At 53.7% G+C, this 57671-nt stretch carries 53 protein-coding genes and 1 pseudogene (2 of these 54 running past the window's edge); 5 read left to right on the top strand and 49 right to left on the bottom strand.

Translation table 11 applies throughout. The features are described from left to right. From CLV80_RS12740 to CLV80_RS12620, 25 genes are all read right to left on the bottom strand, one after another. On the bottom strand, positions 1-615 hold the 5' portion of the coding sequence (locus CLV80_RS12740; protein WP_106358320.1) for a helix-turn-helix domain-containing protein. Its footprint begins 486 nt before the window's first position; 615 of the gene's 1101 nt are visible here — the first part of the coding sequence; it begins with the start codon at positions 613-615; its stop codon lies off the left edge, out of view. A gap of 151 nt (positions 616-766) precedes the next feature. Then, positions 767-1462, bottom strand: coding sequence for a 4'-phosphopantetheinyl transferase family protein (locus tag CLV80_RS12735; RefSeq protein WP_106358319.1), 696 nt, complete (start codon positions 1460-1462; stop codon positions 767-769). Continuing rightward, positions 1459-2622, bottom strand: a complete 1164-nt coding sequence (locus CLV80_RS12730) for an acyl-CoA dehydrogenase family protein (RefSeq protein WP_243394557.1) — start codon at positions 2620-2622, stop codon at positions 1459-1461. The genes CLV80_RS12735 and CLV80_RS12730 overlap by 4 nt, the downstream gene beginning before the upstream one ends. An 11-nt stretch (positions 2623-2633) precedes the next feature. Beyond that, positions 2634-3650: an LLM class flavin-dependent oxidoreductase gene (locus tag CLV80_RS12725; protein WP_106358318.1), complete on the bottom strand. Its 1017-nt coding sequence runs from the start codon at positions 3648-3650 to the stop codon at positions 2634-2636. Positions 3651-3677: 27 nt separating this feature from the next. Then, complete coding sequence (locus CLV80_RS12720) at positions 3678-4994, bottom strand: FAD-dependent oxidoreductase (RefSeq protein ID WP_106358317.1); 1317 nt, start codon at positions 4992-4994, stop codon at positions 3678-3680. A 6-nt stretch (positions 4995-5000) separates the two neighbouring features. Next, positions 5001-6194 carry an ABC transporter permease gene (locus CLV80_RS12715; RefSeq protein ID WP_106358316.1) on the bottom strand — a complete coding sequence of 398 codons (1194 nt, stop codon included), beginning with the start codon at positions 6192-6194 and terminating at the stop codon, positions 5001-5003. Positions 6195-6199: 5 nt separating this feature from the next. Further along, positions 6200-7363: an ABC transporter permease gene (locus tag CLV80_RS12710; protein WP_106358315.1), complete on the bottom strand. Its 1164-nt coding sequence runs from the start codon at positions 7361-7363 to the stop codon at positions 6200-6202. After that, positions 7354-8061: an ABC transporter ATP-binding protein gene (locus CLV80_RS12705; RefSeq protein ID WP_106358314.1), complete on the bottom strand. Its 708-nt coding sequence runs from the start codon at positions 8059-8061 to the stop codon at positions 7354-7356. The genes CLV80_RS12710 and CLV80_RS12705 overlap by 10 nt, the downstream gene beginning before the upstream one ends. A 16-nt stretch (positions 8062-8077) precedes the next feature. Further along, complete coding sequence (locus CLV80_RS12700) at positions 8078-9205, bottom strand: efflux RND transporter periplasmic adaptor subunit (RefSeq protein WP_106358313.1); 1128 nt, start codon at positions 9203-9205, stop codon at positions 8078-8080. A 152-nt stretch (positions 9206-9357) separates the two neighbouring features. Beyond that, complete coding sequence (locus CLV80_RS12695) at positions 9358-10893, bottom strand: AMP-binding protein (protein WP_106358312.1); 1536 nt, start codon at positions 10891-10893, stop codon at positions 9358-9360. A gap of 18 nt (positions 10894-10911) precedes the next feature. Next, the gene (locus CLV80_RS12690; RefSeq protein ID WP_106358311.1) at positions 10912-12258 is read right to left on the bottom strand and encodes a cytochrome P450; all 1347 of its coding nucleotides are present in this window, start codon (positions 12256-12258) and stop codon (positions 10912-10914) included. Positions 12259-12297: 39 nt separating this feature from the next. Continuing rightward, positions 12298-13824, bottom strand: coding sequence for an AMP-binding protein (locus tag CLV80_RS12685; protein ID WP_243394556.1), 1527 nt, complete (start codon positions 13822-13824; stop codon positions 12298-12300). Positions 13825-13826: 2 nt separating this feature from the next. After that, positions 13827-14093 carry a phosphopantetheine-binding protein gene (locus CLV80_RS12680; protein ID WP_106358309.1) on the bottom strand — a complete coding sequence of 89 codons (267 nt, stop codon included), beginning with the start codon at positions 14091-14093 and terminating at the stop codon, positions 13827-13829. Between the two features lie 18 nt (positions 14094-14111). After that, entirely contained in the window at positions 14112-15662 is a 1551-nt protein-coding gene (locus tag CLV80_RS12675; protein WP_106358308.1) for a class I adenylate-forming enzyme family protein, read from the bottom strand. Beyond that, positions 15638-16633, bottom strand: coding sequence for a beta-ketoacyl-[acyl-carrier-protein] synthase family protein (locus CLV80_RS12670; RefSeq protein ID WP_106358307.1), 996 nt, complete (start codon positions 16631-16633; stop codon positions 15638-15640). The genes CLV80_RS12675 and CLV80_RS12670 overlap by 25 nt, the downstream gene beginning before the upstream one ends. After that, positions 16630-17505: a beta-ketoacyl-[acyl-carrier-protein] synthase family protein gene (locus CLV80_RS12665; RefSeq protein WP_106358306.1), complete on the bottom strand. Its 876-nt coding sequence runs from the start codon at positions 17503-17505 to the stop codon at positions 16630-16632. The genes CLV80_RS12670 and CLV80_RS12665 overlap by 4 nt, the downstream gene beginning before the upstream one ends. Next, on the bottom strand, positions 17502-19937 hold the full coding sequence (locus tag CLV80_RS12660) for an acyl-CoA dehydrogenase family protein (protein WP_106358305.1): 2436 nt from the start codon (positions 19935-19937) through the stop codon (positions 17502-17504). The genes CLV80_RS12665 and CLV80_RS12660 overlap by 4 nt, the downstream gene beginning before the upstream one ends. Positions 19938-19939: 2 nt before the next feature. After that, complete coding sequence (locus CLV80_RS12655; RefSeq protein ID WP_106358304.1) at positions 19940-20221, bottom strand: hypothetical protein; 282 nt, start codon at positions 20219-20221, stop codon at positions 19940-19942. Positions 20222-20258: 37 nt separating this feature from the next. Continuing rightward, entirely contained in the window at positions 20259-21185 is a 927-nt protein-coding gene (locus CLV80_RS12650) for a 3-oxoacyl-[acyl-carrier-protein] synthase III C-terminal domain-containing protein (RefSeq protein WP_106358303.1), read from the bottom strand. Next, positions 21179-22102 carry an alpha/beta fold hydrolase gene (locus CLV80_RS12645; protein ID WP_106358302.1) on the bottom strand — a complete coding sequence of 308 codons (924 nt, stop codon included), beginning with the start codon at positions 22100-22102 and terminating at the stop codon, positions 21179-21181. Before CLV80_RS12645 ends, CLV80_RS12650 begins: the two co-directional genes overlap by 7 nt. Beyond that, positions 22092-23471 carry a hypothetical protein gene (locus tag CLV80_RS12640; RefSeq protein ID WP_106358301.1) on the bottom strand — a complete coding sequence of 460 codons (1380 nt, stop codon included), beginning with the start codon at positions 23469-23471 and terminating at the stop codon, positions 22092-22094. Before CLV80_RS12640 ends, CLV80_RS12645 begins: the two co-directional genes overlap by 11 nt. Then, positions 23471-24079, bottom strand: a complete 609-nt coding sequence (locus CLV80_RS12635) for a hypothetical protein (protein WP_106358300.1) — start codon at positions 24077-24079, stop codon at positions 23471-23473. Before CLV80_RS12635 ends, CLV80_RS12640 begins: the two co-directional genes overlap by 1 nt. Positions 24080-24082: 3 nt before the next feature. Beyond that, entirely contained in the window at positions 24083-24727 is a 645-nt protein-coding gene (locus CLV80_RS12630; protein WP_106358299.1) for a hypothetical protein, read from the bottom strand. Next, positions 24720-24995, bottom strand: a complete 276-nt coding sequence (locus tag CLV80_RS12625) for an acyl carrier protein (RefSeq protein WP_243394555.1) — start codon at positions 24993-24995, stop codon at positions 24720-24722. The genes CLV80_RS12630 and CLV80_RS12625 overlap by 8 nt, the downstream gene beginning before the upstream one ends. A 10-nt stretch (positions 24996-25005) precedes the next feature. Beyond that, the gene (locus CLV80_RS12620) at positions 25006-25938 is read right to left on the bottom strand and encodes a hypothetical protein (protein WP_243394553.1); all 933 of its coding nucleotides are present in this window, start codon (positions 25936-25938) and stop codon (positions 25006-25008) included. A gap of 459 nt (positions 25939-26397) precedes the next feature. On the opposite strand from CLV80_RS12620, the pseudogene CLV80_RS12615 reads away from it, so the two are divergent. Next, positions 26398-26586: pseudogene (locus CLV80_RS12615) on the top strand (DDE-type integrase/transposase/recombinase); the annotation flags it as partial. Positions 26587-26623: 37 nt separating this feature from the next. Here the strand turns inward: CLV80_RS12615 and CLV80_RS12610 are convergent. Further along, positions 26624-27220 carry a TetR/AcrR family transcriptional regulator gene (locus CLV80_RS12610; protein WP_106358296.1) on the bottom strand — a complete coding sequence of 199 codons (597 nt, stop codon included), beginning with the start codon at positions 27218-27220 and terminating at the stop codon, positions 26624-26626. 329 nt (positions 27221-27549) lie between these two features. Here CLV80_RS12610 and CLV80_RS12600 point away from each other — a divergent pair, with 329 nt between their 5' ends. Then, positions 27550-28326 carry an FMN-dependent NADH-azoreductase gene (locus CLV80_RS12600; protein ID WP_133169776.1) on the top strand — a complete coding sequence of 259 codons (777 nt, stop codon included), beginning with the start codon at positions 27550-27552 and terminating at the stop codon, positions 28324-28326. Here CLV80_RS12600 and CLV80_RS12595 read toward each other — a convergent pair. The 17 genes from CLV80_RS12595 to CLV80_RS12515 form a co-directional block, all read right to left on the bottom strand. After that, complete coding sequence (locus CLV80_RS12595) at positions 28208-29278, bottom strand: ABC transporter ATP-binding protein (RefSeq protein ID WP_106358295.1); 1071 nt, start codon at positions 29276-29278, stop codon at positions 28208-28210. The two genes, CLV80_RS12600 and CLV80_RS12595, sit on opposite strands and share 119 nt — an antisense overlap. A gap of 33 nt (positions 29279-29311) precedes the next feature. Further along, the gene (locus tag CLV80_RS12590) at positions 29312-30154 is read right to left on the bottom strand and encodes a carbohydrate ABC transporter permease (protein ID WP_106358294.1); all 843 of its coding nucleotides are present in this window, start codon (positions 30152-30154) and stop codon (positions 29312-29314) included. After that, positions 30151-31032, bottom strand: a complete 882-nt coding sequence (locus CLV80_RS12585) for a carbohydrate ABC transporter permease (protein WP_106358293.1) — start codon at positions 31030-31032, stop codon at positions 30151-30153. Before CLV80_RS12585 ends, CLV80_RS12590 begins: the two co-directional genes overlap by 4 nt. A gap of 69 nt (positions 31033-31101) precedes the next feature. After that, positions 31102-32358 carry an extracellular solute-binding protein gene (locus tag CLV80_RS12580; RefSeq protein WP_106358292.1) on the bottom strand — a complete coding sequence of 419 codons (1257 nt, stop codon included), beginning with the start codon at positions 32356-32358 and terminating at the stop codon, positions 31102-31104. 96 nt (positions 32359-32454) lie between these two features. Further along, complete coding sequence (gene arfA, locus CLV80_RS12575) at positions 32455-33963, bottom strand: arabinosylfuranosidase ArfA (protein WP_106358291.1); 1509 nt, start codon at positions 33961-33963, stop codon at positions 32455-32457. A gap of 91 nt (positions 33964-34054) precedes the next feature. Next, the gene (locus CLV80_RS12570) at positions 34055-34975 is read right to left on the bottom strand and encodes an ArsR/SmtB family transcription factor (RefSeq protein WP_106358290.1); all 921 of its coding nucleotides are present in this window, start codon (positions 34973-34975) and stop codon (positions 34055-34057) included. A gap of 103 nt (positions 34976-35078) precedes the next feature. Continuing rightward, on the bottom strand, positions 35079-36116 hold the full coding sequence (locus tag CLV80_RS12565) for an enoyl-CoA hydratase/isomerase family protein (RefSeq protein WP_106358289.1): 1038 nt from the start codon (positions 36114-36116) through the stop codon (positions 35079-35081). Beyond that, a complete protein-coding gene (locus CLV80_RS12560; RefSeq protein ID WP_106358288.1) occupies positions 36113-37252 on the bottom strand; it encodes an acyl-CoA dehydrogenase family protein in 1140 nt (379 codons plus the stop codon). Before CLV80_RS12560 ends, CLV80_RS12565 begins: the two co-directional genes overlap by 4 nt. Before the next feature lie 4 nt (positions 37253-37256). After that, entirely contained in the window at positions 37257-38018 is a 762-nt protein-coding gene (locus tag CLV80_RS12555) for an SDR family NAD(P)-dependent oxidoreductase (RefSeq protein WP_106358287.1), read from the bottom strand. Further along, entirely contained in the window at positions 38019-39200 is a 1182-nt protein-coding gene (locus CLV80_RS12550; RefSeq protein ID WP_106358286.1) for a thiolase family protein, read from the bottom strand. Further along, positions 39201-40337 carry a phenylacetate--CoA ligase family protein gene (locus CLV80_RS12545; RefSeq protein WP_243394552.1) on the bottom strand — a complete coding sequence of 379 codons (1137 nt, stop codon included), beginning with the start codon at positions 40335-40337 and terminating at the stop codon, positions 39201-39203. Positions 40338-40353: 16 nt separating this feature from the next. Then, the gene (locus tag CLV80_RS12540) at positions 40354-41181 is read right to left on the bottom strand and encodes an ABC transporter ATP-binding protein (RefSeq protein ID WP_106358284.1); all 828 of its coding nucleotides are present in this window, start codon (positions 41179-41181) and stop codon (positions 40354-40356) included. Positions 41182-41270: 89 nt separating this feature from the next. Continuing rightward, the gene (locus CLV80_RS12535; protein ID WP_106358283.1) at positions 41271-42554 is read right to left on the bottom strand and encodes an ABC transporter substrate-binding protein; all 1284 of its coding nucleotides are present in this window, start codon (positions 42552-42554) and stop codon (positions 41271-41273) included. A 79-nt stretch (positions 42555-42633) separates the two neighbouring features. Continuing rightward, entirely contained in the window at positions 42634-43710 is a 1077-nt protein-coding gene (locus tag CLV80_RS12530) for a branched-chain amino acid ABC transporter permease (protein ID WP_106358282.1), read from the bottom strand. Between the two features lie 27 nt (positions 43711-43737). Beyond that, positions 43738-44733, bottom strand: a complete 996-nt coding sequence (locus CLV80_RS12525; protein WP_106358281.1) for a branched-chain amino acid ABC transporter permease — start codon at positions 44731-44733, stop codon at positions 43738-43740. 11 nt (positions 44734-44744) lie between these two features. Continuing rightward, positions 44745-45554 (bottom strand): ABC transporter ATP-binding protein, encoded by an 810-nt coding sequence (locus CLV80_RS12520; RefSeq protein ID WP_375342201.1) that lies wholly within the window; start codon positions 45552-45554, stop codon positions 44745-44747. A gap of 52 nt (positions 45555-45606) precedes the next feature. After that, positions 45607-47571, bottom strand: coding sequence for an AMP-binding protein (locus CLV80_RS12515; RefSeq protein WP_106358279.1), 1965 nt, complete (start codon positions 47569-47571; stop codon positions 45607-45609). Positions 47572-47725: 154 nt separating this feature from the next. Here CLV80_RS12515 and CLV80_RS12510 point away from each other — a divergent pair, with 154 nt between their 5' ends. Both CLV80_RS12510 and CLV80_RS12505 read left to right on the top strand, forming a co-directional pair. Beyond that, a complete protein-coding gene (locus CLV80_RS12510; protein ID WP_106358278.1) occupies positions 47726-49642 on the top strand; it encodes a hybrid sensor histidine kinase/response regulator in 1917 nt (638 codons plus the stop codon). After that, on the top strand, positions 49639-50346 hold the full coding sequence (locus tag CLV80_RS12505) for a response regulator transcription factor (RefSeq protein ID WP_106358277.1): 708 nt from the start codon (positions 49639-49641) through the stop codon (positions 50344-50346). Before CLV80_RS12510 ends, CLV80_RS12505 begins: the two co-directional genes overlap by 4 nt. Here CLV80_RS12505 and CLV80_RS12500 read toward each other — a convergent pair. Genes CLV80_RS12500 through CLV80_RS12475 form a run of 6 tightly spaced genes read right to left on the bottom strand, consistent with a single transcriptional unit; the run spans position 50343 to position 57387 of the window. Next, entirely contained in the window at positions 50343-51134 is a 792-nt protein-coding gene (locus tag CLV80_RS12500; protein WP_106358276.1) for a crotonase/enoyl-CoA hydratase family protein, read from the bottom strand. The two genes, CLV80_RS12505 and CLV80_RS12500, sit on opposite strands and share 4 nt — an antisense overlap. 2 nt (positions 51135-51136) lie before the next feature. After that, positions 51137-51991: a hydroxymethylglutaryl-CoA lyase gene (locus CLV80_RS12495; protein WP_106358275.1), complete on the bottom strand. Its 855-nt coding sequence runs from the start codon at positions 51989-51991 to the stop codon at positions 51137-51139. After that, complete coding sequence (locus CLV80_RS12490; protein ID WP_106358274.1) at positions 51984-53984, bottom strand: acetyl/propionyl/methylcrotonyl-CoA carboxylase subunit alpha; 2001 nt, start codon at positions 53982-53984, stop codon at positions 51984-51986. The genes CLV80_RS12495 and CLV80_RS12490 overlap by 8 nt, the downstream gene beginning before the upstream one ends. Positions 53985-53994: 10 nt before the next feature. Next, a complete protein-coding gene (locus CLV80_RS12485) occupies positions 53995-55602 on the bottom strand; it encodes a carboxyl transferase domain-containing protein (RefSeq protein ID WP_106358273.1) in 1608 nt (535 codons plus the stop codon). Next, positions 55602-56765, bottom strand: coding sequence for an acyl-CoA dehydrogenase family protein (locus CLV80_RS12480; protein ID WP_106358272.1), 1164 nt, complete (start codon positions 56763-56765; stop codon positions 55602-55604). The genes CLV80_RS12485 and CLV80_RS12480 overlap by 1 nt, the downstream gene beginning before the upstream one ends. 10 nt (positions 56766-56775) lie before the next feature. Further along, complete coding sequence (locus CLV80_RS12475) at positions 56776-57387, bottom strand: TetR/AcrR family transcriptional regulator (protein WP_106358271.1); 612 nt, start codon at positions 57385-57387, stop codon at positions 56776-56778. 210 nt (positions 57388-57597) lie between these two features. Here CLV80_RS12475 and CLV80_RS12470 point away from each other — a divergent pair, with 210 nt between their 5' ends. Continuing rightward, positions 57598-57671 carry the beginning of an NUDIX domain-containing protein gene (locus tag CLV80_RS12470; RefSeq protein WP_106358270.1) on the top strand. The gene runs 1033 nt beyond the window's last position, so 74 of the gene's 1107 nt are visible here — the first part of the coding sequence; its start codon is at positions 57598-57600; its stop codon lies off the right edge, out of view.

The raw sequence follows: 57671 nt of genomic DNA, 5'->3' as shown, positions 1-57671 counted from the left end.
CAGAAACACGAAGCTCAAAATTACTAACAGTGTTAAGTTCGAATACCCGATCAAGGCGGATGAGATTTGGCTGTCGTTCATTTGGATATCGGCCATTACCAACGCATCGACGCAGGCCGAAATGATCAACAACGTAGCCGCGATCAGAAATGCCCGTTGTATTGGAAGGATTGCGTTCAAAGGGCGACTTGAGAACCAATCAAGGTCCCGCCGCGATCCTAGCCACATCAAATGCGCTCCAAATATGGTGTAATTTGCAATCGCGATCAGATCCAACTGGCTAGTGTACCCTAGGGCAAATGCAGTATTCAACGCCACCAGCAGCAGCACGATACCAGCCACTACCAACAAACGCTTTTTGTAGTCGATCCGTCCGGCCATTTGGTTCAACGCAAGCCATGTGAGCGGCGGCAGGATATTTGCGAACGAGATAATGACATTGGGCGGGATGGTGCCAAGTCCCCAATGAAGCCCCAGAAGAACCGACTGCAGCGCGTAGGCCGCGATAGTGATCAAAACCAAAGTGGGAAGGCCTCGACCAACATAGCGGGACAAATGCAACAAGATATAGATCAAGAAAAATGCGGTGAGAAATGGGAGAGGGAAGAATATCATTTCTTACTCCAGTCAGGTCTTAGGCCGGTGCGGTGGGCCACTCATTCGGTATTCACACAACTTAAAATCGACGAAAACTATATCACATGCTGATCCATTAAGAACAACCATAACGATATGTGTTGTCAAGGTTTTCGTGTTTCTTATCGCCCTATGCAGCAACAGATCGATCCAAAACTGTTGTGGCATTGTAAGTGGCAATTGTAACAGGTCGATGCGTGTTAACGGCAATCGCAGCATAATAACCCAATGGCATTTCGATTTCGCGAAGGTTCCATCCGGGGTGCGATGTGCAGCGCACATCTGATGGTTGGCTGATGTCGACTTCAAAACTGTTCAACTTGCGTGCGAGCCCCTCGCCGGTCGCCTTGATAAAAGCCTCTTTAAAGGTCCAAAGTCGTGTAAATGTGTGGTGATGCTCCTGATCTGACAACGGTTTTAACGCAGCGGCTTCGTCTGGTGCAAAAAATCGCTGGCCGGTCTTACGATCAAGCTTGCGGTCACGTTGCAGTTCGATGTCGATGCCAACAGGGGCCGTATGCGTGACGGCAATCACCGCGCGGCGGCCCGAATGGCTAATCGAGAACGATGGTCCAGCCGCTCCTTTAATTCTTGGCTTGCCGTTCCAACCAGTATCAAAGGCCACATCTGACGGATCAAATTGCATCCAATTGCCCAGTATCTGACGTAAACGCACATGCGTGAGCAGATACAATTCTCGTGCCTCAACACATTGAATATCCTGTGCGACGTTCATTTCTGTTGCGGACAAAACGGTAAGCTCAGGCGATGCGTCGCTATCCAGATTCACATGCCAGACATGCACTGTGCAAGGTGAAAGGGTCATAACACGCTTGCCAATCCACGCCCGATAACATCCAGCATGATCTCACTGGTGCCGCCCCACACGGATTGCACGGCGCTATCTGACATGTCCTGCATCGCCTGCTGGCCGCTATCGCCACTGATCCCCGCAGCGCCACGGAACTGAACACCCAGCGCTGCAATCTGGCGCAATGTTTCGGTCGCGCGAAGCTTTGCCATACAGGCCGATTTCGGATCTGGATGTCCTGCATTCGCTGCCACGATACACTGATCAATGAACGCACGATTAACAGCGCAGGAACTATACAGATCAGCCAAGGAAAACCGGGTATTTTGATAATCGAGAACCGTACCTTCGGCAGTTGGCCGCCCGTCACAATCAGCAATCAGATCGTATAACAATCGTTCAGCAAACGCTTGTGCATATATCGCCAAAACAAGGCGCTCTATCCCCAAAAACGTCATCAAGTAGATAAAACCCATGCCCTTTGCGCCAAGCAAATTCGTTTCTGGAACCACGCAATTTTCATATGTAATCTGCCCCGTATTCAACGCAGGCATCCCGGCCTTTGAAATCGCGTGTCGGTGGGTGCCTTGACGTTCGGTTTCGGCCATCACAAGGCTAATCGCAGGCTGCGCATTCGCTGCACCTGGATCATCAGATCGGGCTGCGACAATGATAACATCCGCCTCAGATCCGTTAGAAATGTGCGTTTTTGTACCGTTCAGAACGAAACTATTGCCGTGGCTAGTCGCGGTCGTGGTCAGGGCGGAGATGTCGCTGCCCCCCTGTGGTTCTGTCATAGCAATCGCACCCAACGTTGCGCCACATGTGAAATCCGGCAACCAGCGTTTTCTTTGCGCTTCACTGCCGAGTTTTAGAATAAACGGGGCAACGATATCGCTTTGTAAACAAGTCAAAATACCTGAAATTCGGCGATCCGCCAGCGCTTCGATGACGACAACACTTTCCAGAAAGTCGCCGCCGTGACCGCCATATTCGGCCGGGATCGTGCGGCACAAAAGGCCATTTTCCCCTGCCTGGTGCCAAATGTCGCGCGGTGTGGCTTGTTGCGCCGCCCAATGGTCGTGAAACGGGACAACCTGGCTGTCCAAGAATCCCGAAACTTGGTCTTTCAATTCCAGATGATGGGCGTCGAAAATAGTACGTTTGAACATCATTGTGGCTTTCTTCAAACAGCGTGCGAAAGCATGTTTGCCGTCGCGGGACTGTGTCGAACCGCGCGCATGGCATGGGCCAAATCGTCTTCGGATTCCGGGACGTCGAGGATCAAATCACGAAACCCGAGGGCCGCATATTGGGTGATATATTCACCAACCTCTTCGTAAGTCCCGACAAGATAAGGGCAAAATGTGCGGTAGTTTTTGATTGGGTACAGCCAATACGCTCCGTCGCGGGCATCATGCAAGTCATCGGCCATGGCCGCGATTTCCTGATGCCAGATCGAATCTGAGGTGCTGCGCGCCATCTTATGCGCCATCTGTCCGCGCCGGTCAGATGGGAACCGATTACGCGCAACTTGCCACGCCTCAGCAGCCGTTTCGCGTGCGATAATCCCAAAACGCAGCCCCAGTTGTCCGGCTCCGGGAAGCGGCGCCTTGACCGCCAAATCAGCAGGGGGTTTGGTATAACTAAACCGGGTCGCCTCTAGTGTCGCGGCGGCTGTAATGCAGGCATCAGACGCGCCTGACAGGTAGATATCTGGCATCAAATCAGGTGACAAAATAGGGTCTAGTTTGAGGTTTTTGACCTGATAATACGCACCGTCAAATGTCACGGACTCACCGCGCAGCAATGCCTTCATGATCAAAGTATATTCGATCAAACGGTCATAGCGCGGGTCATGGTCAGTATCATCGCCAAGCTTTTCTAAGTCTTTCTTGAACCCACCTGCCACCATGTTGAGCGCAATTTTACGTTGGTACAAAAACGCCAACGACGCGATTTTACATGCAGCGGCGTAGGGTGACATGTAGACAGGCTGCACCGCGACCAGAGGCACAAAATCTTTGGTGCTTTCCAAAACGACCTGTGCAACGGTCCATGGATCGATCAGGCTATTGTCCGTGTAAATCAGCATCCCTTCGACGCCCACAGTTTCGTTCCATCGCGCCAAATCCCGGACAGCATTTAAATAAGCGCCGGGTTCAAAACGCACGGATGGCGGGGCAGTTGTCAGCAGTTTCATAGGGTGGTCTCCTGTCAAAACGTATATTTAACCGGCAGTCGCCAGCGGTTCTGTAAGGGCTGAAAAAGGGTCAAGCATATGCAAGGTACGATCAACTTGGCGGGCCATATCGGGCCGCACCGTTGCCGCAGCAAAAGCCGCGCCTAACGCAAGGGCCTGCCGGCGGGCATCGGGATCCGCATCAGCTTGGAAGTTCGGATATGACATGTCGACGGCACGGCCGATCTGCCACGCATTACGCGAAATTGCTAAGGCTTGGGATAAATAAGTATCTTGCAAAATCTGCCCATCACGACGGGAATTGTCAGCAAATACATCCCCCAACGCCTCGGCCTGCAATGCTGCGACACTCATGCCTTGGGCATGCAGTGGGTTAAACGTCGCAACAGCATCACCAATCGGTAGAAACCCACTGGGCAAACGCGCACTTTCAAAGTCACGCAAACGCACTGTCCCGATATGAAACCGGCTGACGTCACCAATAGGCGCTATATCTTCACAAATCTGGCGATATTTCGGGTCAAAATCACCCATCAACGCCTGCAAGAACGCTTCTGCAGTTTTCGGAACTGCGGCACCAAACCTGTCGGTAATCGTTGCAATCCAACGTCCACCTTCAATCGGCGCAAGAACCAGCCCACGTGTCGTCGGTGCCTGCGCAAGTTGCAGCCATGCACAAGGGGCATTATCAGTATCGGCCCGGTCTAAAATCATGCTGGCGTAGCGAACATCAGGTGAAGCAACCGTCTCTGACAACGAGTCATAGCCCAGATCATGCAGCCATTTCGTCGTCTGACCGGCCCGTCCTGACGCATCAATCACCCATGATGCCGGTAGTTGCGATAGGGCATTGCTGTCCGTTGCAATTTGTACACCGGTCAAACGCACGCCCTGTCCTTCAACCAGCCCATACACCTTTGCGCATTTGATCTGAACATTTGTCAACGCAATGACACGTTGGCGGATCAAAAATTCGAGATGAACACGGCTTTGCGACAGGATCACCGGACCCGTGTCATGGGGCAGCGCCCAGCGATGTCCATCAAAGCTGCGCCACCGTGACCGAACCGCCAAACTGAGACTTCCGGCTGCCACCGCGTCTTCGATGAAGCCCGGTAGCAGCCGATCAAGAACGCCACGCCCACTGTCCAGCAACGCATGAACATGCGCCCCCTGCGGCACCCTGCGACGGGGCACGAGGGGCGCATGATGCAGGTCGTCTTGTTCAACCAGCGTAACGTGATCCACGTGCGGGGCCACTGCTGCAGCCGCCATAAGTCCGGCAATGCCCGCACCAATGACAACCACGTTTTGTTGATCACGATTTTCTGCGCTGGTGGTCATGGTCCCTTAGCTCCGGCCAGTCATGGCGCTACGCAACGGCACGCGGGTTGCGCGGTAAGCAGGCAAACCGCCGCCCACCAATCCGACAAACAACGCAAGCACGGTCGCCTGCACCACAATCGGCACCGAAAGCATTAGTTGAAACGCGAGCTGCGTATTCGCGCCGCCACGTGTGGACGCAGAAAAGCCTTCTAGCCCGAATTTGGCAATCGCCACACCGATCACGCAACCAATCAAGGTCAGCACGATGGCTTCAAAAAGCGTCCCGATAAAGGCCGCAGTCCGTGAAAAACCGATGGCACGCACCGTTGCGATTTCAGTCAGACGATCCGATACTGAACTATACATCGTTGTCATCGCGCCGACGGCGGCGCCAATCGCCATGACAAGCGCAAGCGGCCAACCAAGGAAAACAATGATCCGGCTCACATTAGTCGCTTGGGCCGCAAAATATTCTTTTTCGGTACGCGCAGATAACCCCATGTCCAATTCGTCTTCGACATAGGCACGGAACACTTCAAAATCTGAAACACCGGCAAGCTGGGCGCGAATGCTCTGCACTTCATTTTGACGTTCAAACAACGTCTGAACCACACCGCGGTCTGCCATCATTTCAGATTCAAACACGCTACCGTTTGCCCTGAAATGACCAACAACAGTCCACTCAGACCGGCCAAATGTAATCGTGTCACCGATTTGCATGTTACGGTATTTTGTAGACAACCGTTGACCGACGATGATCTCGCCACTCCCGGCCGTGAACATTTTTCCAGCCACAATCGTCAGGTTCTCGCGCAGCGCCATTGCGTTTGGGCCAACACCGCGCAGCGATAACGTTGCCGTCTGTCCGTCGGCCATTGTCAGGGCATCAACAGGAACAAGTAGTTCGGCAGACAGGACGGGATCGCCGCTTGCACTGCGCAAAAGGCCTGGCCCCTCTTCGATCTGGTGGGTTTGGTTTGTGGTGAGGCGGCTCATCGCTTCGCCAAACGACCCGCGACTGGTGATCATCACGACGTCCTCGGCTCCGGTTGCATCAAGGGTTTTGCGAAACCCATTCGCCATCGACAAGAACCCCAACAGAACCACAACAACAAGTGCGACTGACAGGATCATAGACATCGAAATCCATGCACGTCTGTGAAGCGATTTGATATTCGCGGCGGAAAGAGTAATGGATTGGCGCAATAAACGTGTCATTGAGATCACCTATGATTTAGCGCAGTTGCAACCGGTAGGCGCAATGCTTTGATGGCGGGCAAGAACCCAGTGAGGACTGCGAAAACAACGGCCAATCCGACGGATGTCGCGACGACCTTTGGTGTCAAATAGAGGTCAGGAACAACGCTACTCAGTGCATCGCCCAAGACCGGGATCACAGCTGCTGTAAGCGCAAAACCAAGCGCCAGGCCGGCGGCGAATAACACCAATGTTTCGGTCAGAATGATGCGCATGATGCTGCTTCCCGAAAACCCGAGCACCTTGAGAACGCCAATTTCAAGCGTGCGTTCGCGGATCGCAAAAATCATCGTGTTCGCAACAATCAACAAAATCGTCCCAAAGGACACGGACACGATCAGTTTCACGATCAAGGCCACATCTGCGAATTGTTCCAAGAAAGCGGACATAAACGCAGTCTCACTTTGCGTCCGCGTCTGAGCTGTCGAATTGGCAAACGTCATGTCGATGGTTTCAGCCAGGACGTTAATGTCAGTGCCAACCGCAGGTTTGATCCCGAAAAGGTTCACCTGATCTTGATTGCGCAGAAGGGCCGCGTTGAAATAGTCGTAACGGACGATCAGAAAGTTGGTGTCGACCGTTGGCTCCGCGCCGTCCAAAAGGCCCGCGATGACAAAACTCCAATCGCGGCTCGCGTCTTGGGTCATGTGCACGAAGCTCGTCAAGTTAACACGATCACCAACCGCCCAGCCTTCACGTTCAGCCAACTGACGTCCGACCAACGTCGCCGTGCGATCTGCTTGAAACGCCTGCATGATCTCTGCGTTGAAATCGTAGGTGTCGGCGTAAACGCTCGCATAGCTTTGCGCATCGACAGCATTTGCACCAATGATATTGCGTTCATTACCTGCGGTATGGGCCCGCAACCGGGTCACATGCGTGACTTCCGCGATCTCATCCATGCCACCGAGCTGCTGGAAGTACCGCAAAGGCAGCGTTTCATTTCCGCCAATTTTGGACGCAACGACAAGCCGCTCTGAATTCGCTTCGCTCCCCTCAAAACCAGCCCGGAAACTGGACAGTACGCCGAATACAAAGAACGCAATCCCGATACAGATCACCAATAAAATACTTCGACTGAGTTTGCGCGTCAGGTTCTGGCGCACCAACATAGTTGATCCTACGCGCATTGGTTCATCTCCTGCTGGATAAAGCGACCCTTGTCCAAGAACAGCGTGCGTTTGGCGTAAGCGGTCGAGCTTTCATCATGTGTCACCATGATGATGGTCTTGTTCAGCTTGGTGTTAAGCAGTTGCAGCAGTTCAAGGATTTCATTGGCCGATTTGCGGTCCAGATCCCCTGTCGGCTCGTCGCACAGCAGAATCTGTGGATCGGCGGCAACCGCCCGCGCGATCCCAACACGCTGTTGTTGCCCACCCGACAGTTCTGACGGCAAATGCCTGGCACGTTCGGTCAGGCCCACAATCTCAAGTATCGTTTCAACCCGTTTCTTGCGTTCCGACCGGCTAAGCGAAGTCAGCAAAAGCGGTAACTCAACGTTCTCCGCGGCGCTTAGCATCGGCATCAGGTTGTAAAACTGAAAAACGAAGCCAACGTGATTTGACCGCCAACGTGTCAAAGCGCTTTCGTTCATGTTCCCCAACACAGTTCCCCCAACAGAAATCGCACCTGCGTCAATCGTATCGATGCCACCGATCAGGTTTAGGATTGTCGACTTTCCGGACCCTGATGGACCCATGATCGCGACGAAATCGCCATCCTCGATTGTCATTGTCAGTTCATCAAAGATCGGCACCTTCGATTTGCCACGTTGGTAGCTTTTGCTGACGCCTCTGAGTTCGATCGTGCTGTTGTTAGATATGGTCATTTTAATAGCTCCTGCATTAATCCAAGGCGGATAGTTCGATTTCGCGACCTTGGGTAAAAGTCACTTTTGCGGCCATATTGACGAGGATCCCCTCATGGTCCGCAGGTTCCAGTTTCAAGCGGACCGTGACGGTCCCTTTTTCGCGTGATGCACGTGGGTCGATCGCATAGACGTAGGCGTTCAAATGGCGGTCAGCAAAGGCGTCCAGCCGCACCTCGGCGAGCGTATCCACCTGCACTTGGGCCACGTTGCGTTCTGCGACATCGACATCGACAAACAGCGATGATGTATCAACGAGGGTCAGCAAAACCGTATCATCCGGTGCGCCTTGACCCATCTGGGCAATCAACTGCCCCGGCACGACAGCAGGATCCACGACCACTGCATCAAACGGCGCGCGGATCGTGTGTAGCGTCAATACCGCGCTCGCTTGTTCGGTCTGAAGCTTGGCCAATGTGAACTGACGGCGTGCCACTTCAACAGATTGCTCCAACTGCATCTGCGACAGTTCTGCGTCCTCAAGCTGTGCCGGACTCGCAGCACCGCGTTCAACCAGTGGGCGCAAACGCACGACAGGTGCGGCAGCCTGTGCTGCGGCGGCTATAGCTTGATCTAATTGGGCTTTGGCGACGGCCTGATTGGCACGCGCAACATCATGGGAAAGCCGCGCATTACTATCGTCAAGCCGCACCAGAATGTCACCCTTTCGAACCTGCTGGCCGGTCTCAACAGCGATCTGCTGCACCCGGCCTTCAATTTCAGCGCCGACGGACAGTTCGTGTAACGCGATCACATGACCAGACCCTACAATCTGCGGTTCACGCTGGCGCGGTGCCACAGCCACCGCTTGCAAAGGTGAGACGTCTTGCACATCGCCCTCAGTTGACGTCTGATCGCTGGGAGTGATCTGGGGTGTTTCCGGTTGCACAAACGTCGCAACCCAAGCGGTCACCGCGCCTGCCTTTTGTTCAAAAAAGTACGTGCCCGCTATCCCAGCTAAAACTAAAATAACCGTAATCGCCGACCACGGAATTGCCTTGCGCGGCGGGCGTGATTTGTGGTTCGTCGCAAGTTCAACGATCGTGTCTGAACGATCAATCGACAGCGAACGTAGTTTGTCTTCTAAAGAGCTATTCTGGGCCATGGCGGCTCCGATTCTGACGGAAGTGCAAGTAACTGAGTTAAAGTTACAAAATGTTTGGCTTTGTTCGCGACCTGATACGTAATCGAGGACATATAAAAATTATAATAAAAACAATAATTTAAGTCATTTCGTAAAGTTGGACGTGGACCAATTTACACATCTGTAAGAAACGCGTCTTCATGTGCCGCCAGTAAGGCCTGCGAATCCAATTTCCCGTTCACAGTCACCGGCAGATGATCAATCAGGTGTATATCGCGCGGCACCATCGCCTGTGGTAGCCGGGTGACTAACGCTTGCGACAGCGCCTTAAGCGACATCGTCACACCGTCATCAAGCTGGCAAAACAGTACGATGTTCACGACGCGCCCGTCCGATTTCACCGGTAAACATGCGGCCTTTTGAACACCTGAAATCTCGGACGCGGCCCGGTCGATTTCGTCCAGCTCGATACGGTTGCCATTCCATTTCACTTGACGGTCAATACGGCCCAATAGAGTCAGCTGTCCTTGCGCATCAAGTTTGCCAAAATCACCGGTGCGATATGCAGGCTGACCTTGAAAGCGGACAAATGCGCGATTGGACGGATGATCGTGGGGGATATATCCGGCGACGACTTGCGGACCATGAAGTTCGACTTCGCCCGCTTCGCCAACCGGCACGTCATGGCCGTCTTCACCTACAATCCGCATCGTATTCGGGGCGCGAACCGGCCCAAGCGGCAGCAGCCCCTTTGTGTTTAAATCAGACTGGGACAGGACATGCACATGGGACATGCAGGTCACTTCCGACGGCCCGTAGGCATGCCGAATTTCTGCATCAGGAAAACGTCGGACGATCTCTTCGACAAGAACGCGTTGCACGACTTCGCCGCCGACAAAGAAACACCGTAACTCGGGTAGGGTTTCGGCGTTAAACTTACGATCAGTACACATGAGCTGAAGTAATGAAGGAGTTGAAAACCACGACGATGCGCGCAAATTGTCCAGCCCTTTCAACACAGCAAGATTCATAAACGGCATCGTATTATGTGCATGATCCAGCATGATCACCGGACGCCCAAGCCCAAGCACAGGCCAAGTATCCAGCATACCCATATCAAACGCGAGGCTTGCGTGATTCACATGGCCGCGCCGGGTCTGATCAAGATCTCGCGCTGAAAGGTTCGACAACATCGGGCGATACCACCCGTCAAAAGCGCTGAAATTCCCGCGCGAAACAGGCACGCCCTTTGGTTCGCCCGTGCTACCAGACGTAAAGATAAGGTATAAAAGCGCCTCATCAGGCACCTCGACACACCCTACCCCATCAAATGGACGGCTTTGAATCGCGTCCAACAGATGCACGGTACTGTCCGGCAACGCAGGCGGGGTCCCCGCACATAGCACGTCAGTCGCATCTGCAAGTGCAATGATCCTTTGTCCGCGACTAGGCGGATTGGACCGATCTAGAAACACAAACGGACGACCAGCGAACATACATGCCAGCATTGCGGCCACCGCATCGGCCTCTTTATGCCCTGCAACCATTAACGGGCGGTCCGCCGCAAGCTTCGGCATATAATCTAATATACCCTGCACGCGCGCTGCTAATTCCGCAAACGTCCATGTTGTGCCGCCCGTATGCAAGGCAGGCTGATGGGGCCGGGTCTCAAACTGAGCCCGGATGTCGTTAGTCAGATCAAATGTCATTGGTGTGCTCCTGTGAACTCAGACGGTTGAGGTCATTTTTTGAGGGACGTCAGTTTCGCTGTGCTCAGTAAAGCTGACGGATACTTCGCCGCGTGGCGCAAGCGTCGACCGTAGAATGGGTCGGATATTGCCGCGCTTAGCATCAGCAGCCAGTTGCACATTGAAATTTTGCATCACAGCACGGACAGCGACAGACAATTGGTGCTGCAAGAATGAGGTACGCGTGCGCACACGCGGTCCAATACCAAATGGCAGATACGCGCTTTTGTCCTCATTGGGTGTGAGGAAACGTTTCCCATCGAAACTATTCGGCTTGTCCCAATACCGCGGATCACGTTGCACCAACCATGGCGCGAAAACGACGGTCGTGCGTTCGGGAATTTGATGACCAAACAGTTCGACAGGCTGGCTGGTGATGCGGTAAATAAACGGCAATTCAGGGTACATCCGCAGACATTCTTGCACGACAGAAAACGACAGCGGCGTGTCCAGATCATGGGTCACGAACGGATCTGTGTCTTGCAGCTCGGCACGCATATCGTCACCTAATGTTTCATCCTGTGCGATATGGGTCAGCGCCCAAAGCAAAGCCAGACCATCGATGTTCAACTTTTCAAGCAACCACCGCCCTAGTGTCGGGCGCAAGCAATCGATCTTCATATTGCGCGGCGTATCTTCAGGAAGTGCCGCAAGCGCGAGCGCAATCACGGTTTCATCGCCAGGTTTGATATTATCCATCGCAAGCCCAGTAGCCCGATCCAGAAAATCGCGAGCAGCGGTGAATTCAGGCATGTCAGAAGGCACTTTGGTTTCGTCCGCGTCCTGTGTGCTCATGGCGTAGTAGAATTGTTCGATCTGCATCAAACCTTCGCGCATCTCAACGTCAGGCAGGCTTTCGCCAAACAACGTAGGCACAAGAGCACGAACCGACCAAATGCTACACAATCCTCGCAGATCAACCGAGGGTCCGGCAGACGCGATATCCGCTAACAGCTTGTTTGTCGCCGTCACCAAAGATCGCTCTGACCACTTTTCCCAGTTACGGTTCACCACGCCCAATGCCTTGCGGGTGCTGTCCCAAAGGGCGGCGTTTTCAGGTTGCTCTAACGCGTCCCCCAAAATGATCTGGGTAATCGCCGCGTTGCTGGCAATTTCACCCATTTCGGTCAGAAAATGTCCTTGGTGGCTTTTCCAATACCTGACGGCTTCAGTGCTGGTCAGCAGAACCATGTCGCGCACATCGCTGGCGCGGATCACGACGGCATCGCCGTGCTTGCGCATTGCCATTTCAGCGACTTTCAGCAAGCCGATATTTTGATAAAATTCAGAACTCGCATCGAAGACAGGAAGGGTTTGAACAGTCATAATAACCTCTTTGTGCAATCTGGAATCCACACAAACCGATCAGGCAGTGTGGACGTGTTTAAAGGCCGCGGTCTTTACTGCGTCGTGCAAATGCGAGCGGTCAATTTTGGAATTGTTGTTCAACACAGTGACAAACCCGCTGTACCAAAACCGAGGGACCAAATAGGGCGGCAATTCAGACGCAAGTGTTTGCGCCAAACTTGCCAGCGTTTCGTCACTGGCGTCACCGATGACAAAGGCATTCAGCGCCCGTGGTTCGCCGCGTAGCATGTAGGGTTCGACAACAACGTCTTCGACACCTTCTTGCTTGCGGATATGTGCCTCGATGTCGTTTAGATCGATGCGCACACCTTGGATTTTAACTTCGCGATCCATCCGGCCTTGGAACGTCCATTGGCCCTGCGCATCCACCGCAGCCCAGTCACCAGACCGATAGGTTTGTGTAAAAGGAAATGCGTGGGCTTGCTTTTCTGGTAGACCAAAATAGCCCTTCGCAACACACTTCCCCGCGATCATCATCTCGCCACATGACGTATCATTCGCGGTATAGACCATGACACCATGACGCGGTGTGCCGATGGGTATGTCCTCCTCGGCAGTCAGATGTGCGGCCGTGATATCAACAGATGTGACAGCGACCGTGCATTCCGTTGGCCCGTAGGTGTTCACGACACGGCACCCCGGAAAACGGGTAAACAATTCAGCGACAATGGCTTTGGTCAGCGGTTCGCCGCAAAACACAAATGCCCGCATCTGGGGCAGCACATCACCATTGTAGCGCTTGTTCTTCAAAAGCAGGCGGGTAATTGACGGGGTGGATACCGATAGGGTCACTCCATCATTGGCCAGCCGCGCGATATAGCCGGTCGAATTGGCAAAATCCGCGTGATCCAAAGCAGTGATCGGCGCGCGCCGGGTCCACGACATCCAAAGTTCAAATAACGACACATCAAAGCAATGGCGAATGTTGCCGGTAACACCCGCATGATCTGTTTCAGGCAGCAATTCGGGCAACCAATCCACAAAATCGGCAAGGTTCGTATAGGTAACCTGAATCCCTTTCGGTTGCCCCAAGGTGCCTGATGAAAACATGATATATGCAACGTCATCCGCCGCAAAGTCAGGCACAGTGACAGATGCAAGCGGGACCGCATTCACGTCAATGTCCAGCACCGGTAGACCGGGAACAGATAGAATGTCGATAAAGGGCGCATCAATAGTGGCGTCTAAAATGATGTCCGCCTGACAGACCTCTGCGATCTGACACAGCCGATCAACGGGTGTCTCGGGTTCAACCGGAACCAATGGCATGCCAGCCAAAAGGCAGGCCCAATATGCCACCATATATGGCAGATCTTTGTGACCCCAAATCAGAACAGGATGCCGGTTTTGGCCGGCATCCATCGTCATCAGGCGTTCCGCTAAAGCCGCCGAAGCGTCATGCAATTTCGCAAAGCTTAGATCACCGACTGCGGTGCGATATGCTGGCGTATCCACACCAGAAAATCCGGCATGAATACTTTGCAACATGCTGCGTGGATCCGACGCAAATGTTGTGGCTGCCATGGTCATGCCGCAACTGTGCCTTTGACACATGTTGCGATCATCTTTGCAAAACTACCCACTGTCTCGAATTCCTCGGGCCGTAGTTCTGCCGGGTCGATTTCAAGATTCGCGACGTTCTCTTCAAGCATCATGAACAGCTCTAGCAACAGACCGCTGTCGATCCCCAGATCACCTTCGATCTTGGTTGCAAGGGTAATCGCACTGCTGTCTTCCATTTCCAGAAGTTCTACAATGGAAACAATAACTTGTGCTTCAATTTGTGTTGACATGGGACAGTCCTTTCAAGGTCAGCTTACGGTTTGCTTCGCTGTTTTTTTGCTGTGTGCATTGGTGAAATTGTTCTGCAAAATTGCGCGGTCCACTTTGCCGTTTTGGGTCCGAGGCAAGGCGTCATAGACCATCACCTTGAATGGTACCGCATGGGCATCGAGCTGGGTGCGGCACCAGGCGACAAGTGTCTCTGGCGGACCATCGTACACCGCATGCGCGATGCAAACTTGCCCGTGCACCGGATGCGGCGCACCCAAAACGCAGACCTCTTGCACCTGATCATGTGCGATCAGTGCCGCTTCGACTTCTGAAGGCGCTACTTTTTCGCCCCCGATCTTCAAAATGTCGTCGGATCGGCCAACAAAAAATAGGAAACCTTCTGCGTCCAATCGACATGTATCGCCGGTGTGCAACACGCGTTCGCCTGGAAACGGACCCGGTTTAAGGCATTTTTCTGTGGCTTCTGGGTTCTTCCAGTAGCCTTTCATCACGGTGCTACCGCGGATCACCAGTTCACCAGTGGCGGAATGGCGATGGTGGACACCTGCCGCATCAACCACCCACATTTCCGTGTTCGGGATCGCGATCCCCACGGATGTTTTGCGCCGCCCCAATTCTGCCGGCGGTAAATAGGTGCAGCGGTGACATTCGGTCAGGCCGTACATCGAAAAGACAGTTGCATCGGGCATCATCCGTTGAACATCATCGATTAGTTCGGGGAAAAACGCCGCAGCCGTCGATGACACGAGCCGCACACGCGACAGGTCGAACCGATCCGCGACAGGGGCAATCAGCGGTACCATCGTCGGCACCAACGGCAGCACTGTCGCTTTACTCGCTGCAAGCTGTTTGAGCGCGAAAAACGGTTGCGTAAAACTTGGCTCCGCTTGAACTGATGCGCCCGTCAGCGCCGCCATCGTTATCTGATGCAGTCCGTAGTCAAATGTCATTGGTACTGCACAAAAGATATGATCGTCCGCGCGGTATCCCAAATATTGCGCCACAGATCGCGCCGCTGACGTCATGTTCAAATGGGACAGCATCACGCCCTTGGGCTGACCAGTCGATCCAGAGGTATAGATAATCGTCGCAAGATCTTGATCCAAGACAGGCGGGTTGCGCAAATCGGAACTGCCCTGCATGGGCTGGATCAGATCTGTCACGCTTGTGCGCGTCACAACAGGCATATGCAGGCCAGATTGCCCCTGTGCACGTTTCAGAATCTCCAAAACCTCGTCATCCGCGATCACGGCAGTTGGTTCGCAATCGGTCAAGATGAACGCAAGCTTGTCAACTTTCGTGCCGGGGTTCAGCGGAACCGCCACAGCGCCGACCGCCAAAATCCCCCAATAGGCCGCACAAAACGTAATTGAATTTGGAACCGCCAGGATAACACGGTCGCCAGGCTGCACACCCAAGGATGCTAGCGTGTCGGCAACAGCTCCGGCGGCTTTCGCCAACGCGCCATAGGTCAATTCCATCTGCGCGTCCACGACAGCCCTATCGTCAGGCGCGCGCGCAGCTGCATCGACGAGGAACTGGGTCAGTAATCCAGAAGTTGCATACATGGTGCCGCCTCCTTTTTTATGTTTTCTGATTTTTCGATAATTTTGGCGGCGGGCACGATACCAGCGGCGCCGACGTAGCCGCCCATTCCCACCGATAAAAGAGTCGGCGCACCACGCAAATGCGGATCGCGTTCACGTTCAGCAGCGAGCAGCAAAAAAGGGTCGCACACGTAGCAATGGCCGACATCAGGCAGCAAATCCAATCGGATGCGCGACGCGGCAACATTATAACTGCGGGCAAAACTGCTCCATGCCATGCGATTGACGTTGTGGGGCAGCAATGCCCCCTTACCCGACCAACCGAAATTCACGTCTTCCAACGCCCGCGCCACCATGTCGCTATGTGCTGCGAAAAACGCGCCCATCTGTGCTGTGGTCCCTGCCCTGCCGCTCGCAAACTCAGGATGCGTATGCAACGCAATCTTGCCAAACTGCGGCCCGGCCTGATCCAAATCGACTACAATCCCGCAGAATGCATCCCCCATCAACGTACAGCCCGGCACATAACGATCGCGCACCGGCAGACCTATATGGCTATCGCCACCAAGGATAAGCACAGATGTCGCAAGCCCCGTCCCCAGCAACGTGCGCGCCAGATCAAGCGCCCAGAACATGCCGCTGCAATTGTGCTGATCGACGTCATAACACCGCTGCACATTGGCGAGAAACGGATGACTTTGACGCAATGGCTGGATCGGCGACGCAACGCCATTAGGCACTTGCAAAGGCTGTCCATGGACATGGATCAAAGCATCAGGAACGCTCACATCTTGGTCGCAATTAAGATCATCAAGAATGCCCGAAAGCTGCGGCATCAGCGTTTCACCTTCAGGCACTGCAGACACATGTGTCATGTCGAACATCCGGCAAAACACCTGCGCCTCCGCACGTGTTCCACCAGCCGCCGCAATAATCGTTTCAGCGGCGATGCGTCCCGTTGGGATATGTGTTGCTAAGCCAGCCAGTCTCATGCGCAGGCCTCCGATGCAGAGGCGAGTTGCAACAATACCGTCACCAATTCACCGTTGTAATATGTGATCAGCAGGACCGAATCTGCAAAGGCCTGCATGTCTGCGAGCGCAGCAAACGGGCCTGCACATAAACGATCCATCTCGTAAGGTGCCGCAGGCCCGCCGTCAGCGACTAACGACACGACGTCAGGCGCAGCGATGACCGTCACGTCCTTTCGGTCCAATCCTGCGTCACTGCAAACCTGCGCAATATGGCCTACGACTTCGGCCTCCGGCACATTTGCAGCGCGGGTGTATCCACCATATTGCATGCCGCCCGCGCCATCTGCCTCAAGCAACAGGATCGCACCGGCATTGCGTGGTTGCAGTTCATCAACCAGAGGCGTCCGGTACAGCAGATGCTTTTGGTCCATCGTCATCACCAACGCCTTGCGCTTGCCCTTTTCCAGATAGCGGGCAGCCATATCAATGGCGAACAATGGGGCGGACGGGCCGCGATCTGACACCGCAAAACCCAAACCGTTATCGATGCCAAGCTTATGTTGGGCAAAATTCGTCACAGACGTCCCGAGGTGCAAATCTGGCATCCAATGTGCAAGCAAAACCAGATCCACATCCGTCAGATCAACGCGGCCAGATAGGTCATCAATCAACTGCTCTGCCATCGTGGAAAACGGCGCGCGGTCAGGTGCAGTTAACCAAGTTTTCACATTGCTATCGCGTGCGGTGTCATAAACACGCCCGTTCGAATTGAAGAATCGCGCGTTAAAATCTTCCCAATACTCTTCTTGATCCAACCAAGCAGGATCAGCTGGCTCGAGACATTCGAAATCACCCGACACAAGGTGCGTTAGATCGAAATGAACGCTCATGCTGGCACCTCGGATGCAAAACTGCGGAACGCATTCAACAGGTGTATGTTTGACGTACCTTCCATGTATTCAAACGCCTTGGCGTCGCGCATTTTCCGGCGGAGCCGCGGATCAGTGAACATGGTTGTTGCGGCTTGCAGTGGAATTCGGCGCACCAGATCATCTGAGAATGCAATCGCTTGGTGTTTGATTTCGCTAATGCGGTGACTGCGTGGGCGACCGCGTGCCTGATCCTCAAGCACAAGCGCTAGCCGCCCAAGCAAACTGGCATACCGCCTGCGCATACCTGCAAATGCAGTCGCATGACCGGCCATTTCCAACCGATCTAACATGCCCGCGGCATTGCCAAGCGCGAGCGCTGCAACAACGGGGCGATTACGTTCAAACACACCGTTAATCGCCATGAAACCGTCACGTAAAGTAGTGGCACCAGGGGTACGTGCTCCGATCAACATATCAGGTGTAATAGGCACATCGCGCATCTCGACATGACACAGATCAGCCCCCGCCAGACCTGACGCAGGCAAGCGCGTGATCGTGAGGCAGTCACTATGGTCTTGCGGCGAAAGCATCACCAACACCGCCGCACCCGTGTTTTCCATTTGCGCAAAAACCAAACCGATCTTGGCACGTGCCACGCCACCGACAAGCATTTTCGTGCCATTCAGCACCATACGCCCGTCAGAATTTGTGGTCACAATCGTCGTGCCTTTGGATGCGTCGGATCCGACTTCAGGCTCTGTTACGGCGAAAAACGTACCCTGTGGGCCTGACCTGTAAGCATTGAAAAAGCGGTCGATTTGGTCATCGCTTCCGGCTGCCAAAACAGCTCCACCCGACAACGAGGGCCCCGGCAATGCAAGAATGCAGCTTGGGTCGAACTGGGCCAGCCGTTCAATAACAGCAACATGCAAGGCGTGGCTGCAGTCACTAATACCCAGATCTGTCTCCGCAAGACTGAAACCGTTGTGGCTGTCAGGCACGCCAATCGTCGTCAACGCTCGTACCGTTGTGTCGTCCCACAACGTCGTCCAGGCCTCCGGATCGTTTTCTAACGCAGTACCAACCTTTTCGAACAGACCCTTCAGAGGCGTTATCCGGTGCAAGACCTCGTGATTAAATGGCTCTGGCAAAGGCGCATCGTTTGGCAATTTAGCCGGACGCACAGGTTTTGGACGTTGTGCTGCAAGACGATCCTGCCATGCCGGTGCAGCTTGTGCGACTGTCAACTGATCACCATCAGCCATGACCTCTGCAGGGCCACCAAAGCCCAAGAAATTCACCGGCGACGCCGATGGACCATAAGCCCCAGATTGGTGAATACACACCAAATCGCCTGCAACAGGGTCCACCACGTCAACAGCGGACAAAATTACATCCATCGGCGTGCAAAGCGGCCCAGTCATCGTGCAAATGCCGAGCTCGCCCAACGCGCGCGGCGTCGCAGGAAGCAGCGTGAATGGAAAGTTGCGCCGAATAAATCCCTGACCCGCAGCCGCCGTGTGAAGGTTCGATCCACCATCACACACCGCAAATTGCTCGTTCTTGGACATCTTCACTTGCGCAACTTTGGTCACAAATAAACCAGCCTCAGCCACCATGTAACGACCCAATTCAATCGCAACACGTGTTTTCAGGTTTTTGTCCAAAAACGACTTTATCAGCGGGCGCAACGCATCACCAACATTGGCAAGATCAAGGGCCGCTTCGTCTTCAAAATACGGCACGCCAAACCCGCCGCCGACATCAACAAAGTCCAAAGGCTCTGCCAATTTGCCGATAAGAACATGCGCCAAGTTCAGGATTTGGCGGGTGTTCTCATAAAGTGTTTTGGTCTGCAGAATACGTGTACCCATATAGATGTGCAGCCCGGCAAGACGCAGATGCGGTAGAGATTCTGCGCGGTCCACAGCATTCAACATCGCAGATTGGTCGATGCCAAATTGAGTGGCGCGACCGCTCATCGCGAGACGGGCGCCATGGACTTGGAAATCAGGGTTAATGCGCAATGCAACGCTTTGTACACGCCCCTTAACCGCCGCGATCCGGTCGATTTGATCCAATTCATCCAAGGATTCCACGACTATCGCTTTGATCCCAAGCTGGACCGCTCGTTCCAGATCTGTCTCTGATTTACCGGGGCCAACCATCAATAAACGCGCAGGCACGGCACCCGCCTCTAACGCTGTTTCCAGCTCGAGACGCGAACTCACCTCTGCGCCAGTGCCAGCACCGACCAAGGTACTGACGACGGACATGTTCGGATTGGCCTTCAGCGAATAGAAAAAATCCACATCCGGCAGATGGCTCTTAAGATCAGCAACGCGCTGACGCAATGCATTTGCATCGTAAAAATAGAATGGCGTACCAACACGGTCTGCAACATCGTGCAATTGCGCTGACTGCTCTTCTGTAAGGCTAAAATTTGCCATTTTCAGCCTGCCATTGTTTGTTGTGCTGCACGGGCTTCAAAATATGCTTGAAGCCGGGAAAATGAACCAAATATGCTGTCTTCGCCTCGAAAATGCTCCATTAATTCAAAGGCTTCAACGCCACTGCGGTCGCTCAGGGCGGCGACAAATTGCACCAGCTCAATCGAATTCAACAAACCGCCGGTGCCATACAGCGTTTCATTATCCGCAGCACGTGTAACGCGGTTCGGGCCCAGCCCAATATCGTGAAGGCTTTCGCATATCATCGTGTGGAAATTTGTCATATTAAGTCTCCTTGAAATTCAAATTGAGCGATATCGGTCATGCGACTTGAAGCAGTGCGCAAGACGCCGTCGCGCCAAGCCCGATGCTGAACAACAGCACCTCGTCTGCTGGATCTAATCCGCCAGCACTGGCCGTGTGGGTGAGGTTAATAAATGGATCGGCGCCGAAGCAGTGACCACGTTCGCCGATTGTCGAAAGCTGCAATTTATCGCGTGCGATTCCAGTTTCAGCGGCGATTTGGCACCATGAAGGGACGTTGACGTTATGCGGCAAAAGCTTGCGAATTTGACCGTAGTTGCGCCCAAAATGGTCCATCGCCATTGTCAGACTATCGCAGGCTAAACTCATATAGGCGGTGTCAAAACCAGCCAGATAATTCTCGTCCCGCAGTCCAGTGTTCTTCCAGAACGACGGGGCGTGATGCGTGAACGTATCGATTACCCGGTAGGGCCCCGGTTGACGTCCAACCAAAATCGCAGCCGCCGCTTCGCCCATCACCGTCGTGTTTTCAATCACGCGAATGGCAGGGTGAAACGCCTTTTCACCGATCAGGATCAGGCCCACGTCATCCGGGCCAAGCATCTTATCAAATACACCCAACATGCTGACACCAGTGGCGCAATGGTTCATTGTGGCGCTAAACGTTTCGCAACCGCGGGCCTTAAAGCCACCCAGAACGTCGGTATCATCATACCCGAATAACCCCGTGGCCATCAGCGTATGGCAATGCACAACATGGCTAAGATCAGCATCCTGTGTCGGATTGCGCCTAAGAACGGTAGCCGCAGCGCGATCCATTAAAGCTTGTAGCGGTTCAGCGTGATCACAGTTGAACTGATTAAAGCCGAAGAACCGGTCGAACATCCGCATCTGATCACGCGACAGATCCAGATCAGCGCACAAATCGGTCAATTTTTCTTGCCGCTCAGGGTAGGCAATCGTGATATCGATAATATTCAGCATAACGCACCTGCTTTCGCGGGCATGACCGTGCGGGCCACAAAGTCATGCAAACGTAAATCGTCGAGGATCGTGTGGTGGTTGCACTTGTCCAAGATGAAAGGTTGCGTAGCGCAGAGACCTGCAATCGCATGACCTTCGGACACTTTGACCTGCCAATCGTTTTGGGCATGCACAATCGTGATCCGCCCGGCGATCGACTTGAACAACGCCGCACCAACTTGATGCGGGTTACGGCGTTCACGGCGTTCGTAATACGCAAGGATCGCTTCGAAAACTGGTAGTGGTGCTGCGGTTTTGATCAAATAGGCGGACAGCAATGTCGCCATTGATAAGGGTGAACACACTGTCAGCAATCGTTGGCATTTCAACCCTTGTTCAATGGCTTGCGCTGCAATCAACCCTCCGGCTGAATGGCCAACGATTGCGTCAAACGACAGATCGGCATAGCAGACCGCAATGATCCGCGCCTTTTCGGTAAAGCTAAGTACAGCCGCTGGGTTCGCGCCTTCACCAGGAAGGTCTGGTACGATCACATGTGCACCTTGCGCAGCCAACGCAGCGGCAAGCGGGTGCATCATGTCGCCCGTCGCGTTCCACCCGTGCACAAGCAAAATACGTGGCCCGTCTTTAGGACCGAAACGTTTCTCAACCAAGGTAGCATCGACACCTGCCGCGCGTTTCAGCGTTGTTATCTGCTTGCCGTCCTGCTCACGCGGGCGCATTGCTTCAAACCGGCGCAATGCCACACGTGCGCCAAGTTGTGGCGACACCTTTGTCAGCAGATCGATTTCGCGGCGCTTCATCCGGCACCGCGTTGCGCGGTATGTGTAAGGGGTGCCAGCAAGGCGGCGACGCCCTGCCAGTCGGCCCAAACCTTCGGCAAGACATAGGCCCGGATACACAAGCTCAAACAGCATCGCTGGTGTCCTCGTGTTGGATCTTCAGCTTGCGGATCAGCAACAGCATCTGCAGCCCAAACAATACAAACCCTACCAATGCAAATCCGTTAAACACGGTCGCAACACGTTCTACGGTGGTATTGTCTTGCATCGCCCAAACCAGAACACCGCACGTGCCCAATTCAATCAGGACTGTAATAGCGAACACCTGCCCGCCGCGCCCCAATTGTTCCAAGATCACCTGCAGCATCGCGCTGCCAGCCACCAAGAAGAACGTCACGAGCAACAGATTAAACATCGCTTCCGTCGCACCGCGCAGTGCTGCATCCGCATCAACGGGGACCAATAAGTTCAGAATACCCGACCATTGGGACAGGCCCAGCGTGGCACCAATGTACAGCACCAACATCACAGGCACGCCAATGCTCAAGAAGCTTAGACTCGACTTGTCGCCCCCCTCCTCCGCCGCTTGGTTCACCAAAATGGCAATCGCAGATCCAATCGCAATCGCAGGGATCATAAATGCAATGCGGTAGCGCAGAATCACAAAGAACGCTGATACGTGTTCTTGTCCCAGCTTAGCCAAAATCGGAAAAGCAACCGAGGCGCTGATAAAGCCAACAACAAGCGAACTGAACACAGGGATACCAACACCGATCTGAAGCTGGCGCATCCGGATCCGAAGCGGTTGATCGGGGCTTTCTTCGCCGTCAGCGACTTCACGCTTGAGCAGCCACATGATCACCGGCAACATCAAACCAGCGCCGACAAGATTGCCAAGCAGCACCGCTTCAAAACCCCAACCGTATTGGGACACCAGCACATAGGTCACCGCCAAGTCGATTACGACCAAGGCAGCAAAAGGCAGTAGACCCAACATGATACGGCCTTGACCACGCATCGCGCCGTAATAAATGTCAAAGACTGCAAACAAGGTCATCGATAATACAAATAGTGGGAAAAGTTCAGCGGTCTGGGCTAAAACTGGATCGTTGATTTCAATGAACTGCGGGACGGCATAGCCAACCGTAGCTAGGGCAACGAAAACACCCACACCGATGATCGACAACCGACGCGAGGCGCGCAAAACGCCACGACGTGGCCAATTGTTGCGTGATTTTGCGCTGAACACTTGGTTGGTAATCGCTAAGCCTTCCATGATCGCAAGGATCAGAACAAAGCTTGGCTGCATCAATGATAATTCATGCAATGCGCCCGTGCCAGGTGCACGCGACAACAGCGCGACTTTGCCAAGGTTAAGGCTGGATGTAACAGCAGCGCCAAGCGCAAAAGGAATAGCAAGCGCCATGATTTTGAAGAGGACTTGCGCCATCGACGGCGGGCGTATGCCCGATAGTGAAGCGGAAGATGCGTCAAGAGATGACATTAATGAATCTCCGAAATAACTGTGTGTGAAATGGGGGAAGTAGCAGTTTGATACGGCGCGATGCTGTGCGCAGTTTGACGTTCGCGCAGGTTGTGGGCGCGGTGCTCATTGGCTAGCAACATATACCGTAGCGGCGCGGGCATTGGGCTTTCGGCACACAAACGACGGGTCGGGTCGTTCAGCACCAGCACCAAACCAAACCGCACCGCGAGCGCACGACTCAGCTCCAGCGCATCATGAAGCGCACGCCTATCTTCCACGCGCAACGCATGAACGCCGCCGCGATGGTCTAACGTCTGCAGCAAATCTTGTAGAATAGGACAGCGGGTGTCGGGTTGGTGGCCGCGGTGCAAATACACCAGCATTGGCGTTTCAACCTGCCCACACAAAGCAGTCCAATCACGTTGCAAACCAGTCGGATGCAACGTCGTTTGCCCTGTACCGTCATCAAAACCACACGCGCTTACGACACGCGCTGTATCGACCCCGTGGGCATTTCGCCAACAATCCAGATGACTTTGATCTTCAAGGTTATGCATCTGCGGGCGATGCGGCAAAACGCCTTTTGCCAGCAAATGTGCCTCTTTGATATGTGTTGCAAAGGCCATGTCTCAGGCTTCGCCTGCAGGACGTGGCGTCATGGACGCGCACAACAGACCGGACAAATATTCAAGATCGTTCAAGCTGCCGGTTCTGAAACCATGGCCGCCCATGAGTTTACCAACTTGAATGGTGTGACGGCTGATCTCATCGTGCAGTGTTTCCACGTCGAGCGGATCAGCGGCATCAACAGCCATTTCAGCACGGATACGGGTCAACAAAGTGCCGCTGGCCGAAAATTGTCCTTTGACAAGCGGCTGATGCAGCAATTTCTGGCCAAAGCTATCGCGCTTTTCCAAATGCACAAACGCACGGTCCAACATCTGCGCAAGCAAACCCAACCGAAGCGCAATCGCCCCTGTGCCAACATGCGGCGGTAATGTTTGCCCGCCCGGGAAATGAACGCGAGACAGCGTCAGCCCAAACGGCGCAAGGCCGGCATCCTGCAAATCTTCAAGGATTTCCACCGATGCGCCGGGTGCCGCCGCATTCACCAATATATCGCCGGGCCGATGTACCACGAATGGGCCGCAAACTAGGTTCCCCGAGATGCCTGAGACGGCCTCACAGGCGACCCTTAGCGCGTCATCCGGGGCGGCTTCGCGGGCGCAGGAAAAAACCTGCTCCCCCAAACCAAAACGCGCAGTATCAAGCATTGGCCCCAGCCAATTCTGGTTCCACACGGTCCGCGATGTGCTGCACGAGGCTGCCCATCGTGTTAAAACCGGCCTGTCCGATTGATTCAGGATCAAAGCGCAGGTTTGGGATCTTATCTTCAAGGCTCAGCAGGAACTGCACGAACATATAGCTGTCCAGATCGAAATCTTTGTCGAAGCGCGCTTCGGGATCAATCTGTTCAACAGGGCGTTCTGTCACATCGCTCAATACTTCAGCGATCGCTTTTGAAATCATCGTATCCATCATCAATATCCTTTTAAATTGAATGTTTTAGTGTGCGGTCCAGCAGGCATGTCGCGAACGTTACGCCGGTGCCTGCTGCAAGAACAAGAACTTGAGAGGCACGGTGATCGCTCGTATCAAATGCGTCCAAGTTGAGAAAAATATCGGAACAGAACCCGTGCCCGGCGCGCGCGATGTCGCCTTGAAAGCATCGGTCTTTCCACCCGAAATGATCTAGGATCATGCGGGTCACAGGTTGGTTCAGGTTATGCGGTAGAAAGATCATATCGTCGCGCAGCTCTGGTGCGAATTGCGCCAAGCTGTCAGCGATGAATGCGATCAACCCAGAGGCATAGGCGTCCTGCAAAGCGCGGCGATCATCTGCAGACATCACATCAGGGTTTTCATGAAAGCGAGGCAAATGCCGGATCGCAGTGCCGGCGATGTTCCAACTCTTTTGGTCCACGTTGAACAACGCAGCCGCAGGAATTTCCGCCAACAGCCCCACAGGCAGACGGCTAACCCAAGGATGGAACGTTTTTTCGCCTGTCAGAATGATCAGCGGCTCGTCCGGTTTGCTCATGGTTTGCGTCATGTGCATCTGAACCAGCGCCGACGCGCAGCTTGTCATGGACAGCGCAGAGACTTCCCAATCGTGCAGCCCGTGATCATCGGCAAATCCTCGCAACCAATTATCGGTGCTGAGCGTATTATGGGTCTGCGTCTTGCAGTATACCAAATGACCTGCGCCCATTTGCGTATCATCAAGATGAACCAACACATCACGCAGCGCGGCAGACAACATTCCGCCCAAACACTGTTCATGCTGCATGACCTCTTGAAGTCCATAAAAACGTTCGTACATCATCTGCGCACGGCGGTTGACGCCATGAGTATCAGTCAGCGTCATAATAGGCTGCTGTGACTTCCCCTCTTGGGGCAGCGCGATGTGGCTAAGGTGGGTCACAATAAACTCCGGCAGGTCTCAATTCATGCGGTTCGGGGCTGTCTTTTGAGCCAATAAAACCTTGAAGCCAGAGGTAGCGACATCTTCATCAAGGATGCGTCCTCTTTCACGAAAATGAACAACCTAAATCATGAATCTGGACGTGTATGATCGCGAAAACGACGTCCAATTCTCCGCTAAGATTCTGTAATTATTGATAGAGTGCCAAGGAACTGATCTAATTTCACATCGATCATGCACCCCGGATGAATGAAACCTTACGGATTAAGTCCACCCCCATGGTCCTGTATGTTCATCGCAACCGACAATTTCGCGACGCCCTCGTGTCTTCTTTAAGGATGTGATTCTTAGTCAACCGTCAGATTGAGGTCTCGACTTGCGGTTTAGGTTTACCGAAAAACACAAATGGAGCTTTCCAACCACGAGGCCTTGCCATGTCGTTGGTGTCAGCACGCGCGGTTTTACCTCGCTGTGATCTTGGACCTGCATTCTCGGCGTGTGATCGGCTGGGCCGTGAGCAATCGTATGAAGCGCAATTTTGTGAAGATGGGCATAGCGTTACGGAAACCACCCAAGGGGGGCATTCATCATACGGATCGCGGCAGTCAGTATTGTTCGCACGATTACCAGAAGATCTTGCGTCAGCACGACAGGTCCAAACTGTGCTAAGGCCAGATTTGCGGTCCTAGCTTTGCGTCCCGTTCGCTAAACCCATCAGCAGAATTTCGACGTCATCGCGTATATCAGCAGTAGTATGATCCAGATTACCCGTTAAGAGCTGATACCAAAGATATGCTCCAATCCATCGCGCTACTCTTATTGGATCAACAGAATCACGGACATCGCCGCGCTTCAGTCCCTGCAAGATTAAAAAACTAGTTTCAGCCTGTCTGTCCGTAGCAAACTTGGAGACCGCTTCTCTTGATGCTTCATCGGACTGGGCTTCAGCAATGATGGACCGAAAAATTGGACCGGTTGGTGTCTCTCGCCAGTTGGTAAAGATAGCGTCGATGAATGCGACAAGATCATCTTCGAACTTCCCGGTGTTTTGAAAAATAATTGATTTCTGACGCATGTAGACATCAAGCAGTAGAACCGCTTTATTGGGCCACCACTTGTATATTGTGGGCTTTCCAGCCTTTGCCCTGCGGGCAACTTCATCAATCGTGAAGCCCTTATACCCCTTCTCGATGAGAACCTGTTCTGCTGCGTTCAGGATGGCTTCAGCGCTGGCCGGATTGCGCGCCGCACCAATGGATTTACGTCGTGGCTCTTTGGTCATGGCTGTGTTTACCACAGTGGTTGACTTAATGAAACGGTTCGTTCTATTCAAATATATACGAAACGTTTCGTATAGTATAATAAGGTGAACGAAAAATGCGTCCCCCACTGAGGTTTACAGGTCTCGTCATACTTGGCGTCTACCCTCTGATCACGCTTCTATCATACCTCATAGAGCCACTCACGACTGGTGGGCCACGTGGCAGCGCACTGCACTCATGAGTCCGCTCATGGTGGTGGCAATGGTCTACAGCTTGATCCCAATGACCCAAACACACTTTGTCCGGTTCATTACAGCCAAATAAGTCAAAACTCATCGAAAGGAAGACTATGAAGCTCTTACATATTAACGCCTCCCCGCGCGGCGCAAATAGCTACTCGCTCGAAGTTGCTGACTATTTCACCACAAAGCTCGCCGAGCACCATGAGGTCGAAATTGACCGCCTCGATTTATTCGCTGCTAACTTGCCAGAGTTTGGAGAAATCGCGACCGGTGCTAAAATGGCGCTCTTCGCAGGACGAGATCAGACCAACGAAGAAGTGGCTGCTTGGGACGCAGTTCGGGCTGTTTTCGACCGATTTGCAGCCGCAGACATGTACGTCTTCAACGTGCCTATTTGGAATAATGGCGTCCCATACAAGCTGAAGCACTATATTGATCTAGTTACGCAGCCAGGGTGGAGTTTCGGCTTTGGTCCAGAGGCTGGATACTCTGGGCTGATGACGGATCGTAAAGCGGTGATCGTCCACGCCAGCGGCGTCTGGCATAGCGACGTTGGTAAAAATTTCGGCTCGGACTTCTCCACACCGGTACTGAAGGACTGGTTGGGTTTCCTTGGGGTGACCGATGTGCATGACATACGCGTGCAACCAACGGTTCTGACGGCTGATGTTGAGGCTGTCAAAGCAGTGGCTGTGAAGCGTGCCTCTGAACTCATCGCAATCATCTACCGCGCACTCTTGTTGGATCACTGTGGCAAAACCCCATTTATTTTGCGTGATGCGCGATACCTTCTGCGTCGAAAAGATGTAATTGGCTGGTATCAAATTCCAAATGAACCGCATCACCTGACACCACGTTTGAACGTCCGCTATCCAAAGCAGTAAGTTCAGTCCCATCTTCAAGATGCAAATGAATAAGCGTCCGGTCACCTAACCGTTCAACAACGGCTGCCTTGCCTGTCGTCGCGGCGGGTGCGGCGCTTACCCTGACCGCTTCGGGGCGAATACCTAAATCATAAGGCCCTGCAGGAACGTCGATCTCAAGCGCAATTCGGGACCCGTCCCCCAAGGTCACACACTGGTCCGTACCACTGCCCTTTAGCTCAGCGTTTAGAAAGTTCATGCCCGGACTTCCCACAAATCCCGCAACAAAACGCGTCGCGGGGTACAGGTAAACGTCCATCGGCGTGCCAACCTGTTCAATCCGACAGTTATTCAAAACCACAATACGATCCGCAAGGGTCATAGCCTCGGTCTGATCATGGGTCACATAGATCATCGTGGATTGCATGCGTTGATGCAGTTCGGCCAGTTCAACACGGGTGCGCACGCGCAACGCCGCATCAAGGTTCGACAACGGTTCATCAAACAAAAATGCGGCAGGTTCTTTCACGATGGCGCGCCCGATGGCCACACGTTGACGTTGCCCCCCCGAAAGCTGTGCTGGTCGACGGTCAAGCAAAGCATCCATTTCTAAAATACGGGCAGCATCTTCGACGCGCTTGTCGATCTCTGACTTATCCATACCAATATTTTTTAGCCCAAATGCCATGTTTCCACGCACCGTCATATGTGGATATAGCGCGTAATTTTGGAACACCATTGCGACCTCGCGCTGGCCGGGCGCAAGGTGTTCTGATCGTTTTCCGTCAATCGTTAATGCCCCACCGTCAATGGTTTCAAGCCCGGCGATCATACGTAAAAGCGTGGATTTTCCAGATCCGGACGGCCCCAGAAAGACAACAAATTCACCCGATTTCATCTCAAGTGAAATCCCATCGATAACTTTGATACCACCAAAGCTTTTGGATACGGTGTCGAGCGAAATATCAGCCATGATGTGCCTCTTGTTGCATGCGTGATTTGACCATTATCCCTTGATCCCTGCGCTTAGCGTGATTGCCTGTGTGACGCGGCGCTGGAACACCAAATAGACCAAAGCAACAGGAAATCCGGCCAGAACCGCTGCCGAAAGTTGCCGCGCGTAATAGACGCCAAAAGCATCAAAAACCTGCGTAATGCCGACGGTGATTGTCATCATTTCTGTTTTGGTAACCGCAAGGAATGGCCAAAGAAACGCATTCCAAGCCCAGATGAACGTCACGATGGAAAGCGCGGTGATCACCCCCCAATTCATGGGGATGTAGATCTTGAACAGCACGGCCCATTCGCTGGCGTTATCCATTGCTGCTGCCTCACGAAAATCCTTTGGGACTTGATCAAAGAACTGTTTGAAAACGATCACGATGACAGGATGGATAAGTTGCGGAAGGATAATTCCAGCCCAACTGTTCAACAGACTCATGTTCGCCATAAGCACAAAATGATTGATAATAAGGACCTGTGTGGGCACCATAAAGCTGGCCAAGATCAACCACCACAAAACACGCCGCCCCGGAAAGCGTAATTGCGAAATAGCATAGCCCGCAAATAGCGAAGTCGATACAGTCAGGACCGTTACCCCGACAGATGTCGCAATGGAATTGATATACCACTTTCCAATTTGTGTTTGCGTCAGTGCAAACCAATAGTGTTCGAATGTCAGGGTATCAGGCCAAAGTTCGATATAGGGGCGGACCACTTCGTTTTCCGGCTTTAGCGAACTTATAATACCCCAATAAATCGGAAACGCCCATAAGACGGCAATGAGAACCGTCAAAATGGTGAAAGCCCCACCCATCCAGTTGATGCGTCTGATTGTTGTGGGCGTCATTTGCGTCGCTCCGATAGCCGCGTCAGTTGGAAATTGATGACCGAAATGACAATCACCATGATAAACAGGACGACAGCAATGGCCGCCGCACGACCGCCTTGGTTATTCACAAAAGCGCGCTGAAAAATGTAGTAAACCATCACAAGGTTATCGTTCGGCCGCCCACCTTGGCTAAACAGATAAACCTGATCAAAAATCTTAAGCTGCAATATCAGCTGAATGGTTAGAACAAGCCCCGTAATGGGCCATAGTAGCGGCCAGGTGACATGGCGAAACATCCGCCAGCGGGATGTATTATCCAACGCCGCTGCTTCGTAAATTTCTTGGGGGATGGCGCGCAGCCCGGCCAAAAACAGCAGCACAGAAAACCCACAGGTCCACCAAATCGTGACAAAGGCAACGGCAGGCATAAACCAAGTGGTGGTCTTGAAAACGGGAATACGGTCCATTCCAAAAGCATCCAACACGTGCATCGCGATCCCGAATTGGAAATTCAACGCCCAATCCCAGATTCGGAAAACGACAGATACAGGCAAAATATACGGTAGGAAAAACAGCGCCAGAACAAGCGCCTGCGTGCGTCCAGACAGCCGTGTCACAGCCATCGAAATCGCAAGCGCCACGAACGTACCCGGAATAACCGTCAGAGCGACGAAATAGGCTGTATTCCAGAATGCGGTGCCAAACCTACGGTCGCGCGGCAGGCGTTCATAGTTTTCGATACCAACAAAATCGCCGGCGCCAACTAACGGGGCATCCTGAAACGATAGAAAGAACATGTCGATCGTCGGATAGACAAAAATCAACGCATAAATCGCGACAAAGGGCGCAATAAGTATGTACGCGATCAGCCATTCTTTTTTTGTGTTGCGAAGCACACCCCTGCCCTCCCCTTCTAGGCGAATAGTTTGGGCACACCTATTGGCCGCCCAAACCGATATCCTGGTTTACATGTCGTTAAGCTCGTAAATGATTTCTTCGACGGCTTCTGAAGGTTCCATTTCGCCGTTCAGCGTAGGAACAAAATATGTCGACATCACATCAAAGATCGGACCCGCAACACCAGCCATTGGCGTCTTGGGGTCATAAATCATGTTGGCCGTCAGCGACGAATAGGTCGCGTTGGGTTCCATCGCCTTGTATGCGTCCATCGCGGTGATGTTGTTGTTCGCAGGGATATGCCCTGCCGTCGCCCAGAAAAGCGAATTTTTGGAAATCCACGACATCACCTCTAAAACGGCCGCCCGTTTTTCGGGGGACATATCGTTCCCTTCAGGTATCGCGAAAACGTGGCTGTCAGAATACGTCGATGCATGATCAAAGATCACAGGCAACTCAACCGCACCCCACTCAAAAAGATTTCCCTCGGCCTCTAGGTCCACCATTGTGGGAACCTCCCAAACGCCGTTGATCATCATTACGGCTTCTCCACTGGTGAACAACGCAACAGTGGCTGGATAATCCGTGTAGGTCGATTGAAGCCCTTCGTTCGTCCATTCCTGCAACACCGCCAAGGCATTCTCTAGCTTGGTCGCATTGTCACCAACAAGGAACGCGCCGTCGGTCATCAATTCACCGTCTTGCTGTCCCATCAACGAATAGATGGTTCGAAACATAAAATTCCCGTCCGCGGTCACCGACCCAAGCGGAAATGTCACATCGCTATTGTCTTTTAGCGCCTGAAGCGTTGCGGTGAATTCCGCGCGTGATCCAAGCCCAACGGGCAGACCATCATCTGTCAGCAACCCAGCTTCGCCCAGAATATCCTTGTTATAATACAGAACGATTGGGTGTGTATCGATCGGCACACCGTATTGCTTACCATCTGCCGACACCGCGTCCCAAATAGATGGGGCAAAATCATCTTGGCCTAGCCCCATTGCGTCAAAATCAGCGGGGGTCAGTTCCTGCAAAAGACCCTGATCCACAGCCAACGGGATGCGGCTTGCGTGATATGTCATGATGTCTGGTGCTTCGCCTACGGCAACAGAAGTCTGCACTTTGGTGTAAAATGGCACACCCCAATCAAGCGTGGTTCCGTCGATCACAATCTCGCCTGCGTGGGCATCGTTGAAATCGGCGATCATCTGCTTCATGCGCACGCCGTCACCGCCGCCCAGAAAATCCCACCAGACCACTGTCTCTTGTGCTTGTGCTGCAGCCCCCACCATGGCCGCCGCCGCAATTGCGATAAATTTTTTCATCTGTTCCTCCCTAAAAAACGGCTCCTCAACCGTTGCTTGTAAAAGGCGCGTTTTTGAAATTCCCTCCTATGAATTCCTAAAACGTGCCCAATTAATTCATAGCTGAACCCGGAACATCGAATAACTATAGGGCGGTAGGGTCAGCGTCAGTTTCCCATCATCAAGCCGCGCGCCTTCCCCGCTTTTGGGGGCGACAGTGTCTGGTGCAGCTTGCGTATTGGTTGCCTGTAAATCGTCATGTTTGATCAGGGTGTGTTCCACCGCTTTGACCGCCCCAAACCCTTCAATCGCGACATCGACGTCTAACGCTTCTTGCCCATGTCTGTTGATCGCAAAGAACGTCAGAAAACCTGCATCAGCATCGTGAACGCCCGAAATATCAAGATAGCTCACATTATCGGCTACGTCCGCTTTGTAGCTGGCACAATCAACATCAAGCCGCAGCGCGGTGCCACGGCCATGGGCCGACGCAAATTGGAACGGATAAAAGATTGTCTGACGCCACGCATCCCCGTTGGGCGCCGTCATGATGGGCGCAATCACGTTCACAAGCTGAGCAATACACGCCACCCGCACAACATCCGACCGGCGAATAAAGGTGTTTAGAATACAGCCAACCTGCAGCACGTCTTCAAAGTTATACACGTCTTCCAGCAGATGCGGTGCAAACGGCCAATCCCAATCGGATAGCTTATCCATGTCGTCGATCCGGTTGTGATACCAGACATTCCATTCATCAAACGAAATCTTAACATTATTCTTGGCGCGGTTCTTTGATTTGATGAAATCAATCACACCCGAAATCGTTCCAATGTAGCGGTCCAGTTTTTCAGGAAGCGCGAGATATTCAGCTGTGTTTTTTTCGTAGTTCTCAAAGTACATATGCAATGAAATCAGATCGACGTTTTCATAGGTGTGTTCAAGAACGGTTGATTCCCATTGCGGATAGGTCGACATGCCTGGGCCAGATGACCCGCACACAACCAGCTCAAGATCCTTTTGATAACCGCGCATCGCTTTTGCGACTTCGTTGGCAAGGTGTCCGTATTGGTCGGCCGTTTTATGTCCAACCTGCCATGGCCCGTCCATTTCATTGCCAAGACACCAAGTCTTAACGTTCCAAGGTTCCGCTTGGCCGTTTTGTTTACGCAGATCAGACCAATAGGTGCCGCCGGGATGATTGACATATTCCAGAAACGCCCGCGCTTCGTCCAAACCGCGCGAGCCCAAATTAACGGCAAGCATCATTTCTGTATTGGCCTTTTCGGCCCAATCAGCAAATTCATGAATGCCGACATGGTTTGATTCACTTGTCCGCCAAGCCAAATCCAACCGTGTTGGGCGCTGGTCCTTTGGTCCGATCCCGTCTTCCCAATTATACGCAGAAACAAAGTTGCCGCCGGGATAACGGCAGATCGGTGTGTCCAGTTCTTTGACCAAATCAATCACATCACGACGCATACCGGATTCATCGGCGGTGGCGTGATCGGGCTCGTATATGCCTGTGTAAACAGCACGCCCCATATGTTCGAGAAACGAACCGTATAGGCGCTTATCAATATCAGAAATAACAAAGCGCGCGTGCGCAGTAACTTTGGCCTTCATGACCGGCTCCCCCCAATATATCCATCTTTTCGGTATGTACCGGATATATGGGTATAGTCATCAAACGATGCCCACCTGTCAACAGTTAACTTTAGGTGCGTAACCGCATCACGATCTCTTGGTCATAATTTCCAAATCCACGACCAAAAATGTTAATCCCACCGGGGTGATCCGCATCATTATGCACGCCAATACGCATCCGAATGGAACGATGTTCGTCGATCCCAATATCCGCCAGCGTGACATTCGACACCTTAACACCGTCAACGTAACTGCCGTCTTCGGTGATCCGCCAATTCTTAAGCTTTCCATATTGGGAACCGCTAAGTTTCCACCAATCCGGCGTGTAAACACCCCGCTTGTCACCGAAATCACCCGGTGATGTCCATGTCGCAATATCAACATCATTTACGGACAGCGAAATGTCTGACGGCCAGTCAGCGCTGGTGCCGGGGACCTCTGAACTTAGCTCAATCGCGAATTCCACAGCCGTTGGTGTCTGGCCCGATATTTTAAGGTTATTTGGAAACTGATATTCAACAAATCCCCTTGTAAACCATAGTAAACCTGCCTTCATGCGATCCGGATCTAAAAAGGTATCAGGTACATCAAGCAACCCGATCACACCATCCGGGCTGCATAACCCGCAAGGGGCTGAAACTTCGCACCGCGTGTAAAGCCCGATGGGCATTGATACCTCTAATGCATCATCCAATTCAGACTGCGTATCCGCAAACGCGATTAACACTTCTGAAAACGCGGATTCACAAACCTTTTGACTACCCTTACGGGCCTTCACAATTTTAGTGATGATCAGGCTACTTTTTTCCAATATTTGCAGGTTCGATGAAATGGTGGACTGGGGCAGTTTCAGCTCGTCAGAAATCTCATTCACGTTCAATGGACCGCGCGCTTCCAGCAGCCGTAAAATGCGCACCCTAACCTCACTCGCAAGTGCTTTGATAATCTCAAGCTGATCGATTGGATCAACGACAAGGAACTTGTTGGCCATATAACTCATGCTCGCATTTTTGATGCGAAGTTCGTATCAGAGTTTCCGGTATGAAAAAACACTAAATGATGATCGACCGTCAATATCCAAAGAAACTGCTTTGTTACCTAAGTCTCTCTAAATCCAAAGCGTCACGGCCAAGGTCCGATAGCATCGCGTTAACCTCGGATGGTGTGACATCCGAGATCGTAGCATGTGCCCAGTTTGGCGCATTATCCTTATCAATAATCGCGGCGCGCACGCCTTCGGGAAAATCGCCCTGCGCTACGGCACGCGCGGTAAACCGAAACTCTAGCGCTAAGGCGTCGCGCAGGCTGTGCGTGTCGCGTAGTGTTTTTAGAACCGCCAAACAGCAAGATAGCGCGAGCGGCGCACCGCGCTTAAGCCCCTTAAGTGCGCGCTGTGCAAATTCAGTATCTGAATCCTGCAAATTTGCAGCAATCTGATTCAAAGTGTCTGACCCGAAATAGCGGTCTATGGTTGCCAGATCGTTAGCCATCGCGCTGGCGGGTGCCGTGCTGGCAAAATGCGCAATCTCGGCAATGTCGCCCGTTTGAACGAGGGCCGATTTCAACTGATCCCACTGATCATAGTCGGCGAATGTATCAGCAAACCCCGCAAATATCGCGTCCCCCGGCCCCATACGCGCGCCCGTTAGCCCAAGGTAGCGCCCTAAAAACCCTGGCGCATTCGCCAATAGCAAAGACCCACCAACATCGGGCAAAAGCCCAATGCCGCATTCAGGCATCGCGATCTTGGTGCTTTCGCAGACGATACGGTGTGACGTGTGACAGCCAAGCCCAACGCCCCCGCCCATCACGAACCCCTGCAGAAAACTGACAATGGGCACCGGGTGTTCGGCAAGCTTGGCATTCAAACGGTATTCGTCTTGCCAAAATTTGCGCCCATAGGCGATATCACCGCGCTTTGCGCTTTCATAAAGGCTCGCGATGTCACCGCCTGCGCAAAACGCCTTGTCACCAGCGGCTTCGATAATAACCAGCCGGACACTGTCGCGCCATTCGTCAAGCGCGGCTTCAATTGCCAAGCACATCTCGTGCGTTAGCGCATTCAGCACATCGGGGCGGTTCAGCGTGATCCGCCCGACATGGCCGTCGATCCGGCAAGATACATCATTCATTTAGCCAATAGCCCTCGGCTGACAATCAAACGCATGACTTCGTTGGTGCCTTCTAGGATTTCATGCACCCGTAAGTCACGCACCAGTTTTTCGATCCCGTAATCCGCAAGATAGCCATAGCCACCATGTAGTTGCAGGCAGTCATTCACAATTTTCGATCCGGCTTCGGTGACGAATTTCTTGGCCATGGCGCAGTAGTGCGTGGCGTCCGATGCACCTGTGTCCAATTTCCATGCCGCCTGTCGCAAAACCACCCGCGCGGCCTGCAATTCAATTTCCATATCAGCAAGACGGAATTGCAGGGCTTGGAATTGGTCGATCGTTTTCCCAAAGGCCTTGCGTTCGCCCATATAGGCAATCGTTTTATCAAGTGCTGCTTGCGCAGCCCCCAACGAACAGGCCGATATATTCAATCGCCCGCCGTCCAGCCCGGCCATCGCATAAGAAAACCCTTTGCCTTCGTCCCCGACAAGGTTGCCAGCAGGGATTTCGCAGTTGTCCATTTGAACCTGACGGGTTGGTTGCGACCGCCAGCCCATCTTGTCCTCTAGCCCGCCAAAGGTCAGGCCGTCGGTGCCGTCTTTGACGATCACTGTGCTCACGCCTTTGGGGCCATCTACGCCTGTGCGACACATGACGATATAGGCGTCGGCATAGCCGCCAGCGGAAATAAATGCCTTTGTCCCGGTCAACGCATAACCGGTGTCGGTGCGCACGGCTTTGGTTTTAAGCGCGGCGGCGTCCGACCCGGAACCCGGTTCCGTCAGGCAATAGGCAAGGAAGGTGTTCATGGTCACGACGTCCGGCAGCATCTGAGCCTTCAACGCGTCCGACCCAAATTTATCGATCATCGCAGCGCACATATTGTGGATCGACAGCAAGGCCGAAACCGATGGGCAAGCCATGCTCAGTGCTTCGAAAATCAAGGTGCCATCCAGCCGGGACAGCCCCGCGCCGCCTGCGTCCTCAGAAACGAACAGCCCGCCAAACCCTAGTTCAGCCAGCTTTGGCCACAGGTCTTTGGGGATCTCGCCTGCCTTTTCCCATGCCTGCGCATTGGGTGCGATCTCGCTTTCGCCAAACGCTTTGGCCATGTCAAAGATGGCCTCTTGTTCTTGTGTCAGTGCAAAATCCATTGCGTCACCTCGGAGCTAAGCGAGCGGCACCGTCAAGGCGGATCACGCTACCGTTTAGGAAATCGTTTTCAATGATGTGCATGGCAAGCGCTGCGAATTCATCGGGGTCGCCAAGCCGTGCAGGGTTCGGGATGCCCTGCGCCAATGCATCCTGCAGCTCTGGGGTCATCGACGTCACCATGGGCGTGCCAAAAATGCCGGGTGCGATTGCCATGACCCGGATTTTGTCCCGGGCCAGATCGCGTGCCATCGGCAGTGTTAGGCCAACAATCCCACCCTTTGACGCGGCATAGGCCACCTGCCCGATCTGACCTTCAAAGGCGGCAATCGACGCGGTGTTGATAATCACCCCGGTGCAATCGGCATCAATCCCGGCGGCAACCATCCCCGCCGCAGATTGCGACGCGACATTGAATGACCCAACAAGGTTGACGTTGATCACAGTTTGGAAAAGCCCCAGATCGTGCACGCCATTGCGGCCAACCGTTTTCGCGGCGGGCGCAATGCCAGCGCAGTTCACGCAGATACGTTCTTGGCCATGCGCCGCGCGCGCAGTGTTTAGTGCTTCGGCAACGCTGGCCGCATCGGTCACATCCGCTTGGGCAAATAAAGCACCCAATTCGGCCGCCCGTGCGGCCCCTTTTTCAGTATCGCGGTCGATCAGTGTGACCTTGGCCCCAGCGGCACAAAGCGCAGCGGCAACCGCGCTTCCCAGCCCGGACGCGCCCCCAGTAACAACCGCCGCGATATTATTTTCAATCTTCATTTACTCAGGTCTTTCCACTGCAATCGCTGTCGCTTCGCCACCGCCCAGACAAACAGCGGCAATCCCGCGTTTTAGCCCGCGTTTTTCCAGCGCGTTTAACAGGGTCACGATAATCCGGCTGCCAGAGGCGCCAATCGGATGGCCCAATGCACAGGCACCACCGTTGACGTTAACAATATCGCGCGACAATCCAAGATCACGGATGAAGGCCATTGCAACGACGGCAAAGGCTTCGTTCACTTCCCACAGATCCACATCCCCAACAGACCACCCCAGCTGATCTAGCAGCTTTTGCGCCGCATGAACTGGCGCTGTCGTGAACCATTCGGGTTCATGGGCAAATGTTGCGTGGCCTTTGACCACGGCCCGCGCAGTTAGGCCCAGTGCGTCAGCCCGTGATTGGGACGCCAGAACCAATGCCGACGCCCCATCAGAGATAGAGGATGAATTCGCCGCAGTAACCGACCCGTCAGGTTTAAAAGCTGGCTTGAGCTGCGGAATTTTTTCGGGGCGTGCATTGCCGGGCTGTTCGTCGGCGTCGACAGTTACATCACCCTTGCGGGTTTTCAGCGTGACCACGGTGATCTCATGTGCGAAATGCCCGCCCTTTTGGGCCGCAACCGCATGGGCCAGTGACGACAGCGCATATTCATCCTGCTCTTGGCGGCTGAATTGGTAGCGCTCTGCGCATAGTTCGGCAAAAGCACCCATCAAAGTACCTTTGTTATAGGCGTCTTCTAAACCATCTAGGAACATATGGTCTTTGAGCGATGCATGCCCAAGCCGCGCACCGCTGCGCGTCGTTTCTGACAGATAAGGCGCGCCAGACATGCTTTCCATGCCGCCGGCGACAGCCACATTCAGCGCCCCGCAACGGATTTGATCGTAGGCGAGCATCGCCGTTTTCATGCCGGACCCGCAGACCTTGTTTACCGTGGTGCATGGCACATTGATCGACAGGCCCGCGCCTAATGACGCCTGGCGCGCGGGTGCTTGCCCTAGTCCGGCGGGCAAAACGCACCCCATCAAAACTTCGTCGATGTGGTCGCGGTCGATCTTTGCGCCGTCAATTGCGGCCCCGATGGCATGCGCGCCCAATTCAGGCGCGGTCATCGTGCTTAGCCCGCCTTGAAAGCCTCCGATGGGGGTGCGGGCGGCACCTACAATTACAACATCATCCATCTAATTCTCCACGGGTCTTTGGTCATCCACCAGCACACCATCGCGCGGTAAATCACCTTTGGCCACAGCTACGATTTGCGTCCGAAGCTTTAGAATTTCAGCAGCCGAGGCAGCGATTGCGTCGGTGCCCGACTCTTCGGTTTCAACCTTCAACGTCACCACATCTTTGGCACCGTCAAAACCGATTTCAACGCGGGCACGGTGGATTTCCGGGTGGCGGGTCATCAGGCTTGCCACTTGCTCTGGACGGATGAACATACCTTTAACCTTGGCCGCCTGATCTGCACGACCACGCCAACCGACAATACGTTTTGGCCCGGATGTGTCTGGTAAAATGGCACTAAGATCACCAACAGAGAAGCGCAGCAAAGGATAATCGGGGTTCAAGACGGTCACAACGACTTCGCCAATTTCGCCGGGCGCGACAGGTGTGCCTGTGCCCGGCGTGACGATTTCGACGATCACGTCATCGTCAATGACCATACCATCAATGCTATCCGTCGTTTCATAGGCAATCAGGCCGACATCGGCGGTGCCATAACATTGGCGACACAGAATCCCGCGGTCCTCATAGGCTTGCCGTAGCTTTGGAAACAACGGGCCAGCCGTCACGGCCGCGCGTTTGATCCGGCTTAGATCCAGACCAAGTTCATCACCTTTCGCCAAGATCGCGCCCAGATAATCAGGCGTGCCGACATAGGCGGTTGTGCCAATCGTGGCGGCGACTTCGGCTTGTTGGCGGGTGTTACCGGGGCCGGCAGGAAAGACAGTTACGCCAATGGCACGCGCGCCGCTTTCGAACATCGCCCCTGCTGGGGTGAAATGATATGCAAATGTGTTCTGCGCGATATCACCGGGAACAAACCCCATCGCGGTTAAAAAACGACCAAAGCGCCACCAATCGGGGCCTGTACCACCGGGTTCATAGATGGGACCGGGTGACTGAAAGATCGTCGCGACATTTTTTGCGGCGACCGCGCCAAAGGGCGGGTTGTCCGCTTGGGCTTGCAGCAACGCGCCTTTGCGCATGACGGGCAACGTTGCCAGTGCGGCGAGGCTATCCAGCGAGATATCATCGGGCAGCAAGGCATTCAGCGCCTTAAGCTGCTCTGCTTCAAGTTGGTCATGGGTTTTCATTTGATGATCCCTCCCATTACGCCAGCCACCGTTTACGGCGCCGATAGCTGCGTACATCGCGGAATGATTTGCGGCCTTCGTCTGACATACCAAGGTAGAATTCCTTGACGTCTGGGTTTTCGCGCAGCTCTGCGGCGGGGCCTTCCATCACGACGCGGCCGCTTTCTAGTATATAGCCATGATGCGCATAACGCAGCGCGACATTCGTATTCTGTTCGGCCAACAGAAATGACACCCCTTCGTTTTCGTTGAGGTTTTTCACAATCGTAAAGATTTCTTCGACCAACTGCGGGGCGATCCCCATTGATGGCTCATCCAGCAAAATCGTTTCAGGACGTGACATCAGCGCACGGCCAATGGCGCACATTTGCTGTTCCCCGCCAGAGGTAAAGCCCGCTTGGCTTTTGCGGCGTTCGCGCAGGCGTGGGAAATAGCTATAGACCATTTCAAGGTCCGCTTTGATATTCGCAGCCCCATCGGTGCGGGTATAGGCACCTGTCATCAGGTTTTCTTCGACGGATAGGTGTTCAAAACAGTGGCGGCCTTCCATCACCTGCACCACCCCGCGCTTGACCAGCGCCTCGGGGGATAGGTTTTGGATGGGTTTGCCGTGGTATTCGATCTTGCCCTTGGTGACTTCGCCGCGTTCAGAATGCAGCAAATTTGAAATCGCCTTTAGGGTCGTTGTTTTGCCAGCACCGTTACCGCCTAGCAAAGCCGTAATGCCGCCCCTTGGGACAGATAATGAAACACCCTTCAGCACCAAAATTACGTGATTGTAGATCACTTCAATATTGTTGACCTCTAGCAACGTATCCGTCGGGGTCGCGGCTGACTTCGTCATTAGTATGCTCCGTTTGTGCGTGGGGTCGCTGTAAAAATGGGTACGGGCGGTGGTGAACGGCCCCAACGCGGGGCCGTTCAATTGTTAGGTTATAGGCAACCGGGTGTGATGTTGTTCTCGGCGGCAAAGGCGGCGGCATCTTCCGTCACCAATGGGCCAGTCACGCTATCGTCGGGTGCGATGTAATCGGTCAGCGCAGTCCAAGTGCCTGATGCTGCATCCCATTCTTGGACGATACCAAAACCGGTGCCGCCGTGATCCTGACAAGACACAGAAAACGCCGGGCCGATTTGGGCCATACCCAGTTCTTCCATGCGTGCATCTGTGATCTCGAGCGCTTCCATGCCGTCACGCACCATCGCTGGTGTTACCTGCGCGACACCGTGGATTTCTTGCGCTTTGGCAATCGCTTCGGCGGCCAACATCGCAGCGTACATGCCACGTGTGTAAAGCACCTTACCGATGTTGGACCCGTCGCCAGCGGCGTTGCCCGCATCGTGAACCAACGAAGAAATCTCTGCAAAGACAGGCAGATCATCGATACGGTTCATGTTCAGTGACTTGTAACCGTTGGCCGCAGCCCCGGCTGGGGTCACATCATGTTCGGCACCTGCCCACCAGTTACCGATAAAGTTTTCCATTGGGAAACCAATGTTGGCGGCTTCTTGGATTGCGACTTGGTTCATCACGCCCCAGCCCCACATCAGAACATAATCAGGACGTTCACGGCGGATTTGCAGCCACTGTGATTTTTGTTCCTGACCGGGGTGGTCAACGGCAAGCTGTGTCAGATTGAAACCATGCATTTCAGACAGGGTTTCCAGCGTACGGATCGGTTCCTTGCCATAGGCAGAGTTGTGGTAAACCAGCGCCAGTGTTTTGCCATCCAGTGATCCGCCGTTTTCATCCAGCAGATAGTTCACCATCACGGATGCAGCGTCCCAGTAGTTCGCAGGATAGTTAAAGACCCAGTTAAACACTTCGCCATCGGCCGCAGATGTACGGCCATAGCCCATTGTGTGCAGCGGAATTTGATCTGCGGTTGTCTTCGGGATGAGCTGATACGCGATGCCCGTGGACAGCGGTTGATAGATCAACGCGCCTTCACCCTTGGTGGATTCATAGCATTCCACGCCGCGTTCTGTGCTATACCCTGTTTCGCATTCGAGGATACGAACCGGCTCCCCTCCGATCCCTCCGTCGCGTGCGTTCAACAGGTTAAAATAGTCTTGATACCCATCAGAGAATGGTGTGCCACCCGCCGCATATGGGCCGGTGCGATAGCTAAGATCAGGGATCACAAGTTCGGCCATCACAGGCGCGGCCGTCACTGAGGCCGCAATGGCCAAAGCGGCCAGTTTCTTCATCTTCATTGGGTTCTCCTCCCTTGGTTTACCAATAAGTCGTGCAAGTGCCGTCATTGCGGCTTGGCGGGTTGATCCCGCCAATCGGTTAATGTGGGAACGGCCATAGGCGCAGTTTCTCTTTGGTGACGCGCCATAGCTGCGCGAGGCCGTGTGGTTCTTTGATCAAGAAAAACATGATCAGCGCGCCGATAATCACCAGCTGCAAATGGCTGACCAGATCCGTCGGCCAACCCATCAGATCGCTGCCAACAAATTTCAGCGCGACGGGCAGTAGCACAAGGAACGCGGCACCCGCAAAGCTGCCAAAGATCGACCCAAGCCCGCCGATAATCACCATGAACAAGACGAGGAATGACTTTTGAATGCCAAAGGCTTCGCCAACCTCGACCGCGCCAAGGTAAACCGCAAAGAACAACGCGCCAGAAATCCCGATAAAGAATGACGAAATCGCGAATGCTGTCAGCTTTGTCCGTAGCGGGTTCACACCGATGATTTCGGCGGCAATATCCATGTCGCGGATCGCCATCAGCTTACGGCCAAGCGTGCCCCGCGTCAGGTTGCGCGCCACCACGGCACAGACCGTCACAAAGACCAGACAGATCATATATTGCGCCCAGGGTGCCGCGTTTGGACCTGTCACTGCAAAAGGGCCGACAAACCGCTCTGGTGCGCTGATCTGACCGGAAGCGGAATAATTGTAGAACCAGCCGACTTTGTTGAACAGCCACACCAAAAAGAACTGCGCGGCAAGCGTGGCAACTGCAAGGTAAAACCCCTTGATCCGCAGCGATGGCAGGCCAAAGGCCGCGCCGACCATTGCTGTGACGCCGCCTGAGACCAAGATGTGAAACACGATGTTCACATCCGGAAATGCCGTCATCAATTTATAGCAAGCATAGGCACCCACCGCCATGAAACCCCCAGTTCCAAGGCTGACTTGCCCGCAATATCCCGTCAGGATGTTCAAACCAATCGCCGCGATCGCATAGATCAAGAACGGCACGAAAATCGCGTTCGCCCAATAATCGTTGATCATGAATGGGATCACCAGATAGGCAACGGCCAGCACCAGCCAATACCTATAACGATCAAATTTGATCGGGAAGGTTTGGTTATCCTCGGCGTAGGATGTTTTAAAATCACCGGCTTCACGATAAAACATCAGTGCGCTCCTTGGGTGGGTGTCAGATCATACGCGTTCAATAATTCTCTCCCCGAATAGACCCTGCGGGCGAAAGACGAGAAACAGCAGCGCAAGCACATAAGCGAACCAGTTTTCCGTGGCCCCGCCAACAAGCGACCCAACCGTATATTCAAACAGCTTTTCCCCCATCCCGATGATCAGCCCGCCAACAATCGCGCCAGGGATGGATGTAAACCCACCCAGCATCAGCACGGGCAGCGCCTTCAGTGCGATCATCGAAAGCGAAAACTGCACGCCCGATTTCGCACCCCACATGATCCCCGCGACAAGCGCGACAAAGCCAGCCAGTGACCAAACCAAAATCCAGATGAAGTTCAACGAGATACCAACCGAAAGTGCGGCTTGGTGATCGTCTGCAACGGCGCGCATTGCGCGGCCATGTTTGGTGTATTGGGAAAACGCGATCAGCGACGCGACCAATAGGATAGCAACGATAGTCGCAACCATATCTAACTTGTCGATATAGAACCCGTAAAAGTCATCACCACCCCAACCGACGGTCATGTCCTCTAACCAGCGCGACCCACCTTGGGGCAGACCCAGTGCGAGCGTCTTGATGTCGGACCCCCACATCAAATCGCCAACACCTTCAAGGAAATAGGCAAGCCCAATCGTCGCCATGAACAGGATGATCGGCTCTTGTCCTACCAGATGGCGGAACACGAACCGCTGAACGCCCCATGCAAATCCCACCATGACGACAATTGTCATCAGGATCGCAAGCACTGCAGGCACATGCCAGCCAAAGTGATGGATATTCGTCCCCAAAATCGCGTTGATGATATGGGCAAAGGGCACTTGGCCCTCCATGATCCCGGCAAGGGTCAGCGCGGCAAACAGCGCCATCACGCCTTGGGCATAGTTAAAAATCCCCGAAGCCTTAAAGATGAGCACAAACCCAAGTGCGACAAGCGAATACATCACGCCAGCCATCAGACCGTTGATAAGCACCTCAACAAGGTAAAGAAAGTCAGTCGACATTGCGCAAATCCTTAATCATGGGCCACGCCTAGATAGGCATCAATCACTTCTTGGTTGCCGCGCACTTCGTCGGGGGTGCCATCCCCAATCTTGCGGCCATAATCCATCACAACCACCCGGTCGCTTAGGTCCATCACAACGCCCATGTCGTGTTCGATCAGGGCAATCGTGGTGCCAAATTCGTCGTTCACATCCAGAATAAAGCGGCTCATGTCCTCTTTTTCTTCGACGTTCATGCCGGCCATTGGTTCATCGAGCAGTAGCAATTTGGGGTCCGCGGCAAGCGCACGCGCCAGTTCGACGCGTTTTTTCAAACCGTAGGGCAGACGGCCCACCGGCGTTTTGCGGATCGCTTGGATATCAAGAAAATCAATGACGCGTTCCACATGGGCGCGGTTTTCGATCTCTTCGCGCTCTGCGGCACCTTTCCAGATGGCCTGTTTTATGATGCCCGCCTTCATGTAATTCAGACGACCGGTCATGATGTTGTCCAGAACGGTCATGCCTTCGAACAGCGCGATATTCTGGAAGGTGCGCGCGATGCCTTGGCGGGCAACCTGATAGGGTTTCATCGCCGGACGCAGCGCACCACGGAAATAGACCTCGCCTTCTTGGGGTTTATAGAACCCTGAAATGACATTGAGCATCGACGACTTCCCTGCCCCGTTGGGGCCGATGATCGCGCGAATTTCACCTTCGCGAATGTCGAACGAAATGTTCTTGATTGCCTCGACACCACCAAACCGCAGCGTGATTTCACGCAGGTCCATCAGGACACCGCCAATCGTGCGGCCGTCTTCGGTCACATAAGAGTCTGCCATGGCGTTCATGCGGCCTCCGAACAATTAGAAATTTGAGATGGGATTTGGCGCATCATTCTGCCGCCACTTTTTGTGGGGCCACAGGGGCGACACTGGCATCGCAGGCTTGCAGCGTCGCCTTGATCTTGCCTTTGCGGCCGTCCTCATAGGTCACTTCGGTTTCGGTATAGACCGACGCCGATCCATCATAGAGAGCCGTGACAAGATCATCGTATTTGTCGCCAATGACCGCCCGGCGTACCTTGCGGGTGCGGGTCATTTCACCGTCGTCGGCATCCAATTCTTTGTGCAAAACCATAAAGCGGTGGATTTGACAGCCTGCCAGCATTTCGTCTTTGGCCACCGTTTCGTTCACGGCATTCACATGACCTTTGATAATCTCAAGCACCTTGGGGTGCTGTGAAATTTCTTGGTACGACGAATAGGCGATGTTGTTGCGTTCGGCCCAGTTCCCAACGGCGGTCAGGTCGATATTGATCAACGCGCAGCAGCGATCTTTGCCAGCGCCAAACACCACGGCCTCTAGGATATTGGGGAAAAACTTGAGCTTGTTTTCGACGTATTTGGGTGCAAACAGCGCGCCGTCTTGCATTTTGGAAACGTCTTTAATGCGGTCGATGATGCGCAAGTGACCTGATTTTGGATCAATGAAGCCAGCATCGCCCGTAGCAACCCAGCCTTCTGGGTCTTTCGTCGATGCGGTGCTTTCTGGGTTCTTGTAGTATTCGACAAAGGTACCGGGGGACCGATACAGAACCTCGCCCGCATCGGTGATCTTTAGCTCGACACCCGGACTTGGGACGCCAACGGTGTCCGATCTGACCTGCCCATCTGGCTGCTGCGTAATGAAAACGGTAGCCTCGGTTTGGCCGTACAGTTGTTTAAGGTTGATCCCAAGCGAGCGGTAGAAATCGAATAATTCGGGGCCAATCGCCTCGCCTGCGGTATAGCCCACCCGCACGCGGCTGAACCCCAAACGGTTCTTAAGCGGGCCGTAAACTAGAAAATCACCGACGGCATATTTCAGACGCGCCCATAACCCAACGGGTTCACCGTCTAGAATGCGCGGACCGACCTCTTTCGCCTGCGCCATAAAGTAATGGAACATCTTTTGCTTCAGACGGCTCGCGTCCTCCATCCGGATCATCACTTGGGTCAAGTGGGCCTCAAAGATGGCAGGGGGCGCAAAGAAATAGGTTGGGCCAATCTCGCGCAAATCTGCGTGCATCGTGTCCGCGCTTTCCGGGCAATTGACGCAAAACCCAGCCCAATAGGCGTGACCAATCGAAAAGATGAAATCCCCAACCCAAGCCATCGGAAGATAGGCTAGCGTCTCTTCCTTTTCAGTCAGGTGATCAAACCCGGCTGTATTTTTGGCGGTTTCAATGACGTTACGGTTGGACAGCACAACACCCTTTGGGCGTCCCGTTGTGCCAGATGTATAAAGCATCACGCAGGTATCATCGTAGGTCAGCGCATCGGTCAGCGCCTTCAGCTTTGCCTTATCCCCACTTTCACGGCCCTTGGCCTGAACATCGGCCAATGACGTCATGGCAGCGTGGTCGTATTTCCGCAGCCCCTGCCCGTCGTGATAAATGATATGCGCAAGGCCGGGCAGGTCTTCGCGGACGTCGGCAATTTTATCGACCTGTTCTTGGTCACCAACAATCGCAAACCGCGCGCCGCTGTTGTCCAAGGCATAGGCGATTTCTTCGGCAGCTGCGTCTTGGTACAGCGGTACCGGAATAGCGCCAGTCCTTTGCACGGCAACCATCGACCAATATAGCGCTGGCCGGTTACGCCCAATGATCGCGACACGATCACCTTTAGCCACGCCAAGCAACAAAAGCCCAAGCGCAAGCGCCTCTATTTCCTTAGCAGCTTCGGACCATGTCCAGCTTTGCCAGATGCCAAATTCTTTTTCGCGGTACGCTGGACGTTGGCCGTATAAGGCGACGTTACGTTCCAGCAATTTGGGCACAGAGGTAATATCCCCTGCGTGCGCATCGGCGTTCATTAATGGTCTCCTCCCAGTGAGCGCTGAATCATCAACAGCTCCACAAGAGGTACCGTTGCACATCCCGCGACATAAAAGAATATTTGAAACCTAACGAATTCCAACGAAGGCTGTTGGCGCTTTGCGGGCGCAAAATTGCTGCTAGGATAGCGGCATGAAAAAGACACCAATCGAGCTGTACGAGATGACCCTGTCAGGGCTGAACCTGATCAAACAAGCCATCTCAATTCATGATGCTGACCTCAAGCTCATGGTCGCGAATAGACAATTCCAAAAGATGTTCAATCTGCCCGATCATCTGGTGAAATCAGGGGCCGAATTTCGCGATATCCTGACCTATCTTTCGGAAATGGGGGACTATGGGCAGATCGACGACATCCCGTCATTTGTACAAGAAAAGATCGACCTCGCGCTTGGATTCCAACCCCATTATTTTGAACGTTCACGCGCAAATGGCACGTTGATTTCCGTCGAGGGCAACCCGCTTAGCCAAGGTGGTTGGATATCAGTCTACACCGATATCACAGAGGTAAAGCAGCAAGAGGAATTCATTCGTTCACACGCCGAAAGCCTTTCGGACGAATTGATCAAGCGCTCTGAAACGCTAGCCCAGACCAACCGCCGCATGACCGCGACTGTCACCGCACTTGAGGCGACGAAACAGGAACTGACAGATAGCCGCGAACAGCTAAATCTGATCAGCACAATGACACCCGCACATATCGCGCATGTCGATGCAAAAGGGATCTATACCCATTCCAACGGCAAGCTACACACGATCCTACCTAACGCTGGCGCAAAGATTGTTGGCAGCAAATTTAGCGAAACACTGGGCGAGACCGTCTGGCGACAGGTTGAACCACGTTTCAATAGCGTCTTGCAGGGAAATCCGTCGATCTCGGAACTTTATGACGAGGTATCAGGCCACTATATCCGTTTGGCGATGACGCCAGATTTGGACGATGAAGGTGTGCATGGTTGCTATATTCTGTCGATGGATGTCACCGACGAAGTATCAGCGCGCACCGCATTGGCCCACGCCAGAAGGCGCGAATTGGCGACGCAATTGACCAGCGGCATGGCGCATGATTTCGCGAACCTTTTGACCATCATCATGGGCCAACAAGCCCAGCTAGAGGCCCGCGCGACCCAAGACCCGGACATCGCCCAAATTAGCGCGACAATTAAATCCGCCGCCAAACGCGGTGCCGAACTGATCGAAAGCCTCAGCCTGATTGAAAGCCAACGCAATCTAGACCCAGTGGTCGTCAATATTCCCACCTTTCTGGACAATTTCAGCCAACTTGCCCGCGCCGCTGTGCCCAAGGACATTGAGCTAAGCATCGTGGCCGACCTACCCGACAATCGGCTGATCTTTGACCCCGGTTTTGCGCAGGATGCTTTGCTGAACCTCGTGCTAAACGCTTCCGAAGCAATGAAAGGCGTCGGGCGCGTTGGCATTCAATTGTCACGTTCCCAGCAACATGTCCTAGAAATTCGCGTGGACGACGAAGGGCCGGGATTTAGTGCCGACGGGCTGAACAACGCTCTGGCACCATTCTATTCGACAAAAACCGGAAAGGTCGGCAGCGGCTTGGGCCTATCCGCCGCCTTTGATTTTGCCAAATCCTGTGGGGGTACTTTGCGGTTGAACAATCGGCCCGACAGGGGCGCGTCTGTCAGCTTGCGCATTCCCTATAAGGCTGTGAAAACCCAACAGGCCGGACTAATCTTGCTAGTGGATGACGACGATGACGTACGCGAAACTGTGCGCCAGCATTTACGCCAAGCAGGTCACGCCGTGATCGAGGCAATTTCTGTCACAGAGGCCCAAAAGCTAGTGCATATTGACGGGCTAACCCATGTCGTGACGGACCTTGCGATAGGGCCATCTGAAACCGGGCTGGATGTCGTGAAGATTGTCCCAGATCACGTGCCCGTCTTGATCATCACAGGACTGCCGCGAACCAATGCATTGCGCCAAACGGCTGAACGTGATCACGTTGTGCTTAGCAAACCTTTTCGCTTTGATGCGATGGAAGACGCGCTTTTGAAGGCGGAAATGCGATGAGCGCCAGCAAACAGATCGCCATTATCGAAGACGAACCAGAGGTTCTTGCGCTGCTGTCCACCACGCTAGCGGACGCCGGTTACGACATTCAAACCTATTCGCATGCTGTTGATTTTGAAAAAGCACTTGCTGAATCCCCACCCGATCTTTGCATCGTCGATCTGGGGCTGCCGGACAAAGATGGGCTTGGCGTGGTCAGCAATATTGCCGCGCAAAGTGATGCGGCGATCCTCGTTATTTCCGGGCGCACCGGGCTGAACGACCGGATCACCGGGCTGGAGCTGGGGGCTGATGACTATCTTGCCAAACCGTTTGAACCCAGAGAAGTCGTCGCACGCGTTCGCGCGCTTATCCGGCGCCGCGCCGCAACGACATCACCTGCTGAAACGACCATCTATCGGTTCTCCGGCTGGGAGGTGGATTTTGCCACCTTTTTGCTGACAGATGAAAAAGGCGCAACGCAGCGGTTGTCGGCAAGCGAGGCATCTTTGCTATTGGTGTTCTTGAAAAGCGCGAAGCGTTTGATCACCCGCGAACAACTGCAAGTCGCCCTTGATGACCGAAGCGATAGCATTTCCTTTGACCGAACAATCGACGTGCGCGTGTCCCGGCTACGTTCGAAACTGAACGACAAAACAAGAAACCCCAAGATCATCAAAACGATCTATGGGGCCGGGTATATCTTTATTTCCGACGTGACCTAGCGCGGCATTGCCCAGCTTGGTTTGCGTTTGGCAAAGAACGCCTCGATGCCCTCTTTGGCTTTGGGGTGTTCCCAGACGTCAGCCAGCCGCGCAATGCTATCGTCCACCATCGCGTCTGTGATCTGCGTACCCATCTCGCGGGCTAATTTCTTGGACGCTGCGACAGCGTGTGGGGCGGCGTCTAAGAACGGTAAGACTTCGGCGTCGATGGCCGCATCTAATTCATCTGCGCCACAGCATTTAGACACGATCCCCAGCTTTTCTGCCTCTGCCGCATCGAAAATTCGGGCTGACAGCATGACCTGACGCGCGCGCCCTTCGCCCATGCGGTTGATCACATAGGGGCCAATCGTTGCGGGTATCAGCCCCAGCCTTGTTTCGGTCAGGCCAAATTTTGCGCCCGCCTCGGCGATAACAATGTCGGACACACAGGCGATCCCGACACCACCGCCAAAGGCACCGCCGGTGATCTTTGCGATCAACGGCAACGGCATGTCATTCAGGGCACGCAGCATATCCGCAAGCTTGCGGGCCTCTGTCATACGCGTCGTGCGGTCCGCCGCGATTTGCGCTTTCATCCAGTCCAGATCACCACCCGCACAGAAAACCTTGCCCCGCCCCGACAGAACCACAACACGCATCTCAGGGCGATCCCCGGCAGTTTTGGCGAAATGCGTTAGCTCTGCAATCATCGTCGCGGATAGCGCATTGCGTTTTTCTGCGACATCCAGCGCAAGCGATACAACACCGTTGTGGTCAACACTGATATCAAGCGTTTCATATTCCACGGTTATTTTCCTTTCAGCGATTGCGCAAAAGCAGCCGTTTCTTGAAGCCGCTGCAAATCGATCCCTGTCTCAAATCCCTTGTCATGCAGCAGCTGCACGACCTTTTCAGTTGCAACATTTCCCTTCGCACCGGGCGCATAGGGGCAGCCACCCAACCCACCAGCCGAGGCATCAAAACACCGCAAACCAGCATCAAGGCTGACTTCGATATTGCCAAGTGCGTTCCCCTTGGTGTCGTGGAAATGCCCCGCTAACTGTTGCGCGGGCACTTTGGCCAGAACTGCATCCAACATCTTAGTGACGGTTTCTTGCGTCCCTGCCCCAATCGTATCGCCAAGGCTAACTTCGAAACAGCCAAGGCCAATCAACTGCGCCGCAACATCGGCAACGCGGGCTGGGTCTGTGGGGCCGTCATAGGGGCAATCGGTCACGCAGGACACATAGCCACGCACAGGCATTTCAATGGCCATTGCGGCCGCCAAGACCGGTTCAAAACGGGCGATGCTTTCGGCGACAGAACAGTTGATGTTTTTTTGGCTGAACCCTTCGGAGGCCGACGCGAAAATCGCGACCTCATCCGCGCCTGCGGCAACTGCGGCCTCGAACCCGCGCAAATTTGGGGTGAGAACACAGTAGCTCACACCGGTTTTGCGGGTGATGCCCTGCATGACCTGTGCCGCGTCGCCAAGCTGTGGCACCCATTTAGGGCTGACGAAACTGGTGACCTCGACCTTTGAAAACCCGCAGTTCGACAACCTGTCAACCAACGCAATTTTATCTGCCGTGGCAATCAACCCCGGTTCATTCTGAAGCCCGTCACGGGGACTCATTTCGACGATCCTGACAAAATCATTCATCTTCGGGTTCCATCTGTAGCAACAGATCGCCGTCTACCACTTGCATGCCAGGCTGGACCAACACCTCTGCGACGATCCCGTCGCGTGGGGCGCGTAACGCATGTTCCATCTTCATCGCCTCAAGCACAAACAGGCTGTCGCCTTCGGTCACGGATTGCCCGGGTTTTGCAGACACAATTGTGACCATCCCGGGCATCGGCGCAAAAACATTGTCGCCACCATCAGCGCCCTCGGAATGCCCTGCAAGCGGATCTGGGATTTCAAATGAAAAACTGCGGCCGTCTTGAAAGGCGAAAATCGATCTGCCCTGAACAACCAAATCCAGCGTGCTTTGCACGCCATCCAAATCCAGTGTGTATTGCGTTCCGGCCTTATGAATGATCCCGATAGTACGGGATGTGTCGCCATTACAAACCACGAAACGCCCCTCTGACAGCGGCTCTATTTTGCGCGATATCACCTCTGCATCATGCACGGTCCGGCTCGTATAGGTAGCATTCGACCAATGCCGCCAGTTGGCCAAACTTTGCCACGGATCGCCAGTTTCAGTCGGAACAAGCCCCAACGATAAAACCGATGCCGCAGCGATGATATGATCTGCCGGGGCGGTCGTATCAATCAACCCATCCAAATCACGCGCGATCAGATTGGTATCGACGTTGCCCGCCTGAAATCCGGCGTGTTTTGAAAGCGCAGACAAAAATGCAATGTTCGTCGTCGCGCCACCGACGTGGCATTGGGCCAAGGCCGCAGTTAGCATTTTCAAGGCCGTTCGCCGATCAGGGCCATGTACGATGACCTTGGCAATCATCGGGTCGTAAAACGGGCTGATATCATCGCCAGACCGAATGCCGCTATCAATGCGCACAGATCCTGTCTCAAACGTTGTCCCAGCCGGAAACGCCAGATGGTTGAGCGTACCAATCGCAGGCAAAAACCCCTTGGGGACGTCCTCTGCATAAATGCGAGCCTCGAACGCCCAACCATCGATAGACAGATCATCCTGACAAAATGGCAGGGCATCGCCCGCCGCTACGCGTAATTGCAGCGCAACCAGATCAAGCCCGGTGATCGCTTCGGTAACTGGGTGTTCGACTTGCAGACGGGTGTTCATTTCCATGAACCAAAACCCGCCCTCTTTCAGGCCATCAGACCCGTCAGCAATGAATTCGACAGTGCCCGCCCCGACATAGCCGATGGCCTTGGCGGCCTCGACCGCGGCCTGTCCCATCGCGGCGCGCACGGCTGGCGGCATATCTGGTGCAGGGGCTTCTTCGATGACTTTTTGGTAACGACGCTGCAGCGAACAATCACGTTCAAACAGATGAACAACATTGCCGTGTTGGTCGCCAAAAACCTGAATTTCAACGTGACGCGGTTGCGCGATATATTTCTCGATCAGGCAGATCGGATCGCCAAAGCTGGACTGCCCTTCGCGCTGTGCCGCTTCGAATTCGGTTTCGAAATCCGCTGGTTTTTCAACCAACCGCATGCCTTTGCCGCCACCACCGGCGCGAGCCTTAATCAGGATCGGATAGCCGATTTTATCGGCTTCTGCGGCCAAAAACACAGGATCCTGATTGCTGCCTTGATAGCCGGGGACAACAGGAACCCCTGCTTCAACCATCAGAGATTTAGCGGCATCTTTCAGACCCATCGCATCAATCGCAGATGCCGGCGGCCCGATGAAGGTAAGCCCGGCAGCGCCGACTTTGCGGACAAAATCAGGGTTTTCGGACAAAAACCCATACCCCGGATGAATGGCTTGGGCACCCGTATCAAGCGCAGCTTGAATGATGCGATCCGCCTGAAGATAGCTTTCGGCGACGGGTGACGGGCCAATGTGGACAGCCTCATCCGCTAGCGATACATGCTGCGATTGCGCGTCGGCGTCCGAATAAACAGCGACCGTTCTCACGCCCATTTTGCGGGCAGTCATGATAACGCGACAGGCGATTTCGCCCCTGTTGGCGATCAGAATTTTATCAAACACATCGCTATCCTTACATCCGGAACAGACCAAATGCGGTCTCTTTGATTGGCGCATTCAGCGCCGCGCGCAAACTCAGCGCCAGCACATCCCGGCTTTTGCGCGGATCAATGATGCCGTCGTCCCATAGCCGCGCCGAGGCATAAAGCGGGTGACTTTGCTTGGTAAACATGTCGATTGTGGGCTGTTTGAACGCCGCCTCTTCGTCGGCGGACCATGATCCGCCCTTGCGTTCGATCGCATCGCGTTTGACCGTTGCCAAGACGCCAGCGGCTTGTTCGCCCCCCATCACCCCGATGCGTGAATTGGGCCACGTCCACAAGAACCGAGGATCATAAGCGCGGCCGCACATGCCATAATTGCCCGCCCCAAAGGACCCGCCAACCAGCATCGTAATTTTCGGAACAGAGGTGGTGGCGACGGCGGTCACCAGCTTTGCACCGTTTTTAGCGATGCCTTCGGTTTCGTATTTCTGCCCCACCATAAATCCGGTGACGTTCTGCAAAAACACCAGCGGGGTTTTGCGTTGTGAACATAATTCGACGAAATGCGCGCCCTTTACCGATGCTTCTGACAACAGGACGCCATTATTGGCGATGATCCCAACGGGCATCCCCATGATATGCGCAAATCCACAGACCAAAGTTGTGCCATAGCGGGCTTTAAATTCATCGAACCGCGATCCATCTACCAGACGCGCGATCACCTCGCGAATGTCATAGGGCGTTTTTAAATCGGCCGGAACGACGCCCAAAATCTCTGACGGATCATAGAGCGGGGCTTCGGGGGTGCGCATGTCGAGCTGCGCGACCTTTGGACGGTTCAGGTTGCTCACAACCTCTCGGGCCAAGGCCAAAGCATGATCATCATCATTGGCCAAATAATCAGCAACACCTGAAAGGCGCGTATGAACATCGCCACCGCCCAGATCTTCGGCAGATACGATTTCACCTGTCGCGGCCTTAACCAAGGGCGGGCCAGCCAAAAAGATCGTGCCTTGTTCTTTGACGATGATTGAAATGTCGCTCATCGCGGGAACATAGGCACCGCCTGCGGTGCAGGATCCCATGACAACCGCAATCTGCGGAATACCCTTGGCCGACATCTGCGCCTGATTATAAAAAATCCGGCCAAAGTGGTTCTCATCGGGGAACACTTCATCCTGATTGGGCAGGTTGGCCCCGCCGGAATCTACCAGATAGATACAAGGCAGATTGTTTTGCTCTGCGATCTTTTGCGCGCGCAAATGTTTCTTGACCGAGATCGGGAAATAGGTGCCGCCTTTGACGGTCGCGTCATTGCAAACCACCATGACATCTTGGCCGCAAACCCGGCCAACACCGGCGATCACACCACCCGCAGGGCAGGCAATTTCTGTCAGCTCATAACCGGCAAAAATCCCAATCTCCAAAAACGGGGAACCGGGGTCGAGCAAGCCATTCACACGGTCGCGCGGCAGCAGTTTACCCCGCGACAAATGCCGTTCTTGCGAAGCAGCGCCCCCACCTTGATGGGCGGTTTGTTCGGCTAAACGTACCGCCTCTAACCCGCTTTGATGGGCGGCAACATTGTCTTGAAAGATCGCAGATTGGGGCGAAATATTTGATTTCAGGACAGGCATTAGCGCATCGCCTGCATCATCTCGCGGCCAATCAACATGCGCCGGATTTCAGATGTCCCTGCCCCGATTTCCATCAGCTTGGCATCACGGAAATAGCGGCTGACGGCGCTTTCATTCATAAAGCCCGAACCGCCCATGGCTTGCACCGCTTGGTGCGCCACGACCATCGCTTCCTCGGATGCGTATAGCACACAAGCCGCCGCATCATGGCGCGTGACCTCACCGCGATCACAGGCGCGCGCGACCTCGTAAACATAGGCGCGAGCCGAGTTCATTTTGGTGTACATGTCAGCCATTTTACCCTGCATCAGCTGAAAATTCCCGATGCTTTCGCCAAACTGCTTGCGTTCAACCATGTAGGGCATCACTTCATCCAAACAGGCCGCCATGATCCCGCAGCCAATGCCAGACAGAACGACGCGTTCATAATCCAGTCCGGACATCAGAACGCGAACACCTTTGTTGACCTCGCCCAGCACGTTTTCGAACGGGATATCGACATCTTCAAACACCAATTCAACGGTGTTTGATCCGCGCATACCCAGTTTGTCGAAATGCTTGGACTGCGTGAAGCCCGCCATAGATTTTTCGACAATAAACGCCGTCATGCCTTTTGATCCGGCTTCTGGATCAGTCTTTGCATAGACAACCAATGTATCTGCTTCACCACCGTTGGTGATCCAGAACTTCGTGCCATTCAGACGGTAGTAACCGTTAAATTTCTCAGCGCTTAGCTTCATGCCAACCACGTCAGACCCGGCACCTGATTCAGACATGGCAAGGGCTCCGACCTTTTTCCCGCTTATCAAATCAGGCAGATATTTGGCCTTTTGTTCGGCATTGCCGTTCAGCTTGATTTGGTTGACGCAAAGGTTGGAATGCGCACCATAGCTAAGCGACACCGACGCGCTCGCGCGGGCGATTTCCTCGACCGCAATCGTATGGGCAAGATAGCTCATTCCGGAACCACCGTCTTCTTCGGGGACCGTGATCCCCAGCAACCCAAGCGCGCCCATCTCTTCCCAAAGTTCGGCCGGAAAATCGTTTGTTTTATCAATTTGGGCGGCCATCGGTTTCACCCGGTCCTGCGCCCAACGGTGCACCATGTCGCGCAGAGCATTCACGTCTTCGCCAAGATCAAACTTCATCGTGTGATTAAACATTATTCTCTCCCTAAGAATGCGTATCAGGCAAACGGTGGCCAACAGCCCCAAGCACCATTGATGTGTAGATGTCTTCGATTTTTTGTTGCGACAGGCGCCCGCCGCTGCGGTACCAAGTGTTCACACCCGTCAGCATCGACAAAATCGCCATCGCCGATACATGCGGGTCATCCAGCTGAAACGTCCCATCGCTGACGCCGCGCTCTAGGATAGATTTCAAGATACGCTCGTATTTCCGGCGCTTGCCTTCAATCAGCGCATAGCCCTCCTCCTCAAGCGAACGCAGCTCCATGTAGGATACGAAAACCTCGTCGGGGCGTGTGATGTGGTACTGAATGTGAAAGCGCGCGAACCGCTCTAGCGCCTGCACCGAAGTACAATCGCCCTGCTGGTTTTCAGCCGAAGCCTTTAACAACCCATCCATATGCGTATCTAAAACAGCGACCAAAAGCTGCTGCTTATTGCGGTGATGCTGATAAATCGCGCCGGGCTGCACCCCAACCTTATCCGCGATCTGACGCATGGAAACCGTAGCAAACCCATATTGGGCAAACAACGACAGGCTCTCTCGCAAAATCGCCTCTGCCGTAACACGGCCATCAGCCCCTGTTTTCCGCGCCATTGCTTTCCTCAATTAATTAAACGAACGTTCAATTAATTAATTGGGCAAAGCTTTTTGTGTCAATGGAAATGTTTGACCACTTCTGGCCTATGCATGACATACATAGCGGGTTTTACGGGTTTTTGACTGGTGTTGTGGCTGATCCGCTGTTACGAACTGTTCAACCAAGGAGGTCTTGGTTGAATTAAATCGTTGCGGAGGACGCACGCTATGAAGACGAAACAGACGCTGGCTGTATTTATTGGCCGTTTCCAACCCTTCCACCTTGGACATTTAGACGTTGT

The organism is Yoonia maritima, from assembly GCF_003003285.1.
Taxonomy (GTDB): Bacteria; Pseudomonadota; Alphaproteobacteria; order Rhodobacterales; family Rhodobacteraceae; genus Yoonia; species Yoonia maritima.
This window is presented reverse-complemented; position numbering and strand designations above follow the sequence as displayed.

Coding starts and splice junctions, on each gene's coding strand:
- CLV80_RS12680 (WP_106358309.1), bottom strand. CDS start 14,093: ATGTCAACACAAATTGAAGCACAAGTTATTGTTTCCATTGTAGAACTT.
- CLV80_RS12555 (WP_106358287.1), bottom strand. CDS start 38,018: ATGAAGATTGAAAATAATATCGCGGCGGTTGTTACTGGGGGCGCGTCC.
- CLV80_RS12695 (WP_106358312.1), bottom strand. CDS start 10,893: ATGACATTTGATCTGACTAACGACATCCGGGCTCAGTTTGAGACCCGG.
- CLV80_RS12570 (WP_106358290.1), bottom strand. CDS start 34,975: ATGGCCAACAAGTTCCTTGTCGTTGATCCAATCGATCAGCTTGAGATT.
- CLV80_RS12660 (WP_106358305.1), bottom strand. CDS start 19,937: ATGGCAAATTTTAGCCTTACAGAAGAGCAGTCAGCGCAATTGCACGAT.
- CLV80_RS12700 (WP_106358313.1), bottom strand. CDS start 9,205: ATGGCCCAGAATAGCTCTTTAGAAGACAAACTACGTTCGCTGTCGATT.
- CLV80_RS12675 (WP_106358308.1), bottom strand. CDS start 15,662: ATGTATGCAACTTCTGGATTACTGACCCAGTTCCTCGTCGATGCAGCT.
- CLV80_RS12730 (WP_243394557.1), bottom strand. CDS start 2,622: ATGATGTTCAAACGTACTATTTTCGACGCCCATCATCTGGAATTGAAA.
- CLV80_RS12545 (WP_243394552.1), bottom strand. CDS start 40,337: ATGAAAACCCATGACCAACTTGAAGCAGAGCAGCTTAAGGCGCTGAAT.
- CLV80_RS12635 (WP_106358300.1), bottom strand. CDS start 24,079: ATGGCCTTTGCAACACATATCAAAGAGGCACATTTGCTGGCAAAAGGC.
- CLV80_RS12540 (WP_106358284.1), bottom strand. CDS start 41,181: ATGACGAAGTCAGCCGCGACCCCGACGGATACGTTGCTAGAGGTCAAC.
- CLV80_RS12710 (WP_106358315.1), bottom strand. CDS start 7,363: ATGCGCGTAGGATCAACTATGTTGGTGCGCCAGAACCTGACGCGCAAA.
- CLV80_RS12725 (WP_106358318.1), bottom strand. CDS start 3,650: ATGAAACTGCTGACAACTGCCCCGCCATCCGTGCGTTTTGAACCCGGC.
- CLV80_RS12655 (WP_106358304.1), bottom strand. CDS start 20,221: ATGACAAATTTCCACACGATGATATGCGAAAGCCTTCACGATATTGGG.
- CLV80_RS12600 (WP_133169776.1), top strand. CDS start 27,550: ATGAAGCTCTTACATATTAACGCCTCCCCGCGCGGCGCAAATAGCTAC.
- CLV80_RS12705 (WP_106358314.1), bottom strand. CDS start 8,061: ATGACCATATCTAACAACAGCACGATCGAACTCAGAGGCGTCAGCAAA.
- CLV80_RS12535 (WP_106358283.1), bottom strand. CDS start 42,554: ATGAAGATGAAGAAACTGGCCGCTTTGGCCATTGCGGCCTCAGTGACG.
- CLV80_RS12475 (WP_106358271.1), bottom strand. CDS start 57,387: ATGGCGCGGAAAACAGGGGCTGATGGCCGTGTTACGGCAGAGGCGATT.
- CLV80_RS12735 (WP_106358319.1), bottom strand. CDS start 1,462: ATGACCCTTTCACCTTGCACAGTGCATGTCTGGCATGTGAATCTGGAT.
- CLV80_RS12530 (WP_106358282.1), bottom strand. CDS start 43,710: ATGTTTTATCGTGAAGCCGGTGATTTTAAAACATCCTACGCCGAGGAT.
- CLV80_RS12720 (WP_106358317.1), bottom strand. CDS start 4,994: ATGACCACCAGCGCAGAAAATCGTGATCAACAAAACGTGGTTGTCATT.
- CLV80_RS12715 (WP_106358316.1), bottom strand. CDS start 6,194: ATGACACGTTTATTGCGCCAATCCATTACTCTTTCCGCCGCGAATATC.
- CLV80_RS12625 (WP_243394555.1), bottom strand. CDS start 24,995: ATGATGGATACGATGATTTCAAAAGCGATCGCTGAAGTATTGAGCGAT.
- CLV80_RS12690 (WP_106358311.1), bottom strand. CDS start 12,258: ATGACTGTTCAAACCCTTCCTGTCTTCGATGCGAGTTCTGAATTTTAT.
- CLV80_RS12485 (WP_106358273.1), bottom strand. CDS start 55,602: ATGCCTGTCCTGAAATCAAATATTTCGCCCCAATCTGCGATCTTTCAA.
- CLV80_RS12650 (WP_106358303.1), bottom strand. CDS start 21,185: ATGCTGAATATTATCGATATCACGATTGCCTACCCTGAGCGGCAAGAA.
- CLV80_RS12560 (WP_106358288.1), bottom strand. CDS start 37,252: ATGGATTTTGCACTGACACAAGAACAAGAGGCCATCTTTGACATGGCC.
- CLV80_RS12640 (WP_106358301.1), bottom strand. CDS start 23,471: ATGTCATCTCTTGACGCATCTTCCGCTTCACTATCGGGCATACGCCCG.
- CLV80_RS12590 (WP_106358294.1), bottom strand. CDS start 30,154: ATGACGCCCACAACAATCAGACGCATCAACTGGATGGGTGGGGCTTTC.
- CLV80_RS12595 (WP_106358295.1), bottom strand. CDS start 29,278: ATGGCTGATATTTCGCTCGACACCGTATCCAAAAGCTTTGGTGGTATC.
- CLV80_RS12580 (WP_106358292.1), bottom strand. CDS start 32,358: ATGAAAAAATTTATCGCAATTGCGGCGGCGGCCATGGTGGGGGCTGCA.
- arfA (WP_106358291.1), bottom strand. CDS start 33,963: ATGAAGGCCAAAGTTACTGCGCACGCGCGCTTTGTTATTTCTGATATT.
- CLV80_RS12685 (WP_243394556.1), bottom strand. CDS start 13,824: ATGGCAGCCACAACATTTGCGTCGGATCCACGCAGCATGTTGCAAAGT.
- CLV80_RS12565 (WP_106358289.1), bottom strand. CDS start 36,116: ATGAATGATGTATCTTGCCGGATCGACGGCCATGTCGGGCGGATCACG.
- CLV80_RS12525 (WP_106358281.1), bottom strand. CDS start 44,733: ATGTCGACTGACTTTCTTTACCTTGTTGAGGTGCTTATCAACGGTCTG.
- CLV80_RS12550 (WP_106358286.1), bottom strand. CDS start 39,200: ATGGATGATGTTGTAATTGTAGGTGCCGCCCGCACCCCCATCGGAGGC.
- CLV80_RS12610 (WP_106358296.1), bottom strand. CDS start 27,220: ATGACCAAAGAGCCACGACGTAAATCCATTGGTGCGGCGCGCAATCCG.
- CLV80_RS12670 (WP_106358307.1), bottom strand. CDS start 16,633: ATGAGACTGGCTGGCTTAGCAACACATATCCCAACGGGACGCATCGCC.
- CLV80_RS12520 (WP_375342201.1), bottom strand. CDS start 45,554: ATGGCAGACTCTTATGTGACCGAAGACGGCCGCACGATTGGCGGTGTC.
- CLV80_RS12665 (WP_106358306.1), bottom strand. CDS start 17,505: ATGAGCGTTCATTTCGATCTAACGCACCTTGTGTCGGGTGATTTCGAA.
- CLV80_RS12645 (WP_106358302.1), bottom strand. CDS start 22,102: ATGCTGTTTGAGCTTGTGTATCCGGGCCTATGTCTTGCCGAAGGTTTG.
- CLV80_RS12480 (WP_106358272.1), bottom strand. CDS start 56,765: ATGTTTAATCACACGATGAAGTTTGATCTTGGCGAAGACGTGAATGCT.
- CLV80_RS12495 (WP_106358275.1), bottom strand. CDS start 51,991: ATGAATGATTTTGTCAGGATCGTCGAAATGAGTCCCCGTGACGGGCTT.
- CLV80_RS12515 (WP_106358279.1), bottom strand. CDS start 47,571: ATGAACGCCGATGCGCACGCAGGGGATATTACCTCTGTGCCCAAATTG.
- CLV80_RS12510 (WP_106358278.1), top strand. CDS start 47,726: ATGAAAAAGACACCAATCGAGCTGTACGAGATGACCCTGTCAGGGCTG.
- CLV80_RS12505 (WP_106358277.1), top strand. CDS start 49,639: ATGAGCGCCAGCAAACAGATCGCCATTATCGAAGACGAACCAGAGGTT.
- CLV80_RS12630 (WP_106358299.1), bottom strand. CDS start 24,727: ATGCTTGATACTGCGCGTTTTGGTTTGGGGGAGCAGGTTTTTTCCTGC.